The organism is Nonomuraea sp. NPDC005983 (assembly GCF_040614375.1).
GTDB lineage: Bacteria > Actinomycetota > Actinomycetes > Streptosporangiales > Streptosporangiaceae > Nonomuraea.
The window spans coordinates 1-52,639 of the sequence record NZ_JBEXUP010000056.1 but is presented as its reverse complement, the minus strand read 5'-3'; the positions used below and the strand labels follow the sequence as shown (position 1 = coordinate 52,639).

Genomic DNA, 52,639 nt, shown 5'->3' with positions numbered 1-52,639 from the left:
CCCTTCACCCGTGCACATCCAAACAGCCCCCCCCCCCCCCCCCCACCCGCCTAACCCCCCCCCCCCGGGCCCCGCCCCCCCCCCGGGGCGCCCCGCCCCCCCCACCGCCGGGGCCGCGCGACCCGGGGCCCGTCCCAACCGGGCCCGGGTCGCCGGCTGGGCTGTCCGGTGGGGCCGCTGGCGGTGATGGCGGTGTGCGTTGTGCCGAGCTCAGCGGCCAGGCGCTCGAACTCGGCCAGCGCGGCCGCCAAAGCCCCCCAATAGGTACCCCACCAGCCATCGAGACCGGCCCCTGCCTGCCGTTATCCGCTCGGCGGGCCGGTCCTTTCCCAACCTGGCCTCGCTCAGGCAACGAATGAGGAGAACTCATGCTGAAAAGGTTCATCCCGGCAGCCGTCGTCGCCGCCTCTCTGGCTGGGCTGGCGTTCGCGTCACCAGCGAGCGCGGCAACCCTTCCCGATCGCATCGGCAGCTGCCCACGAGGATACTTCTGCCTGTATACGACAGATGGGCAGATGATCGTCACCGGCGACGAAGACTGGGGGCCGGTCAGCCCGGCCAATAGCCAGTACAAGAACGTCCGATCCTTCTTCAACAATGGCGTGGTCGCCACCTATGACCACGTCCTTGTCTCATACGTCTACTCGAGCGGCGCCGCCTACTCGAAGTGCGTTCACCCCGCCGAGGACGGTGACCCCACAGCGGGACACGAGACGGTCGACTCCCCCGTGACCGTCACCCGGATCCAGTGGAGAAGGGAAAACTGCGCCGCGTAGCCTCGCATCCGCCGGCAGTCCGCCGGAACCGGTCCGGTCCGACGCCACGGAGGCCGTCGGACCGGACTACCGGCGCCGCCGCACGACCCTGGACCGTCCCCAACCGGGACCGCTGGTAAGAATCGCGCGACACGGCCCAAACGAGCGGCATCACCCCAGGTCACGGTGTGCGACTGTGCCACCCGCCGAGGGTCGGTTTTGGTCCGGGCGTTTGGGGATGAGTCAGGCGCGCAGCCGCTCGATAACGCTGGACCGGGCGTTTCCTCAGGTCGCGCTGCTCGCTAACTACCTTTATGTCAAGCCACGGCGTGCCCCTGGTAGCTCAGCGTCACTAACGCCGGATCCCGTACCGAATCTCTCAGCGGGCCAGCCCCTTGCCGGGGTCCCGGTAGTAATGGCGCAGTATCCAACGGATACGCCTCTGACCTGCCCTTATGCAGAGGTCTCGGGCTGCTGGGCCAGACCTGAGCCCTGCCTATCAATGCAGGTCAGAGGCGTATCTGTTGGATTTCCGGCCGAAGCTACGGGGACCCCCACCAGGAACGGCGAGGCGAGCTCGACGGTGAGGCTTCTGATCTGCGAGGGATTCAGCGGCCAGGGATGGCGCTGGGGCTGGAAGCCCTCGTGAAGCTCATGTCCATCCAGTGCCGCCAGTTTGAGCCGTTGTCAGTGCGCTCCCATTCGGCCGTCATGGAGTCGCCGTCTTCGGCGATCACCAGCGTCGCCCGCTCCGTCTCACCGGCGAACGTCCAGACACCATCGTCGTCGACGCTTGCCCGCATGGTGACGAAGTTGCCGTGATTGTCGAAGGAGCGCATGGGGTAGGTCCGGCTCGCTGGATCGTAGGGCCCGATCATCTCGATGACCTCGACGTGCTCCTCGTTCATGCGCACGTCCACACGGTGAATGAGGAAGTGCTCGCCCGCCAGCCACTCGTAGGTGTCCGACCCGGCGATGCGGATCGCCGGGTCGATCGCGGTGGCCGCTATACGCCCCTGCGAACGCCAACGGCCAACCAGCGCATTCAGGCGCTGGTTCTCCGATCGCGGGGCACGGGTGTTGTCGTCTCCTGACATGGCGGATCCTCGTCATCGATAGAGTGTAAGATATTGCTTAAACACTTACATGCTGTCCCGGCAGTGCGCAAACGAAGGCGGTGGCCCATGGACGACGCGCTTCGCGCTGTGGCGGACCCGACCCGCCGCGCCATCCTCGTCCTGGTGCGGGATCGCGAAGTATCGGCAGGCGAGATCGCCGAGCGCTTTCCCGAAATCAGTCGCCCTGCGGTATCCCAGCATCTGCGGACGCTGACAGCAGCCCGCCTCGTCGACGTCCGCCGCGCAGGCAATCGCCGCTTCTATCGGCTACGTCCGGAGGGGTTGGCCGAGGCGGTGACGTTCCTGGAGACAATGTGGTCCACCTCGCTCAGCCGCCTCCAGCGCGAAGCCGAGCGAGAAGAACACGCGCACACTGGTGACCAGGACGTGAAGGGATCGTTGTGAGCAGGACGATTGAGCAGACGTTGCACATCCGTGCGCGTCCCGAGACGGTCTGGCGGTTCTTCACCGACCCGGCACGCCTGGCGCGATGGTGGGGAACGGCCGAGCTGGACGCCCGCCCCGGTGGCACCTTGCAGGTTGCGATGCACGAGGGCCCACGCCCGGTGATGCGCGGACGGTTCGTGGAGCTCGTGCCGTACGAACGTCTCGTCTTCACCTTCGGCTGGGAGGCCACACCGGGAGCGCCCGACATGGCACCAGAGGCATCCCGAGTCGAAGTCACCCTGACCCCGGACGGTGATGGCACCGAGCTCATCCTGCGCCACAGTGGTCTGCCGGCCGTACTCGAAGAGGAGACCAGCGACGGCTGGGCGCACCTGCTCCATCGTCTGGGCGAAACGGCAGAACGCCAGGAACTCCACTGAACCTGGTCGAACATACGCGTACGTCGCACCCCTGCTGCCGCCTCACGAACCCTGGCCGCCGTCAAAGCCACATCACCGCCACCGGCTAACCGTCCTCGGGCTGTGCACGTTTACGCGTACTCGCCTCCGCAGCGGGAGGTGTACGCCGACAACACTCACACAGCGTCACGAGAGCCATGCCCCAGGCCCACTGGCATGGCTCTCTTTTTCACTAACACTCCAAGGCAGTTGATCAGCAAGTGGCTCTCAAACCGACCGACACATGGCTCTCGGATCCACCTTCATAGCCAAGTGAACGAACGCAGGATGGCGGAGCGGTCGATTATCAAGTCACCGGTGGTGTAGACCGCAGCATCGGGTAGACCTCGCAGGAAGTAGACCCACACGGCGGCGAGCAGCAAGGCACCTGCGAGCATGAGAAAGCCGGCGTAGCTGAGGGTGAGTCTGAGGCGAACACTCAAACCAGGCGCTCTATCCACGGTCGCCTCCCTCACGTCCAGTGTCTGGTTGAGTGGTGATGCGGTAGCCGGCGCCGGCCACGGTGGCGATGATCCCGGGTTCGCCGAGCCGTTTGCGCAGTGCCGAGACGGTGATGCGCACGGCGTTGGTGAAGGGGTCGGCGTTCTCATCCCGCGCTCGCTCCAAGAGTTCTTCGGCGCTGACGACACCGCTTCGGCAGCGACGAGGACTTCGAGCACGGCGAACTGTTTCCGGGTGAGCGCGACGTAACGGCCGTCGCGGTAGACCTCGCGGCGGAACGGATCCAGCCGCAGGCCGGAGATCTCTCGCACGGGTGGTCTGTGGTGGGCGCGCCTGCGGTCGAGCGCTCTGAGACGGAGCACGAGTTCTTTGAGCGCGAAGGGCTTGGTGAGGTAGTCGTCGGCGCCGAGTTCGAACCCGGAGGCCTTGTCGTCGAGCCGGTCGGCAGCGGTGAGCATGAGGATGGGCATGCCGCTGCCGGAGGCGACGATGCGTTCGGCGATCTCGTCGCCGGAGGGTCCGGGGATGTCCCGGTCGAGGACGGCGATGTCGTAGGCGTTGGTGCTCAGCAGTTCCAGAGCGGTGTCACCGTCACCGGCGAGGTCGGCGGCGATCGCTTCCAGACGTAGGCCATCGCGGATGGCTTCTGCCAGAAAGGGTTCGTCCTCGACGATCAACACGCGCATGCTCCTGAGGCTACGAGCCGGCGCATATCGTCGGCATATCGAAAACCGCATACGCGCTGGCAACACCCACGCTGGCTCAACTAATGACATGAACCACAGCGAACCAGCACGAACAGCGCCCCATCGGATTCCCGGAGTCCTTTGGGCGGAGGCCACATGCGTGTACTGAGGACGATTCTGGTGGGCTTGATGGTGCTGGTCGCCGCCGCGCCAGCGGCGGTCGCCACGGCGGCGGCCAGCGGCGGCCGGCACGAATGCGCCACCGCGACCAGCCGGTGCATCGGCACCCTGACCGTCCCACTGAACTGGCAGGATCCGCAGTCGGAGAAGATCACCATCAGGTTCGGGTACATCCCGCGGGCCGACCGATCGCGCCCAGCCCGCACCTCGATCCTGGCGATGCCCGGCGGTCCGGCCCCGCTCGGACCCAACGCCGAGCGCGTCGACTCCTTCGGGAAGGTCTTCCAGCCTCTGCTGGACCACTCGGACATGATGATCGTGGAGTTCCGCGGGATGGGCGAATCCGCGCCGCTGCGGTGCAAGGCGCTGCAGCAGGGGAAGCCGGAGTCGGTCAGCCAGTGCGCGCGTGAGATCGGCGACAGGGCCCAGTTCTTCAGCAGCGACCAGTACGTCGCCGATGTGGAGGCGGTGCGCGCGGCTTTGGGCCTGTCCAAGGTAACCGTCGTGGGATCGTCCTGGGGCGCGCTGAGCGGACAGGCCTACACGACCCGCTACCCGGACCGGGTGCGCGCCCTGTACATCGAGAGCATGATCGGCCCAATCGACAAGGCTGGCCGGTGGCAGCTCGGCGAGTCGGAAGGCAAGGAGATCCAGGAAGCCATCGACCACTACGCCCGCGCCTGCCAGCGATCGTCGGCCTGCCGCCGAACCGCCGGCGGCGACCCGCAGGCACGCTGGGAAGCGGTGGTGCGGAAGACGCGCGCCGACGGCGACGCGACGCTGACCCCACAGCGACTGCTCGGGGCGCTGCGGTCGACCTCTGATCCAGCCATCGCCACCGACGCGACCGCGGCCACCGCCGCATACCTGGACGGCGACCCGGCCCCGCTGCGCCGCGTGCTCGACCGGGCCGCCCCGCTGGCCGGCAACAAAGGCGCAGGATCCAAAGCGCCGTCCAAGGAGTCACCGGATAGGGCCGGTACGACGGCGTACCTGTGTTCCGACCCGCGCTGGCCGTACGACCGCACCGCCGACGAGGCGACCCGGCGCCGCCAGTTGGTGACCTGGCATGCCGAGCGCAACCGGTACGCGCCGTTCACCCTCGCCGAGGCGGGCAGCGGTGCAGACTTCTGCGCAGGCTGGCCTACCCCGCGAGAGAACAACGCGATCGAGCCGCACCGGCCGGCGGTGCCGATGCTGGCCGTCGCCGGCGAGTTCGACCCGAAGGCGATCATGGGTGCACGCACCGCGGCGCGGGCATTCCCCCGCGGCCAGGCGGTCACCGTCCAGGCCGGGTACCACAACCCTGCGGTCGAGGGCCGTGGGCCGGGTGGCGAGTGCGCGCGACAGATCATGCACCGGTTCATCCAGAACCCGGGGCGGGTGTCCGACACGTCGTGCACGATGGCCAACTACCAGGCACACGGTCGATTCCCTGCGACCGCGGCAGCAGTACCGGCCGCCCGCGGCGGCGGGCTCGACGCTCCGCAGCGCACACTCGTGGCGGCTGCGTTCGCCACCGCCGCCGACACGGTAGCCATGCACAACCCGCATCGCGCCTCGCGGCCGGACACCGAGCCCGGGCTGCGCGGCGGGGAGGTCACCAACGGTACAGACGGCACGATCACCTTGGATAAGGTCCGCTACGTCGCCGACCTCGCCGCCACCGGCACTGCCAAGGTCGCCGGCGACAAAGCCACCGCCAACCTCACCGTCACCGGCCCCGCCGGCGCGACCCACAAGGTCACGCTGCAGTGGAAGGCCTTCACCGCCACTGACACCATCCCCGTCACCGGCACCCTCGACGGCCGACCGTTCCGGGTAAACGTCCCCGGATACTGATGACCCACCCCACCCCTGTGGGGCACTCGCGGCCCCGAGCGCCCCACAGGGGTCCCAATGGCGGCACAGCCAGCCGCCGAGGCACCGGGGTTCCACGGAGGCACGTCGGTGGGCCAGATCGCACCGACCACCGCCAGCCGGTAGTGGACCTACCACAGGAGGGCAGGCCGGCAGGTGATCACTCAGCGCTACCACCGATTACGGGACACAGCCGATTACCGGGACAGCCCGCACGCTCGGTTCTTCTTGGGTCCGGGCTGCGTTCGGTCAACTTGGCCTACGTGAAAGAAGAGATCATCGTCCTCTGACCTGCTGGAAGGGTCCTCCAACCCTAGATAACGACCGACCTGCTCGGCGAGCTGTCGACGGCGCTGGAGCTGGGGCCAGGCGAGCACAGCAGCGTGGTGAGCGAACTCCCGGAACTGGCCACCGAGGCGGTCCAGCTGGCGGTGCTGGCCGATCGTCAGGCCGGGGCGAGCTGGGCCCAGGTCGGCGCAGGGCTGGGCATCTCCGCGGACGCGGCCCGGCACCGCTACGGCCGGCTGCGCTTCCACTGGTCGCCGACCGGGCCGCCGTTCGGGATGCGCCGTTCCGAGCCGCTGCGCACCCCACGCCGTGCCCGCCGAACGGGCTGATCCGCCTCTAGACCTAGAGGGGGCAGCCTCTAGACCTAGAGGATCTCCTAGAGCCTGAACCGGCCGCCGACCAGCGCTCTAGTGCCTAGACCCTCCGGTGCGGATGAGGGCCTGGCGGCCGTGCACGCGCGTGCACGCCTCCTTGGTCTGCCTCTCGCGTACGTCAATCAGCGATCGCTTACTCACGTACAAGATCACTGTGGGTAACGCCGTGCTCGTCCGTCCGTTCGTCCGTCCACGTCCATCGCCTCCTTCTACGCGCGCAGGCGCGCGGACGGACGCGGACGACGGACATGGACGATTACAGGTTGTGCGTGCCCAGGGGTGAGAGCAACGGCCGGACGGGGTCCCGGGTCGCCGTCCTCCACGGGACCGCGGCCGTCCCGTGGTCCCGTGCCCGGTGACCAGCGGCGGAGGGTCAGTCCGTCATGGTCATCAGCTCGCCCATCGCACGCAGCGAGTGAACTTGCTTGGCGGCCTCCTGCAGCACGGCCGCGGCTTTGATCAGGGCTTGTCCGGCGTCGGCTGCTTCGCCGTCGCCGCGTAGCGGGTCGATGGCGGTGTGGGCGGCGGTGGCCATCCCGGACAGGGCGGCGGCGACCAGGCGCATGGCGCGGATGAGCGCGTCACCGGAGCCGACGTTGCCCTGGCGGGGGAAGTGCGGTGCGGGCCCGCCGAAGTCGAGCATGGTGAGCACCCGGCTCAGCCGGGTGGCCCGCCAGGCGATCAGGGCGAGTTCGTCGGCCTCGTTCTGGCAGTTGACCCCGGCGAACGCCATGAGGGCGGCCTGGCCGATGTCGGCGGGCCCGGCCCCGGTGGCGTTGGCGGCGCCTTCGGCTCGGCTGGCGTGTGCTTCGGCGCATCCGACCAGGCCCCCCACTCGGGTCCGCGTCACCAGCCGCAAAGTAGCGCTGAGTTACCGCCGCCACTCTGTGTGGTCGCGAGGTTGATCATCTCAGTGTCGAGTAACGGTCGTCTGTCGACACTCGCCGGACCGATCACGGAGCCGCAGGTGGGCACTGTCGATAACTCGTGTCGAAAATCAATGTCGGTGAACGGTGCGTGGACTAGATTTCGACAGTGCTCTTCGGCTACGCGCGGGTCAGTACCGCCGACCAGAACCCCGACCACCAGATCGACGCGCTGCTGCGCGCGGGCGTCGACCGCAATGACATCCATCTGGACAAGGCCAGTGGCGCCAAGGCTTCTCGGCCCAGCCTCGACCTGGTTCTCAAGCTGCTGCGCGAGGGCGACACGCTGAAGGTCACCCGGCTGGACCGGCTGTCGCGCTCAGTGCTGCACTTGGTCACCCTCGGGGCGGACCTGCGCGAACGCAAGGTGGGACTGCATGTGATCGAGCAGGGCATCGACACCGACACGATGGAGGGCCGCGCGATGTTCGGCATGCTGTCGGTCCTGGCCGAGCTGCAGCGCGAGCTGATCGTGGCCAACACGATGGACGGCCTGGCCTCCGCCCGTGCCCGCGGCCGGGTCGGCGGACGCCGGCCCAAGCTCACTGCCGACCAGGCCGCCCTCGCCCAGCAGCTGTACGACACACGGGACAAGACCGTCCAGCAGATCGCGGACCTGTTCGGGGTGCCGCGCTCGACGGTATACGGGCATCTGAAGGGCGACACTGTGCCCCGCCAGCCGAAGAAGACCCTGGATAGGGCGTAGTCGGGACGGGGTCGGAGTTTTGTTTGTCGTGGTCGGCCTACCGGCCCCGGGGCTTGGGTGGCCGGGGTGATCTGGTCGGCGTAGGGCCCGGTATGGGTGTCGGCCAGGTTGTCCGACCCGGCCCGCAGGAGGCCGGCCAGGTGGTTGGCCACCAGCATTGCGGGCTGGAGGACGATCGTGACGTCCGTCCGCTCAGCCGGGGTCGGCGCAGAGTTGGGAGGTCAAGGCGGTGCGGGCCCACTCTTCCCACGTGTCCGGTGACCAGTCGCGGTCGCGGACGAAGATCAGGTAGAGCTGCGGGCTGAGCAGGCCGAACAGCAGGTCCGCCGCCATCTCGATGGAGAGGCCTGGACGGGTGTCGGGCTTGCCGGCCAGGGCTTCGGCCGCTGCGTACTGCACGGTGTAACGCGGGTCGGGGCCGTCCGGCCACTGCGCGGCGATCTCAGGGTCGGTGGCCGCGGCAGCCGCGATCAGCGGCATGATCGGGGCGACCCGGCCCAGGATCTCGCGGGTGCCGTGGACGTGCGCGCGCAGTTGCCCGGCTGCGGTGGGCTCGGCGCACGCGGCGCGAAACCACTCACGATCCATGGTGGCGACCGGCTCGGTGTCCCCGGCGATGGACGTGTCGACGACGTCCTTGAACAGCGTGCGCTTATTGCGGAAGACGAAGTAGATCGTCTGGATGGCCACGCCCGCCCGGTCCGCGACCTCCTGCAGGTTCGTCGCTCCGTAACCCTGCGCGACGAACAGCTCGCGAGCCGCCTCGACGACCTTTTCGCGGGTGTGGCGTGAGCGCTCGGCTCGCTTGTCCGGCCGTTTGACTTTGTCCATATTGCGAGTATATCTCTAGAGTATGTCACTAGAGTTCAACTCTAGATTCTTGGAGGAGACGATGGACCAGCCCAACGCCACCCAGAAGCCGGAACCGGACCTGGCCTCAACGCAGCGAGACCAGGAGGAGGAGTCCGTCCACCGTGCGCTGGAGGGCTACTACCGCGCCGGCAAGCCGCCGTGGGACACCGGCGTGACGCCGCCCGAGCTGGTCGCCCTGGTAGAGGGGCACGGCGCGCTGCCGCCCGGCCGCGCCCTTGAACTCGGCTGCGGCACGGGGACCAACGCCACCTACCTCGCACGGCACGGCTGGGAGGTGGCGGCCGTCGACCTGATCGACCGCGCTGTCGACCAGGCCAGGGAGAAGGCTGCGGCGGCGGGAGTGGCGGTACGGCTGCTGCACGGAGACGCCACCCGCCTCGACGAACTGGACGTGCCGGGCCCCTTCGACCTGTTCTTCGACCTGAGCTGCTACTGCGGGGTCCCGCTGCACCGCCGCGACGCCTACGCCGCCGGGCTCACCCACCGCGCCGCTCCCGGAGCACGGTTGCTGATGTTCGGGTACGGCCCCGAGCCGCTCGGCAATCCGATCCCCGAGGTCACGTCGTGGGCGGCGGGCGTCACAGCCGACGAGCTCCGCGCCAGGTTCGCCGGCTGGGAACTACTCGACGTCACACCGGGCACCAACTCGGTGCCGACCTTCTGGTTCACGCTGCGCCGCGACGCCTAGCAATCTCCGGTCGCGGGTTTCTGCAGGTCTGTGGCAAGTTTCACGCCGCCCGAGCAAGTCGAGCTTGGGCGGCGTAGTGGTCGACGTGCCGGGTGATGGCCCTGAGCGCCGCTCGTAGTCCAGGTGGCGTTTGAGGCTGATCGGTCGCGGTGAGTTCCGCCGACTCGCCAGCCAGCCCGTGGTGCGGCAGTTGCGGCCGGGGCTCCGGCGGCTGAACCCCGATTCACCTGAACGGCGAATCCGTGCTGTTCAACCGGCTCAAACACCCTCGCCAAATACCGCGGTGCCCTCGGGCGCAACTAGAACGTGGAGATCACCATGACAACCGACACCGTGACCCTGCGACCAGTCGGCCGGGTGGTGGGCGGTCGCAGCGAGATGGTCGAAGACGACTGGCACGACGTTCGAGCCGTGATCCGGCTGGACGGTGAGACCTTCACCGCCTCGGCGGTGCTCGGCCTGGAGGGCTTCTCCCACCTGGAGGTCGTCTTCCTCTTCGATCGGGTCGACCCAGCCAAGATACGCACCGATCCCCGTCCCTCGCGAGGGAACCCTAGCGCGGCCCCTGTAGGGATCTTCGCCCACCGGGGGCCATACCGTCCCTGCCTGACAGCGCGTCCAGGTCGGCGACGTGCAAGTTCAGGCCGTCCACGGCGAGGAGTCGGCAGCGGGAGACACCAAGACGGCCTGGATATCAAGCCGTACCTGATCGAGTTCGCCCCCCCCGCCATCCGGTCACCCAACCGGCCTGGGCCACCGAGCTCATGAGCTCCTACTACTGAGGTTCCGGCCGGCGGGCCCCCGCCGTCCGTCCAGTGATCAACCTGATCGCAGGGCCATGGCCTCTCGTAGACGACACCCATCACCCGTGTCTGCGACCAGGCCGAGCACCTCTGCATCGTCCAATGGAGAGAGCTACTGATATGAACGTATTTCTGTGGATACTGCAGGCCATCCTGGCCGCCGCTTTCGGCTTGGTCGGGGTGATGAAGTCCATCCGGCCCAAGGAGAAGCTGCGCCCCGCGATGCCTTGGGTGGAGGACTTCACCGCCACCCAGGTTCGCCTGATCGGCGTGGTCGAACTTCTCGGTGCCCTCGGCCTGATCCTGCCCGCCGTCACCGACATCGCCCCAACCCTCACTCCGCTGGCCGCCACCGGCCTGGCCATCACTATGCTCGGTGCAGCCGCCGCCCACGCCCGCCGCAAGGAGGCGTCGGGCATCGCCGTCAGCGTGGCCTTGCTCGCGCTGTCCGTTGTCATCGCCTGGGGCCGCTTCGGCCTTTACGCCTTCTGACCTCTGCCGAGTTCTAGAGAGTCCCAGCACAGCTGAGGGATTCCGTGAGGAACGCTCTGACCGACCAGCTGAGCGCACCCCCTCAGCGCCTGCTGTCGCCAAGGGCGAGCAGACTGGTGAGCTCCGCGATGGCCCCCTGCGGAGAGCTTGAAGTAGCGGCGCAGGTTCTCCGGCTTTTCTTGTGCCGGGACTTGGCCATCAGCATCAGCAGGCTCGCTTCGGCCTCGCCAAGGTGGGTCAGGGCCGAGTGGCGGAACTCGTGCAGGTCCCAGCCCGCGCCCGGCCCACCGATGGCAAAGAGCGTTCGTCGCTCAGAGCGGATCACCTGACTGCTTACCCGCTGGCCCCGGCCCGAGGTCGAGCTGTTTGCTCATGTCGAGCTCGAACTTGCCGTACAGGTTCAGATGGGTCCAGAACAGAGCCGACAGGGCGCGCCGGTCGGCGTCGGTGAGCTTCTTCTGCCACCGGGGCTCGGCGAGGACGATCTGTACCATCCTGGTATTCAGGTAGACGATCGCGGCCTGGACCAGGTGCAACACCAGGGCGGAGAATTCGACGTGCTCACGGTCGTCGCCGGTCAGATCACCGGCCTTGCCGTAGAAGATGTCCTTGTTGGCCGAATTCCAGTTCTCCACCACGTTCAGGCCCTCGTGGATCTCGCGGCGGAGTTCCTCCTCGGCCAGGTAGTCGCAGATGAAGACGGTGCGGATCACCCGGCCGAGTTCCTCGATGGCCCGGTAGGTGGGATGCTTGGGGCCGCCGCGGGTGAAGCGGCGCAGCATCTGATGGGCCTCGGCGGTGCCGAGCCGTAGCGCGGTCGCGTACTTGATCATCTGGGCGTACTGGTTGGCGAGCAATTCCCAGTCAATCGTCTTGCCCGACAGGACGCCCTCCAACTGCGGCCATGCCTCGGCGTCACTCAGGCCCGGCCGGTACAGGCGGGCCGAGCCGATGTTCTTCAGCCGGGGCAGCAGTTTGAAGTCCAGCAAGTGCGAGAACGCAAAGCCAACGATCGAAGCTCCGTGGGTATCGGTGTACTGGCGGTCGATCTCCGCGCTGGTCAGATGACGCAGCAGGCCCTCGATCATCGAGGCCACCTCGGAGTCCGTGGTGGATCGCACCTGGCTGTAGATGCACACGTTCTTACGCTCAACGTGCCAATACACCATGATCCCGGCGCCGCCGTAGCGCTGGTGCCACTCGGTCATGAAGTTCGCCGACCACGAGCCGGACTTGCGCGAGTCCGACGCGCACGCCGTACCCGGCCCCCACAGCGAGACATCGCGCACCTCCAGCGTCTTGTTGACCACGGTGCGGATCGCGGCCCGCAGGTTGTCGCGGTTGACGAACAGCCGGCGGGTCCGGCGCAGCGCCGCCTCGGTGTCGGCCTCCATCCCCTCGATCGCCGCGGTGCCGTCGGCGACCCGTTTGATCCCCATATTCGTGCCGAGCCCGAAGGTGCACAGCAGCAGCCGGCGGCGCAGCACCTTCGCATCCGTCACCGTGCGCGAGGCCACCGAGGTGAACTCGCCAGTGAACGTCGTGGCGTGGTCGACGTTCTTGATCAGGTCCAGCAGGTCGATCACGCCCCACCGGCGGGCGATCTCCTCCTTCAGCGCCTCCAGGTTCTCCGGCTCGATCTGCTTGCCCAGGGGCGGCACGCTGATCCACGGCTCGCCCTTCCTCCTGGTGATGCTCACCCCGCCCGTCGTGGCCTTCTTCAGGCCCTTGTTCAGCCGGTCCAGCGCCGCCACGTGCCGCTTCTTCAGGTCGGCGATGAAGTCGGCCGGGTCGCGGGGCTTGGACAGCGCCTCGTAGTGCACGTCCCGGTTGTCCTCGAAGTCGGCGGGCAGATCCTCATCGGGGTTGCGCCAGGTGTTGGCGCCCTCCACCCAGATCTCGCGGCGCCGGATCGCCTTGCGCAGCGCGACCAGCACGCACAGCTCGTACGGGATCCGCTCCACCAGGCCGCTGTCGGGGTCGAGGACCGCGTCGCGCCAGTCCTCGGGCACCACGTGCTCCAGCGGCACCGCCTCAGCGGCGGCGTAGAAGTCGGCGTCGGAGCCGTCGTAGCGCTTCAGCAGGTCCAGCGCGTCCATCACCGGCTTGAAGGTGTCGTTGCTGGAACGGAACCTCACCGCTTTGAGCAGCTTGGGCAGGCCGCGCCGGTAGTGGTGGGAGTAGGAGCCGCGCAGCTTGGTCCGCACCCGGGTGCGCAGCTCTTTCTCGTTCGCCTTGGCCTCGGCGATGATGTCTTCCAGCGTCCGCTCACCGACCACCGGATACAGGGCCTTACGGACGATCTCCTCCGGCAGCGCCAGCGCCGCCGTGGCGAGCTTCACCAAGATCCCGTTCTTGCCCCGCGCCCGCCGGAACTCGGCGTTGAGCTCTCCCTCGACCTTCTTCTCCGCCCGCACGCTGATCTTGTGCACGAGCTGGATCAGCAGCTCCACCAGCCCGTCGATCAGCTCCGCCTGCCGCACCTGGCACAACGCGGCCAGCAGCGTGAGGCGTACCGGCGGCGGCGCCGCCTCGAAATCGGACGGGTACATCTTCATCGCCCGGGCCCGCCAGCCCGCCACGACCTTCTCCGAAACCCCCTCGAACAACGCGGCCGACAGACCGACCGCCTTGACCCGCTCCAGCTTCACGATCTCCGTCAGCAACGTCTCCAGCTGAAACGAGCCCGGATCCTCCTTCAGCTCCTGCAAGAACGCGCGCCGCCCGCCACTGGCGCCACTGGTGACCTGAGCCTGCCCGTCCCCTTCCGGGGCGTCCTGTCCGGCGACCGGGACGCCGGTCGCCGGAGCTTCGGCGACGATCAACTCTTCCAGCTTGCCGACCGACTCGAACGACAAGCGCTCCACGGTCGTGGCGGTGAAATTCCGCTCGAACATCGCCTCGGCCGCGCCCAGCACGCGTTCGATCCGGGTCGTCTTCGGCGGATCGATCCGGTCTTCACGGCAACGCGCCAGCAACGCGCCGCGCAGCCGATCCCGCGACATCTCCACCGGACAGATCTTGGTGGCCAGCCAGTCGGCGAGCTTGTCCTCATCGCCCACCGTCGGCTCGCGGAAGTCGTGGAACTTCCTGATCTGCGCTCGGTGATACTCGATCGTGCGCCCGGACCAGTCATAGGAGGCGAACAACTCCGCGTCCACCTTGACCTGTCCCGCCATGAACTCCACCGCCGGGCGAGGCACGTCCTCCCGGCGAGGGAACCTCGCCTCCAGCTCGAAGAACTTCAGCATCAGACCGAAGCCGAGCCGCGTAGCCCCGGACTGGTTTGCCAGCAGCGCGAACTCCTCCTCATCCAGCGTCCAGCACTCGATCAGATCCTCTAACTCCCATTCGCGCCGCATGCCCGCGCCCTTTCTCCCGGACCTCCAACGAAGGTCAGGAGAAACATGTTTTGTAACCGCTCGACTACTGATCGGTATGTCTCACCCGTAATGGCGACGCAACGGATCCGACACATAGCTCTCTGCTGCTCTGCGGCTGGCCTCAAAGAGAGAGTCCGTGGCCACACTGCGCAACGGCAGTCACATAGAGTTACTTTGCGGCTGGTGACGCGGACCCGAGTGGGGGGCCTCTACCGCCGCCAGGGCTTCGACGTGATGGAGGCCGGAGCGCCGATGGACATGTGGATGGTCTTCGGCGTGCATTCCAGCATCCTGCCCGGCGCCGACGAGCGCTTCTCCTTCCGCCGTTTCCCGCCGGGCAGCGTGCACCGCGGCGGGTAGCCGGTTCGCGGTGCGCCCGTTGTCAACGTTTGGAGCTTTTGGGGCGTCTGTTCATCAGGAGGCGCTTGTGAAAGTTCTGAACGACGGCTTGGAGGAGGACGTGATGATGGCGTTGCTCCTCATCGAGGCCCTGCACCACGAAGCGGAGCGGCTGACCAGGACCGCGGCCAGCCGCGCGAAGCCCCAGGATGGCGCGCCCGTACCGGGCCCGGAACTCCTATAGCTCCGGCGAGCCGCCACTCGGTTGATCAGTGGGGCCTGCGCCTGCGCGGTGGTGAGCTTCTGTGTCAGCTCCTCGGGGGTGGCCTGCTGGCCTGCTTTGCTGGGGTCGAGGATGCCGAGCAGCTGCGCGGTGAGCTCGGCGCGCGCTTCGTCCCCACATGGAATGACTCAGATGCTTCCTAGATCACCATCTTGAATGACGCGGGAAGGGGGCACGGGTCGAGCGGGCACAGTGCCAGGTTCGCCGTCAGACCAATGATCATCGTCAAACTCCGGCACGTGGTCGGTGGTGCATTGGCCGGGTTCTCTTGAGCATCGGTTCCACTCCCCGAAACACGTCGGATCATCCACGCTCTTGATGTCCCATCTCAGACGCAGCGCGGTGCACAGACTCGAGTCCAGGGGAAGGGGCCCCACTTCTTCTTCCGAGTCCGGGGGCGCGAACAGGCCCAACGAGGCCAGAGCAGCACGGGCGATGCATCTGCTCTCCACGTCATTGTCGTTAAAGGCGGCGCCTGCTTGGATCGCGTGATCAATGGCCGTGCTGTACTCGTCGTGAGTCAGGTAGCGCATGGGCGAGGGAAGGGGGACCGGCGCGCCGGGCGAATTCTCGGACATGCCATCACGATGACAGAAGGGCGTCGATCCGTCATCATGGGCCTCTTCGCGAACGGCGCCCCTAACCCATACCCTGAGTCGTACCTCGCTGGTCAGCCGCACAACGACGCTTAGAACCACGCGCTCAGCGCTTAGCCTGCTGGTCGGCCTCGCTGACGCGGGCGCCGGCCGCCCACCGCTGCGCCTTGCCGGTCACCTGCTCGATGAACTCAGCCTGCGTCAAGCGGCCGTGCTTCGCCCACCACTCTTGCAGCTCATCCGACTGGGGGTCGAGGTTGGCGGCACACTGCTCGGCGAGTGCGCCTGCCTGACCGCCCAGGCGCTGAACATCGGCTACGCGCCCGTGGCCAACTCTTCGCATATCGCCCAAGTGGCCTCAAGGCCGGGGTGGCGGCTCGCCGTAGCTGTAGGAGGTCCAGGCCTACCGGCGCGCTACCCCGCCTGGGCGGCGGGAGCATGACCACGAGCGGATCGGCGACCGTGACCCGGCTGTGCCCGACCTGCCGGGCCACCGGCCCGGTGACCGACGACACGGTGGGCACCCTGTGGACCGAGAACGGGGTGACGATCGAGCAGTTCCACGCCGCGCACTGCGCGGACTATCTCGCCCAGCATGGCCCCCCACTCGGGTCGGCGCGACCAGCCCCAAAGTAGCTCTCTGTAGTCGTGCTCACGGATCGTGTTTTCGAGAGTCGTTCTAACGTGTTTCATAAGCGACCACCTATGAAACACCGACCCCGGCTGGCCGCGACCAGCGAATCCTCTGTTTCATAGGTCGGTGCAAACGGGTAACGGGTTGAAACACTCCTATGAAACGATCTCGGGGTGAGCAACGATGACTTCCGGCACGTGGAGGCCCACGCCTGCCCGATGACCTCCTGCGCGGCCCCGGCCGGTTCGCCCTGCCGGACCGGCAAGGGCAAAGTCGCCGTCCAGTACCACACCGCCCGCTTCCGGCTCGTGCCCGCGCTCGCCAAGTCGCTCACCGTAGCCACCCCGCCCGTCCGCAAGCCGGGCACGCTGTGGATCGAGCTGCCCCGCCCCGCCGCGGCCGCCGCCGAACCGGCAGGGCACGTGCGGATCGGCTACGCCCGCGCCTCCACCGTCCGCCAGTCCCTGGACACCCAGCTCGACTCCCTCAAGGCCGCCAGCGTCACCCGCGTCTTCGCCGAGAAGATCTCCACCCGCGCCACCACCCGCCCCGAACTCGACAAGGCCATCGCCCTGGCCCGCGAGCTCCGCTCCGCGGGCGTCGCGGTCACCCTCGTAGTGCACGAGCACAAACGCCTCGGCCGCGGCCTCGACCTGGCCGCCTTGGCCGAGCAACTGCGCGCCGCCGACATCGCCCTGGAGTTCCTCACCGGCGAGCTGCAGGGCAGCCACGACCCGTCCGGCGTCGTATTCACCGTGCTCGCCGCCCTGTCCGGGATGGAACGCGAGTACATCCGCGACCGCACCCTGGAAGGCCACGAATCCGCCCGCAGCCGCGGCAAGACCATCGGCGGCGCCACCGTCATCGACGACGCCATGCTGTCCATGGCCCTGCACCTACGCGCCCAGAACCTCAGCCTCCGCGACATCGCCGCATGCCTGGTCATCACCAGGGGCAAGAAGAAGGGCCACCACCCATCCCCGGCCACCATCCTGCGGATGCTTCGCGAACACGACGAGGCGAACGCCGCGGTGCCATCGGCGGCGACGCTCACGGGCTGACCGGCCGCTCATCGGCAGCACCGTCCACCCGCCAGCGGCGGTCCGCCCTCGTTCCTCACCCCGCCTCAGCATCCTGAGCGGCCGGCGAGCTGGTCGGTGCTTAGCGCCAAAATCCGGTCCGATCCTCCCCAGAGGCCAAACTCTGCGCGTGGGACTGGTCGCCAGAGCCAGTTCATCGTGCCGGGCCTCGACTCGTCACCCTGTTGCAGCCTGAGCGGGAACACGCAGCTCAGCGCCCTTGCCTGTCGTTGGCCTGTTCTTCGTTCTGTCTCGTGCCATGGAGGCGCTGTGTCCGATCTTGTGCAAGTGTGGGACGCCGAACTGGCCTACACCCACACCACCTTGGCCGACACGGGCGCTGCCGTGGCCCCGCACGTGGATGGCGCCGAGCAGATCTGGTGCGTCTACCAGTTCCAGCCCTCGGCCGGGATGGAGATCCACCACGCCATCTCGCACGCGCTGCTGGAGTGGCGGTGTGCCCTGTACGGGCTCGACCCCGACGACGTGCCGACGCTGCTCGACATCGCGTTGCACGAGCCGTACATACCGGGCGGGAACGACGTGTTCACCCGCACCGACCCCGGCGCCGTTAAGGTGCTGGAGGCGACGCGCGGCCTGCCGACGTGCTGGACGCCCGGCGTGCCAGAGCATGAGCGGCGCGCGGCCTACCTGGAGCGGATCAGGCTCGTCAAGGAGTATCGCGTCCGGTTGGAGGCCGCGCCGCGGGCGCTGCGCGCCGAAGCGCTCGCCTACGTTGGCTCGTCTCGGATAGCGCCGCCGGACCCGCTGGAACCGATCCTGTCGCTGGCCCGCCTGGACCCGGTCCGTGTCGAGGGCCGGCGGATGGCGGCAGAGTGGCTACGCGCCCACCGCGGTGACCAGCTTCCCCGGCCGACGTTCCAGCTCAAGCCTCCGGCCACGTTCATCGGCACGCAGCCCCGCACAGGGGGCAACGTGTGACCAGCGACGACATGCCGAGCGTGGCGCTGTCGCTGGAGACGCTGCGCCGCCTGGTCGAGGTCGGGTTCGCCCAGGTCAACGGCCAGATCGCGTTGCTGCGGCAAGAGTTGGAGCAGGTGAATGCCCAGCATGCCAGCCTCGCGCAGCGGGTGGAGCAGGATCGGCTGACCGCCGACGTCCGGCACGCCGCGTTGGAGGGCCGCCTGGATGCTCTCGAACGTGAGGCGGTGACCCGCTCGCAGCTCGGCGACCGTACCCGTCTGATCATCGCCATCGTTGGTGTGCTCGTCACCGTGGCGACCGCCGTGATCGCGCTCATCTCGCTGACGCGCGGCTGACCTACTTGCCCGGCGGGTTGTTCCTGTCGTGCGCCGCCTGAATCCGTTGCGCTGCACCTGACGTGGCGAAGTCACTGTCCGGGTGAAGCGAGGCATACCTCATGGCGCTGGCCTTGTCCTTGGCGGACGGGTGTTTGCCTCCCGCGCCTTTGCCGCCGCCCGTGCTGCTGCTCTTACTGCTCTTGTTCGCCATGGCCCGAGTATCTCCGGGCCCGCCGCAACCAGAAAGGTACCGGTTGCCTTGCTGGTGCTGCTCACCCACGACGGCGTGCTCCTTGTGCCCGCCGTCCTTCCCATCCGCGTCAGCGACGACGAGCTCAAGATGACCGTCGCCGACTGGCTCGCCCTCAAGGAGATCACCATGTCGTCGTCCTCCCCGGAGGAGATCCCGATCCTGGACGGGCAGCTTCCGCTCCCGCCGTACGCCGACGCGGCCCTGACCGCGCTCGACCCCGACCAGGACGGGCTGTCGCAGGAGCCCGGCTCGGCCGTCGAGGACGAGAGCGAGGTGGCCGATGGCGGCGACCAAGCCTGAGGACCGGCTCCTCGACGTCGCCCGCGCCCAGCTCGGCTACACCGAGAGCCCCACCGGGTGGACGGCGTTCGGGTCGTGGTGGGCCAAACGCCACGACAAGCCTGCCTCGTGGGCGCTGGAGCCGGGGTTGAGGACCGGCGGACAGCCGTTATCGATGAGAATGATCATGGAGCTGTGAAAGATTAGAACGCTCGCTTTGTAACAGGTTGATCGCTGTGGGTTGACCGCGGGTGGGCTGGGCCTACTTTGCTGGCATGCCTGCGGAATTCCTGTCCGCTGAGCAGAGAGCGGCCTACGCATCGTTCGCCGACATGCCGTCGCTGTCGGACCTGGAGAAGTTCTTCTTCCTGGACGACTTCGACCGGAACTTGATCGCCCAGTCGAGGGCCGATTTTCACCGGTTGGGCGTTGCCGTCCAGATCGGGATGGTCCGGTACAAGGGGCTGTTCCTGGAGGATCCGCTGGCGGTGCCATGGCCGGTGGTGGACTATCTGGCCGAGCAACTGGGGATTGGTGATGCGTCGCAGGTCAAGAAGTACGCCGTTCGTGCGCAGACGGCCTATGACCATGCGTGGGTGATCCGGGACGCCTACAGCTACCACACCTTCGACGACCGCGACAGCTGGAGCGGGCGGCAACTGACGCGCCAGTTCCGGACCTTCCTGCACGGCCGGGCGTGGACGCACGCCGAGGGGCCGGTGGCGTTGTTCGAGCAGTCGGTGGCGTGGCTGCGGCGGCATCGGGTGCTGCTGCCCGGGGTGACCGTGCTGGAGCGGCTGGTGGGCAGCGTGCGGGAACGGGCCGATGTCCGCATGTACACGGTGGTGGCCAAGCAGGTCCGCCGTGCCGATCCGGACTTGCCGGGGGCGTTGTCGGGTCTGCTGGTGGTCCCGGAGGGCTCGCGTGTCTCGGAGTTGGAGAAGCTGCGGCAGGCGCCCAAGCGGACGTCGGGCACGGAGATGGTGCGGGCGCTGCAGCGGGTGGACAACCTGGCCGGATTCGGGCTGGGCCGTGTGAACGTGTCCAAGGTGCCGGTGCGGCGGATGAAGACCCTGGCCAAGTACGGGGCTGGCAGCAAGGCGCCGGCACTGGATCGGCCGGTCGAGCCGCGCCGGACCGCGACGCTGCTGGCGGTGACCCGGAGTCCGGAGGCCGAACAGATCGACGATGCCCTCGATCTGTTCGCGCTGCTGATGGCCACCAGACTGATCAGCCCTGCCCGCCGCAAGTCCGCCGACGAACGCCTGCGGATGCTACCCCGGCTGGAGCGGGCCTCCAAGCTCGTGGCCAAGGCCGGCCGCGTCCTGGTCGCCCAGCTCGACCTGGTCGACCAGGAGGGCGCAGACCTCGATGTGGCAGCGATGTGGACCGCAGTTGCCGAGATCGCCGGCGCCAGCAAGGAACAGGTCCGTGCGGCGCTGGAGGTGGTGGAGGAGCTGGTCCCCGAGGAGGACGGCGCGGCCGAGGTGGCGATGCGGGCCGCCCTGGTCGAGAAGTACAACACCGTGCGCCCGTTCCTGCGGCTGCTGGGCGAGTCCAAGGCGCTGTCAGCGGCACCGGGCGGGCGCCGGGTGCTGGCCGCAGTACGCCGGTTGCCGGAGCTGTCGCGACGGCAGGTCAGCAAGAAGCCGCTGCTGCCCAAGGAGATCGACGCCGCGCTGGTGACCCCGTCCTGGAAGCGGACGGTGTATGCCAACCCGGACCTGCCGCAGGGCGCGGTGGATCGTGACGCGTACGTCGTGTGCGTGCTGGAGCACCTGATGCGGGCCCTGACGATCAGGGATGTGTTCGCCTCGCCGTCGCTGCGCTGGGCCGACCCGCGCGCCCATCTGCTGGCCGGGGCGCAGTGGGAGGCGATCGCCGAGGACGTGCTGGCTTCCCTGTCGCTTACCGATCCGGTCGCGGAGCATCTGAACGGCAAGGTCCTGGCCCTGGACGCGGCCTGGAAGCAGATGGCCGCCCGGCTGGAGGAGGCGGGCGAGGACGCGCTGGTCTCGGTGGTGAGTCCGGCCGGGGGCGGGCGGGCCCGGCTGTCGGTGGAGAAGCTCGGCGCGCTGGGTGAGAGCGAGTCGCTGGCGTGGCTGCGGGCCGCCTGCCAGGCGATGCTGCCCCGCATCGACCTGCCCGAGCTGCTGCTGGAGGTGCACACCTGGACTGGGTTCCTGGACGCCTACGTGCACCTGGCCGACATCTCCACCCGCATGAACGACCTGCCCAGGACGTTGGTGGCGCTGCTGATCAGCGAGGCGTGCAACGTCGGGCTGACGCCGGTGATCAAGGCCGGGGATGAGGCGCTGACCCGTGGCCGGCTCTCGCACGTGGATCAGAACTATGTGCGCGGCGAGACGCACGCCGCGGCGAACGCGATCCTGGTGGAGCACCAGGGCCGGGTGCCGATCGTCGCGGCGTGGGGCGGCGGGCTGCTGGCCTCGGTGGACGGGCTGCGGTTCGTTGTCCCGGTCAAGACGATCAACGCCGGGCCCTCACCTAAGTACTACGGCTATAAAAGGGGTTTGACCTGGCTTAACGCAGTGAATGATCAGGTGGCGGGGATCGGGCAGATGGTGGTGCCGGGCACGCCCCGCGATTCGCTCTACATCCTGGACTGCCTGATCAATCTGGATGCCGGGCCGAAACCCGAGGTGGTCACGACTGATCAGGCCAGCGACAGCGACTTGGTGTTCGGGATCTTCTCCATGCTCGGCTACCGGTTCGCGCCCCGCTTCGCCGACCTGGGCGACCAGCGGTTCTGGCGGGCCGACCTGCCCGACGGCAGCAGCGGCGCGTACGGGGTGCTGGAGGCGATCGCTCGGAACAAGGTGAACATCAAGAAGGTGCTCACGCAGTGGCCGGACATGGTGCGGGTCGCCGGGTCGCTGGTGACCAACCAGGTGCGCGCCTATGACCTGCTGCGCATGTTCGCCCGCCAGGGTAACCCGACCCCGCTGGGGCAGGCGTTCGCCGAGTACGGCCGGATCGACAAGACGTTCCACCTGCTCAGCATGTTGGACCCGATCGATTCCAGCTATCGCCGCAGCCTGGGCAAGCAGTTGTCGGTCCAGGAGTCTCGGCACCGTCTGGCACGCAAGCTCTGCCATGGCAACGCCGGGAAGATTCGGCAGGCCTACCGGGAGGGCCAGGAAGATCAGTTAGCGGCATTGGGGCTGGTTCGCAATGCTGTGGTTTTGTGGAATTCGAAGTACTTGTCGGCGATCCTGGACCAGTTGCGTGCCCAGGGCGTGCCGGTCAAGGACGAGGATGTGGCCCGGCTGTCCCCGCTGGGCCACGCTCATCTCAACTGCCTGGGCCGCTACGCGATCGCTTCCTCGGCCCCAGACAAGGGCCTGCGTCCGCTCGGAGCGGCGGCGCTGCCCCAGGACGCATCTTCCGCCGTCGTGGACGAGGACGCCGTGTAAACCATTGATCAGCGGTCGTCGGCCCCTGTGAGAGGTCGGGTCGAAGCCTTGCACGTGGCTCGTGGGCCGTGCTTATGGCCGATCTGGGTGAGTATCTGTTTCCTCTGAACCGTCGATCTTGTCCGTGATGATCAGCCAGGTTCTGCGGTACCTCGCCCCTGAGGCCGGCAATCACCGGGGCGGCATGGATGGCGACCAGTGCGGCCTGCAGGTGTGACGGTCCACGAGCCGAAGGCCCGTCCTCACCAGCACCCAGCCGAGCCGCTCCTCGAAAGCACTGATGACCGACGCGGGGGCGACCAGGCGGGCTTTGCGCTGCCGGTCAGCCTCCTCCCACAGCTCACGGGCTCGTACGCCTTCAACGAATAGGTATAAGTCTGGATGCATCGTGATCTCCTGGATGATCGTCACGGTCGGAACGGAAGCCGTACGTGTGCACGGCGACGTACTCACGGCTCTGTACGCGCGACAGCGGCCGTCTCCGGTGAACATGGGCCGGTAAGTGGGTCTGTGCGACCTTGTGGGTAGCACCCCCTGATCCTTCGGTCAGATGCGGGGCGGCGCATCCGCGCTCGGAGAGGGCGACGCCGTGGCGTGCTGGGCTGTTGCCGTGCCGGTCGCGGGAGTCGGTTGGCCGCGGTGGATCCATAGGAGGGCTCCTGTCAACAATACGGTTCCTCCCAGCAGCCAAGGAGTCGGGCCGGGCGGCAGGACACCTACGAGTAAGCCAGTGAGGGCGCCGACCAGTTGCAGGGCGAGAGACTGGACGGATAAGGCGGTAGCGCGGCCCGCACTTGTGACCCGGCGGTGCAGGAGGTCGTTTTCGCTCGGGCCCGCCGAGCCGAGCCCGAGGTACACCAGGCCATAGCCGGTGGCCGCGAGGGCTGTCGCGGGTGCTCCGGTGGATGCTGCGGTGGCGCCGAGGAGGAGCAGGCCGCTGGCGCTGGTCCCAAGACTTGCCAGGACCGCGCGCTCGCCGCTGCCTGCCAGCCGTGCGATGAGCGGTGCGAGGTGGCTCCCGAGACCCGAGCAGAGGAAACCGGCACAAGCAAGCGAGGCGAAGACCACCGCGCCAGACTCCGATGCGCCGGTCAGGATCGCAACACGGCCCGGTGTGAGCAGTTCGATGGCGGCCAGCGCACTGCCGGCGGCGCCCGCGCTGAGGAGGATACGGCGGACCATCGCGTCGCGTCCGCCCAGACGCAGTCCATCTGCGATGGTGACAGGGATACCTCGCAGTACGCCGCGCAAGGTGGCCGCCGGCCGAGGTGGCTCGCGCAGGGCCGTCAGGACGTACAGCACGAAGACGATCTCGATAGCAGCGGCCAACAGTAGCGGGACCGATAACGGAAGAACCAGGCCGGAGGTTGCTTGGCGCAGTTGCGTACCCACGTCCGGGCCGGTTGCCAGCATCCAGGGCACGGCGCCGCCGAGCAGGGTGCCGGCGGCCAGCGCCGCCGATGTTGCGGACTTCCCTCGGGCTAGACCGGGACGCAGGTCGGCGCTGGGGCCGGAGTGCGCATGGACGATGTCGACGTACCAGGCCTCGGCTGGCCCGCTGGACAGGGCTCGGCCCGCCCCCATGAGGGCCATGCCGCAGGTGAGCACCCAGGGTGTGGTGCCCAGGCCTTGGAGCAGGAAAGCGGCCAGATTCAGCAGACCGGCGGCGGCCAGGACGGTGCGCCGTCCCAGGACGTCGGACAGCCCTCCTGTGGGCAACTCCAGCGCGGCGGCGGTGAAAGAGTGCGCGGCAAAAAAGCCCGCGATGGCCGCCAGAGACATGCCACGTTCGGTGAAGAGCAGGATCAGGGGCGCGATGGTCAACCCGGCCGGAAGCCAGAAGAGCACGCAGGCTGTGACATAGCGGCGACGCGCGGCGCGCATGTTCAGCGGCTCGGTCACGATGCGTCCTCGCCCGTAGGCACGGGAACGGAGACGTCCGGATCAACGTCGGGATCGTGCGGTGCGAGGGGCAGTCCGGCGATGAGGAAGACGACCTGCGCGACGCGGGGGTCGCCCGCGTCTCGGGTGGTCAGTTCCTCCACTTTCCGATCGAGCACCTGCCGCAGCTCGGTGAGAGACTCGGGGGTCAGCCGGAGCAGCAGGTCGGATATATCCGATGGTTCCAGCCACTCTTGACCGAGACGCCCGGCGGCGATGTCGGCCTCATGCCGGGCAAGGGACGCCTCCAGGTGCTCGATCTGCCGTCTGCGTGCGAAGCTGACGAAGGCGCGGCTTTCCGGCGCCGCGTCCATCTCCTTGTTACTCCAGGACGTCACCAAGTGCACCGCCCGCCAGCGGCGCTCTCGCCTGTCGTTGTGCTCGGCCTCGGCAACGAACGCATACTTCGCCAAAACCCGCAGGTGATAGCTGGTGGACGCGGATGTCTCTCCGGTCCTGACCGCGAGTTCGCTCGCGGTGGCAGGTCCGTCCTGCCGCAACAAACCGAGCAGCCGGATGCGCAAGGGATGCGTGAGCGCCTTCAGCGCAGCGGCATCCTGCTCAGGGTCGAGAACGCGCTTGTGCTCTTCGCTGGCCATGGCCAAAGAGTAGATCCACCAACACACTTTCCCAAAGTATTTCTGCAAAAAATCTTTGGGAAAGTGTTGCGGTGGGAGCTCAGCGCAAAGGCCGGCGGCGACATTCGGTTACGACGAATTGGTCATGGAAAAGGAGTCGGGCAGGCGCGGGGTCGCGCGACCGGCATGGGAGGCGCTCCTGGCGCTGCCCAAGGCGGGCGACACCTTGAAGTTCTGGAAGTCCGACCGGTGGGGCCGCTCGGCGGGGCACGTGCTGACTACCGTCAACGAGCTCCGCGACCGCGGCATCACGGTGGTGTCGCTGACGGAGAACTTCGATCTGGGCACCAAAGAGGGCCGGTTCATGTTCGCGGTCCTGGCCGCTGCCGCGGAGTACGAGCTGGAGCTGCGCGCCGAGCGCCAGGCCGAGGGAATCACCGCCGCCAAGCGCCGCGAAGCCACCGGCGCCATGCTCCCCGGCAAGAAGAAGACCGGCCGGCCGCGCGCCATCGGCCCCGCCGAACTGGCCACACTACGCCGCCTGGTCGACGACGGCGCCTCGGTCACCGAAGCCGCCCGCACGCTCAAAATCGGCCGTTCCACCGCCTACGCAGCACTCGCGCGCCGCTGACCAGTAGCTACCCCACCCGCATCCCGCACTCTGCTCGACCGCGCCCCCTAGCAAGATCGTTCTCATCGATAACGGCTGTCCGCCGGTTCCTCACCCCCGGTGTAGAGCGGCCGCTCCCCGATCCGCTGCCACAGGGCGTCGACCACCTCGTCCACGCCGCGCCGCATGGCGTCGGCACTGGTGACCACGCCGAAGCCCATCCGCCGGTCGCCGTCGCGCAGGCAGGACGACAGGCGTCCAGGCCCAGATCCAGGTGAGCGTCCCATGCCGATCTGGATGGTGCCGTACAGGTTGGCATGCGGCCAGAACAGCGGCGACAGAGCGCGCCAGTCGGCGTCGGTGAGCCGCCCCGGCCCAGGCCGGGTCTTTGAGACCACCTGGACCAGGTGCGTGTTCATGAAGACCAGCGCCGACTGCAGCAGGTGAAGAGCGAGCATGCTGGTTTTCGTAGTGCACATCGCGGTTGTCCTCAAAGTCAACCGGCAGGTCTTCTTCGCGGTTGCGCCAGCGGGCGGCACCATCGGCATAGATGGGCGTGGCGAGATAGGCAGAGGCCGCTCACGTTGGCCACAGTTGGCTTCCGTGCTGCTGCGCCCGGATGAGTACTTCAGCCGCGGCTGTCTGGTAGTACAGCACCGACCGCCCAGCCCGCCGTCGCCCCGCCAGCCCGCCGTCGAGCAGGATCTTGAGATGGCGGCCGACGGACCCGAGCCCCTGCCCGGTCAGCGCGACGAGTTGCGTCGTACTCTTCGGCGTGTCCAACAACATCAAAACCGCCGCCCGCCCAGTCCCGAGCAACCTGCCCAGCGACTGAGGCACGGGCGTCCGTTCCGCCTCGGCCAGCGCCCCCGAACACGGGTAGATCGCCGCATACCGATGCGGCTCCTCCGCCGTCACCCACCCCTTATATGGGGTGACGGGTACGAACATCAGGTGCGCCCCCGAGATCTCCATCGGCGGGTAGTCGAAGGCGTTGATCTGCAACCGGCCCTCACCGAGCCAGCGCATCGCGGGCCGCAACTCCCCCAGCGCTGCAGCCCAGCCGCCCTGGCTGAGCCGGCGAGTGCGCGACACGACATCCGACTCCAGGATTGCCCTGCGCCGCGGCCACGTCGGTAGCACCGTCTCCTCCCACACCCACTCCAGTACCTCGGCCAGGCGGTGTGGCAGGTCAGAGCGCTCAAGCAGGCCAGGAAGCGGACCGCGCAGCGACACCAGCAAGTCTGCACGGGCAGCCTCGCAGGACGTTCGCCTGATCACCGCCAACTCCTGCTCGAACGTGACCTCGTCCTCGCCGGACGGCGTGGGCGTCAGGAAATCGGCGTGCCAGTTGTGCCTGCCGATGGCGGCCGGGACGAGCAGCGTCGCGACCTCATCGCCGGCCAGCCGCCGCCGGTAGCCGGGCAGGTGAGTGGCCAGCCACGCCTGCTCGCCCGGATGAGCGCCTGCCCCCTTGTCGAGCAGCATCAGGGCGGCGATCGCCTCGGCCAGCGGGGATATGACGAAGCGGGCGCTCGCCAGCGTGTCCGCGTTGATCTGCCACCAGCCCATCGTTTCGCCTCCTTGCGAAACATTATTGCGCGGACGGCCTGGCGCCCCAGACTCCGCTCATGCGTACGTACCGCGAACTCCTGCGCACACCGGAGTTCAAACCGTTCTTCTTGACCGTATCGACGCAGGTGGCGGCCGCGACCGTGAGCGGGCTCGCGCTGAGCACGCAGGTGTACGCAGCGACCGGGTCACCGTTGCTGTCGGCGCTCAGCATGTTCGGCCCATCGCTGGCCCAGGTGGTCGGGGCGACGACGCTGATGTCAGCGGCCGATCGGCTACCGCCACGTGCCGCCATGACAGGAGTGGCACTGCTCTTCTGCGTCGGCACCGCCGCTCTGGCCATCCCGGGGCTGCCCTTGGCGGCCCTCTTCGCGATCATCCTCGGGATCGGTCTGGTCGGCTCGGTAGGCGGCGGGGTCCGCTACGGGCTGCTCAACGAGATCCTGCCCCAGGACGGTTTCCTGCTGGGGCGGTCGTTGATCAACATGTCTGTCGGGGTGATGCAAATCTGCGGGTTCGCGGCGGGCGGGGTACTGGTGTCCGTGCTGTCGCCGCGCGGCACGCTGCTGATCGCCGCCACCTTGAGCCTGACCGCTGCCGGCGTGGCCAGGTTCGGTCTAGGTGAGCGTGCGCCGCGGGCCGTGGGACGGCCGTCCGTGGCCGCGACGTGGCTCTCGAACGTACATCTGCTGTCGTCGCCGCCGCGCCGCCGCCTGTATCTGGCACTGTGGGTACCGAATGGGCTGATCGTCGGCTGCGAGTCGTTGTTCGTACCGTTCGCGCCCGAACATGCGGGTACGCTCTTCGCCTTCGCGGCGTCTGGCATGCTGGCGGGGGACGTTGTGGTCGGCAGGCTCGTGCCGGCGCGGTGGCAGGGGCGGCTGGGTTCCCCGTTGCTGCTCCTGCTGGCCGTGCCGTACCTGATCTTCGCCTTGGACCCGCCGATGCCGGTGGCGCTCGTGGCCGTTACGGTTTCGGCTATCGGGTACGCGGCGAGTCTGGTGCTGCAACAGCGACTGGTGGAGCTGACCCCGGCGGAGATGAGCGGGCACGCGCTAGGACTGCACTCGTCCGGCATGCTCACCATGCAGGGCGTCGCTGCCGCTCTCGCTGGAGTGCTTGCCCAGAGCACTTCGCCGGAGATTGCGATGAGCATCATGGCGGCGGCGTCTGTGATGGTCACGCTAGCGCTGGCACACGGGACCTCTGAGCCGGTGTATCCAAGGGGACTTTAGCGGGGGCCGAAGAAGACTGGGGATGGAAGTCGGCCAGGCAGACCCCTGCATAGATCCGCAGGACGTCCAACCGCGTCCCTCGAACTCGACAGTATCGGCGCCCAGACAAGGGGTGACTACACCCTGCGATGGGCGATGGTGCACGTGACGATGGACACGAGCCGACATGCCGCACACGCGGATGTGCTGCGCGAACTCCTGGACGGCGAGTGGGGCTGGTAGTTGCGGGTGCGTGTCGCACAACTGGTTTCCGTCCGTAAGCGCAGCACCACGACCGATCATCATGCCGCTACCTGGAGCAGCGCGCGGGGACACCGCCGGGCCGAGATCGCCACCACCTCCACGACCTGTACGGATGAGTATTCGGCACCCGAAGTGTGGAATCGCCGGGTGGTGAGGAGGGCTCCCCGCCACCCGGCGGCTGTTTTATGTGGCTTGTGTGGCTATTGGACGGCGTGGGCGCTCTTGGTCGTGTCGCGCAGGTTGAAGGCGCGGGTGGTGGTCTGCTTGATGGTGTTGCCCGCCTTGTCCCAGGCCTCGACCTTGAGGGTGACGGCGCCCTTGGTGGTGTTGAAGGCGGGGTACTGGGTCTTGGCGGTGTAGGTTCCGTCCTTGTTGCTCTTGAGCGAGACGGGGGTGTAGGTGGCGCCGTCGTCGGTGCTGGCCCACAGCTTCAGGCCGGCGATGTCGGGCATCTTGGTGGCGGAGGGCGAGTGGTAGGGGGTCACGGCGAAGGTGTGGGAGCGGCCGGCGGGCACGGTGTTGTCGGTGGCCAGGCTGTCGCCCAGGTCATAGCTGACGAACACCACCGGGGCGGGCTTGCAGCGTTCGGCCGTGCCGTACAACGCCTCGAGGGAGCAGAAGGATCCGGGCAGGCGCTCGGTCTCCACAGGAGTGGTGAAGGTCCACTCGGTATCGTTCTGGGCGTTCTTGGCGGTCAGCCGGTAGCTGCCGGAGCCCTCTGGCAACGAGAAGTGCGGGAGGAGGTCGGTTCCCGCGACCAGGGTACGTGGGATCTCCTGGCCGCCCTGGTAAAGACGGATGTCGAAGAGGGCGGCGTCGCTCTGCTGGCCGTCCCACATCCCCTTGTATTGGCGGTTGGCCGGCCCGCCGTTGGCCGACTCGATCTCCGCCCAGAGGACGTTCCCTCGCACACAGATCATGCATCGGAAGTTCGCACCCCAGTTCGCGGAGGGCTCGGCGAGCCTGATGACCTTCTCCGAGCCTGTGTTCGCGCCAGGCGTGAACGGAGTGGTCAGCCACGACTGCTTGGTACGGAGGGGCTTGTCGAACACTTCTAGGAGCCACTGGGGCTGGGTCATGTTCAACGCCTTCGGGTCGGACATCGAGTCCATGCCGTGCGAGCTGATGACGTCCGGGTCGAGCGGCCCCACCCAGTCAGTCCGTTGTGCCGCGGTAAACAGAGGGAAGCCCCAGCCAAGGGGCGCCGATGCCAGCGGGGCGACGTCGTCCACCTTCCAGGCGTATCGCCAATCGCGGTACTGCGTGGGTGTGGCGGCATGGACGTCCATGTCGATCTGGGCGAGGTCGCGGTTGGTGAAGGTGTAGTGCAGCGATCGCGGCACCCGGCCTTCCTCGTAGGGGGCGAAGGTGTAGGTATGGGGCGATTCCGGGGTGCCCATCACCTGGATGGTGACCGGCCCATCGGCGATCTGCTCACGCAGTTGGAGCGCTTCCCGGGCGGGAAGGGACACGTTGGGGATGCCGATGGGCTTGGACGTCCCGCTCCACGCGATGGGGAGCGGAATCCCGCAGTCGGTGCCCACCTTCGGGAAGTGCACCACCCCGGCCGCACCGGCATCGCGAAGAGAGCCGAGCCGGTCGATCTGGACCCCGCACTCCTGGCCGCCGAAGACCGATGGCGCCATCGGAGCCTCCATGAGGACGAGCTTGCCGCGTAGATCGCGACCGGCGATGTCTTCTGGTCTGCCCTCGCCGACGTCCACGAGCTCCAGGTCCTGCGTCCCGGTGAACGACCGGTAATCGTAGTAGAGGCCCTGTGCGTGCCCCCAGTTGTAGAGAGCGTGCATCGGGGCGGTCGGGTGCAGGGTGAGCTTCTTGGACTTCCGCACATCCATGGCGACCTCGGTCTGCCCGAGTGTGAACCGGCTGTGGAAGCGGAATTTGCCCTTGGTGACCGGCTTGGTGGGGGTGGCCCACATCCGCAGCCACGAACCGACGATCGTGTCACTCGAAACCGAACTCATGTAAGCGGTGCCGTTGGATGTGGTCCGCTGATACACCATTCTGGGGTCGTTGTTCAGTGGTTCGGCTGGTTTCGGGGTGGTGAAGCGGATCTCGGAGGCCTGCCGGGCGTCCAGGGTGATCTCAGTGTCGCCGGTGACGGTGATCTCGGGGCTGAGCAGGAACACCACGTTGAAGCGGTCGTCGTCGCCGATCCAGGTCAGCAGTTGCGCCACGCTGATCGTGCCCTGCGGGACGCGGGTGACCGTGGTCCCTTCCTCGGTTACGCGGGTCGTGGTGATGACGCCCTTGTCGCCGGCTACGTCGATTGTGTCCTGGGACCAGGGGCTGCTGGGCTTTCCGTCCCGGCCCAACGTGTGGACGGTGAGCGTGGCCATGGGCGCGGCGCGGACCGCGCCGACGGGAGTGCGCAGTTTGACGCCGTCGGCGGTCGCGGTCACCGCGCCGGCGTAGTCGTCGATGTCGGTCAGGCCCTTGGGGTCGAGCGTGACGGTGGTGGTCGCGGTGCCGGAGGCCGGCACGGTGAGCGTGGAGTCGGCCAGGCTGAGCGCGCCGGTCACAGCGGTGCCGTCGGACGTGCGCAGGGCCGAGGTGAGGGTCAGGGTGACCGGCTGGTCGCCGAGGTTGGTGTAGGTCAGCTTGCGGCTGACGGTCTGGCTCTCCGCGTCCAGCGTGGCGAAATCGAGGCTGGCGGTGGTGGCGAAGACTTGCTGGGCGTGCGCCCTGGCCAGGTCGACCCGGCCCGCGCCCTGTTTGTAACCGCTCAGCTCGTCGTCCTTGGCCGTCGACATCAGCGCGGCCTTGAGCTGCGGGCCGCTCCAGTCCGGGTGCTCCTGGGCCAGGATCGCCACGGCCCCTGCCACGTGCGGGGTGGCCATCGAGGTGCCTGCGGCGGTGGTGTAGTGATCGTCGGCGGGAGTGCCCATCGTGGTGCCCGCGGCGCGGGCGGCGGTGATGGCCACTCCTGGAGCGGCGATATCGGGCTTGAGCGCGCCGTCTCCGAAGCGCGGCCCCTGGCTGGAGAAGCTGGCCCACTGGTCGCTCTTGTCCACCGCGGCCACGGTCAGCGCCGCATCGGCCGTCCCCGGGGAGGCGACCGTCTCGGCGCCAGAGGCGCCGATGTTGCCTGCGGCGATCACGAACAGGGCGCCGGTGGAGGCGCTCAGCGCGTTGACCGCCTGGCTCATCGGGTCGGTACCATCGGTGGGGCCGCTGCCCAGGCTCATGCTGACCACCTTGGCGCCGCTGGCCGCGGCCCATTCCATGCCCTCGATGGATTGTGAGTCCGTGCCGGAGCCCGAGTTGTCCAGCACCTTGCCGATGACCAGCCTGGCGCCCGGTGCGACGCCCTTGTACTTGCCGCCCGAAGCGGCCCCGGACCCGGCGATGGTGGAGGCCACATGGGTGCCGTGGCCGTGCCCGTCCTTGACCTCCTCGCCGGTGATGAAGGACTTGGCAGCGATGACCTTGCCGGCCAGGTCCGGGTGATCGGCGTCAATGCCGGTGTCCAGGATGGCGACTTTCACGCCGGTGCCGTCGTGCCCGCCGGCCCAGGCCTGCGGCGCGCCGATCATCGGGACGCTCACGTCCAGATCGGCCTTGACCTTGCGGTCCAGCCACACCTTGGCGATGCCACCGCGCAGGGTGTCCGGCACGTTGGACAGCCCCACGACCCCGTTCGTGTCCGTCTTCTCGGGTACGGCCCGCACCGCACTCCAGAACGTACCCGCCTCGGCCTTGGTGACGGTGACCGCGGAGGCGTTGATGCTCTCCAGCGCGTGCCCGGGCTCGCTGGCCGGGATCGCCTTGGCGGCGGAGGCGATGGCCGCGGCGCTGTCCTGCTTGGGGTACTGCACGATGACCGGCAGCTGCTTGGCCTGGTCATCGGCGTAGCCGTTCTCGGCCAGGTAGGTGACGTTGAACAGCTCCCTGTCCAGGCGACCGGCCTGGATGGCCGGCATCGCGTCGCTAGGGGTGACGTACACCCCGTCCGGGGTGGCCATCGTGGACAGCCGCGGCAGGGTCCCATCGGGGCGGGCGACGGCTTTGGCGTCCACAGCGTACTTGCCGCCGCCGGTGTCGTTCAGCTGCACGGCGTCCCCGGTGACCAAGGTGACCGTGTGCGAGCCCGCCCCCAGCCCGGTCAGCGTGATCGGGCCGGATGGCGGTCCCGCCGCGGGGGTGATCTGCGCGGGCTCCTGTCCCTCGGCCAGTGCGGCTGGCGAGCCGGGCGCCACCATTGTGCCGAGCAGCAGGATCGACGCTGTCAGAAGTGCCCCTCTGCGCGCCGCTTTCCGGCGGGTGGGGGTGGGTGGGGTGGCGGCGCCGTCCGGCGGCCGGTCGTGCGAGCTGTGTGAAGACATGCGGAACTGCCCTTTCGAGGGAGGGAGCTGGGCGGAGAAGGGAGAGGAGGTCAGACCGGCTCGAACCCCTCGGGGGTGTCGTCGGGGGGTTCGGTGGCCGCCTCATCCGGCGTGAGTGTGGGGGACGCCGGGTCTTTCCCGTCGGCGTCGTCCTGAGCGGCGTCGTCTGCCGGGTGATGGCCACCCGTGGAGTCGGTTTCGGGCATGCCGTTAGCGTTGCTTGCTCGGTACGACGGGACTATGGGGGACATCCCCCATTCGGGGAGCGGCGGTTGAGGGGGCCTGTGGGGGGTGCGCCTGCCGCTCCGGAGGCGCGCTCGCCTTTACGGTTCGTCGCGATTCGGGCCCAGGTGCGTCCCCAGGGTGGCGCGGGAGCGGAGCCCGAGCTTGCGCAGAGCAGCGCTGAGATGCTTCTCCACCGTCTTGGGTGACAGGAACAGCTCCCGGCCGATCTCCCGGTTGGTCAGCCCGGCGGCGGCCATCGAGGCGACTTCCCGCTCCCGGGGGGAGAGGGTGGGGCCGTAGCCGTGTGGACCGCCGGGGTATCGGCTCTTCGTCGCCACCCCGTGCCTGCGGGCCACCTGCGCGGCGCGATCCAGGTCCCATCGGGCCCCCAGTTCTTGGAACGCCGTGATCGCCGCGCCGAGCGGCTCCTCCGCTCGCTCGTCTCCGGCGGCGAAGAGGCATCCGGCCGCCTGCTCGTGGGCCTGGGCCGCCTCGTACGGGGCGCCCAGCCGGTCGTAGGCGGATGCCGCCGCCAGGAAATGCCCCGCGGCGTCCCGGCTCCCGGCGGTCAGGTGGCCGCGCGCGTGCGGGAGCGCGGCCGCAGCCAGCGGGGCGTCCAGGCCGTCCAGCGTCACCGAGAGCCGGGCGACCAGGTCGGCGGCCTGGTCCTGTCTGCCGATCGCGGCCAGCGCCTCTGCCAGCGCGGGCACTGCCCGTACCGCCAGCGGCCACAGCCCCTTGGTTTCCCACACCGCGACCGCCGCGCCGGTGGCCGCGAGGGCCGTCTCGGCCTGGCCATGCGCGGCGGACAGCCGTAAAAACCCGGTCACTGACAGCGGAAGCAGCTCATATCCACCCAGCGCCATGGTGCGCTGGACGATGTCGGACAGGTCGCGCCGGGCGGTGTCCAGAACGCCGCGGGCCAGCGCCAGGCAGGCCGCGACCGTCTCGGCGGTGATCCGGTCGAACGGGCGCTCGCCGTACTCTTCCAGCAGCACCGCCACCTCCTGATCCAGCCCGGCCCACCGCCCCCGGCCATAGGCCAGGAGCAGCCCGACCAGCCGGCATCTGGCCAGCGGTTCGCCGGATGAGTCATCCTCGGCCGCACCCCGCGTCGCGGCGCTGAGCAACTGGTCTGCGATCTGGAAATGCCCGGCGCAGCAAGCGTTCTCCGCGATGGACCGGTAGGCGTTGATCTCCTGGCGATGCCGGGGCCTGCCACCGGTCCTTTGGCGGACATCCTCGGTCAGGGCGGCCCAGCGTGGATCGCCGATCCCGCTCAGCGACGTCGCGACCTTGCCGAGCACGAAGACCTCCTCGACCGGATCATCGATGGCGGGCACGGTCTCCAGCGCGCGGTTCAACCAGTAGGCGTGCTCGGTCAACGGCACAGCGGGATCGATCGGCCGGCCCAGCCCGGTCATCACCCACGCCGCTAGGTCAGGCCGGTCGTCCAGGTCGTCGACGGCCGCCGCGAAGGCGCGGCGCTGCACGCTGGGATCGTCACCGAGCCTCTCCTGCAGTACGCCGATCAAGAAGTGCAGTTGCCCGCGCAACGGGCCGGGCTGCTCCGACTCCAGCGCCTCCGAGAGGAGGTCGACCACCTCCGGGGGGTGCAGCACCTGGCAGGCCGCCCAGCCCAGCCGCGCCGCCAGGTGTCCCCGGCGTTCGGGCTCCAGCGGCGCGTTGCGCAGCACATCCTCCAGAATGCGCACCGCCTCGGCGTCGTCGCCGAGCATCGACGCCTGCTCGGCAGCCTGCTCGGCAACGCCCACCCACTCCTGCAACAGGTCGGCCTGGCGCAGATGATGCGCCCGCTGCCCCAGCGGCACCGGCTCAACCGACCGCACCGCGGCCGCCGCACGCGTATGCAGATCCTGCCGCCGCCCCAGCGGGATCCCTCCGTACACCGCCTGCGCGGCCAGCACGTGGCGGAAAACCACCATCCCGTCCCGCTCGGCCAGTAGCCCGGACACCAGCAGCTCGTCCAGCCCTGCGACCGTCTCGGCCCGAGACAGCCCGGCCACCTCGGTCAGCGCCGCCACCGCCGCCGGCGCCTGCAACACCGCCGCCGCCTCGGCCACCCCCCGTGCCGCCACCGGCAGCCGGCCTACCCGCTCCCGCACCGAATCGCGCACTCCCGGCGGCACGTCCAGCTCCGCCAGCGCCTTACGTGCCCAGCGCCCGCTCCGCAGCCGGATCAACGCCCCCCGAGCTTGCAACAACGCCAGCAATTCCTGAACCGCCAGCGGCAACCCCGATGACAGCTCATACAGATGCGCCCCGAACTCAGGGGTGATGCCCTCCTCCTCCAAGATCGACGCCGCCAGCGCGTGGGTCTGTTCGGCGTCCAGCCCCGCCAGCACCACGTGATCGTGAAAGACGGAGTCCGCCAGCCGCCCTGTCACTTCCCGGATCCCGGCCACGGCCTCCTCCCCCCGATAGGTCAGCACCACCGACGCCCGGGCCGGCAGCACCGCCAGCAAATAGGCCAGAAACTCCACCGTCTGCTCATCCGCCCAGTGCAGGTCCTCCACCACCAGCACCGCCGGACCCAGTACCCCCAGCACCTCGGCCAGACCGCGAAACAGCCGATGTCGTTCGGCCGCCCGATCATCCAGTGGCTCCAACGCCGGTGGCAGCACCCCCGCCAGCTCCGGCAGCAACCCCCGCAGCGCGCCCGCGACCGGCGAAAGCCCGGAGGCCACCGCCAGCAGCTCGCTCGTCCCGCGCAGCGCCTCCACGATCGGCCCCAACGGGAACGGCTCCCGAATCCGCCGGCACGCTCCGCTGAGCAGCAGCCGGCCCGCAACGTCGGCGTGCGCGGCCATCTCCGCCACCAGGCGGGTCTTACCGATACCCGCCTCACCCTCCACCACCACCACGCCGGGCGGCCGGCTCGCCGCGGCCACGAGGCGCTGTAACTGCTCCTCACGCCCCACCAGAACGGGCGAGATCATCCGCCCCACGGCCCTGTGCCCCTCCACCGTCATTCGTCGCGCCTCCGCTCACCGACCCGGCTCCACCACGGCCGCCCGAACCAAGATCCCCGAGCCGCCATGATTTCCAGACATTCAAACAGAAACCACAACGGTCACCACCGACCCATCTCGGAGCCGGACATCCCGCCCACGCACGTCATCCCCGGTACGGCTGGAAATCGGCCCATCTCAGGGACGACCGCGGCGCCGGGTCAAGGCCGGGGTGGCCTGGCGTACGGCGGCCCGCAGTCCGGACCGGCTCCGGCCCAGGTGCGCGACGCGCGCATCAGCATCGACCCGCCCCCAGATGAGGGCGTGTTCACACCAACCCGTCCCGGGCCATGATGCCGATGGCTCAACCGCCGTCGTTATACCCCCCCTCGGCTGGTGGACGTCAGGCTGTCTAGCTAGTGATTCGCCGATACCGATCACGACTGATCTGTCGCTTCGGAACGCCGTTCGTGAGGTTCTGTGGCTTGACGTTGTCAGACGGCCCTCGACCTGGATTACGCAAGGTCAGGCAAGAGCCCCTCCGCGGCACGGGGAACCCGCACATGGAAGATCGCGTCAAAGCCTGCATGAGATCCATTCGCGTGCTCCTGGCGGCTGCCCTCATCGTCCTGGGCGCCGGATGCGGTGGCGACGTGGCGGCCTCTGCGGCGCTGCTTCTGCCGGAGCAGCCAGGAGATCTCCATCTGGAGCAGATCGTCACATCGGACGCCGAGCAGAATCCGATCACGGCGTACGCGGAAGGTGACGCACCCGGCGACAGGACGCTGGCCGTCCTGGTAACAGAGTCGGAGGACTGGGACCAGCCGTACGTTGGAAAGCCGGTCAAGCTGGACAAGCACGAGGCGACCATGGGCGGATCGGGACGGCACCGCTGGATCACCTGGCCGGTAAAGACGAGCCAGGACTTCGAGTCGTTCGCGGTGCTGGGCCACGGGTTGTCGGACGCCGAGCTGACCAGGGCTGCCAACGGAGTGGCAGACGATCTGCGGCAGCCCCGGATCGACGCCGCGCATCTGCCGCAGGGACTGGGCCTCGTCAAGACCGGTTCGCTGCCGATCGGCAACTGGCGGGCGGAACTCGGCGGAACGGAGCAGGTCTGGACCAACCGACAGGCGCGCGCCAGAGTCTCCGTCAGCCAGTTGCCCGGCGATGCCGGCATGGAGATTCTCGCCGGCGCCACGGTCAGGGGAGAGCTTCGAGAGATCCGCGGCACCACCGGCCTGGCGGGTGGCGACCTGCTGTCCAGCGGATCGCTCAGCATGGACTGGGTGCACCAGGACCGGGCCCTCATGACGCCCAAAGTCCGGCTCTGGCGGGAGAACGGTGTGATCGTCAAGGTGTCCGCACTGGGGCTGGCCGACCACGTGGTGGACGCGTTCGTACGAGGTCTGCGCCCGGTCGGCCCTGAAGCCGTCGAGCGGGCGCGTGGCCAGATCCTCGAGTACCCTCCCGATCTTCTGTTCCCGCCTGTCGACGATGAGAACCGTCCGTTGCGTGTCGTCACGCACGGCAGGAACGTCGAACGGGCCTGGGCTATGAGCGCCGGACTGCAGAAGGGAACCTTCACGTCCGCGCTCCGCGTGCTCTCCCGCGGGGCCGAGATCGTGGATGGCGGCGGCGGGACCTTCGACTGGAAGCCGGAGTACGGCCGGGTGCCGCTGACGATCATGCGTGACGTGCTGGAGCTCGACCTGCCCAGCGACAACGTCCTCATCGGCTTCGCGGGGACCGGAGTACGGAAGGTGCGCATCAGCTACTCGGACGGCACCTCGGCAGAGCTTCCGCTCGGCCCGGCGGGCGGTCCAGGCGGCGTCCGCTGGTTCTCTACCGAGGTAAAGTCCCGCTCGTTCAAGCTCTCCGCCGAGATGAAGGACGGAGAGGTCACCGACACCGTACGGCGCATCCCCTGAGAGGCCTGATCACAGGTATCGGTCAGGGAGTGCCTCTCCGGATTCGCGGTGGAACATCGTCCCGGTCACATGGGCGTAGACGTGTTGCGCGCTGAAGGCCGCTCAGCAGCAGCGCGAGGAGGCCATCACAGCCGCCGCCGTGGCGCAGGCTCCCTGCGCCGCAGCTGCGTCAGCAGGTCAGCGATCCGTGCGGAGGGTTGAAGCTCGCTCCGCGTGGTCGATGGGCACCTGGACGCCGAGGGTTACGAGCATCCGAACGAAAGGTCGCGTAAGTGCGCCGGGCCAAGGCGGCTTGGCGTGGATGGCCGGAGGCGGGGTGCCTCCGGCCATGATCATGGAATGGGCCGGTCGCTGAGCCTGCAGCTACGAGGCCGATCCGGCCTGTCGTTGGTCCAGCCCGCCTCGGAGGCCCATGCCGTGTAGTCCAGGTACGTGCCCTTGGCGAGCCCTTCGGTGCTCTCGTCCGCGATCCCGGCCTCGGGTGCCAAGACGGTGCCGGTCCTGGGGTCGAGGATGGTGGTGTACCGCTCGGCCACCTCGTCGTCCGCGCCGAACTCGGCGAAGAATCTCTCACTCTTGATGAAGGCGACCGCAAGGCCTGGACGCCCGAGCGGGTCGATGATCGTTCCGCCTACCTTGGTCGTCGGCAGTCCGGCCAGGAGCCGGAGGGCGGCCGCCCGTACCGCGGGGCTGACCGGCATCCCGAGCAGCGCCGACGAACGGGGCAGGAACTCCTCGAAGCTCTGACGATCCGGGTTCGCCTGCCAGTAGCTGCGCAGCTTCTCCCGCAGCCCATCGACGTCGGCGGGCAGTGCCGCGAGATCGGCGAGCGTGAGGGCACCCAACCGCCGGTCGGCGAACACGCCGCCCGGTTCGACGGCACGCGTATACACGCATTTGGAGGGCTCGCTGGAAACCCGTACCTTCCCACAATCCTTGGCAGGCGTGCCCGGAGTGCACACTCGCTGGGCCACCGACGGGGAGTCGGCCGCCCTCCAGAGGCGTTCGTCGGCGGGGGTGGCGGGGCGCACGTACTCCTGCCGCATCCGTGCCTGGACAGGATCGTGCGGATCGCGGGGCTGCCACAGATCGACACGGGAGACGGACAGTACGTTGAACGTCTCGTCCCCGGCCTTCACCCGAATCAGCCCGCTATTGAGCAGCGGCCTGCGCCAGTACGCACCGGTCTGATCCGGGAGGCGGCCCACATTGTCCGCGAGCCGAAGCAGGGCGTCGTTGCCGCGGGGAGGCGCGATCACCGGTACGGGCACCGGCGCCAGGCTCGACACCAAGGCGATGACGGCGGTGATGACGGCGACGGTCGCCACAGCGGTCCATCCCCAGAAGGCATGGCGGCGCCTGACGTGCCGCACGGGCCTGCCCATGGTTGCCGACAGCCGGGTGCGGGCCCTGTCGACCACCTCCTGTGACGGCGGCGGCGCGTCGGGAAGAGACCTGGCCAGCAGGTCGAACTCATCCATGATTGTCCTCCAGAGGATTGACGTCGCCGAGCGCCTTGCGGAGTTGTTTACGGGCGCGGTTGAGGCGGGACGCGACCGTGCCGACCGGGATGTTCAGGGCGGCGGCGACCTCGGCGTGGCTGAGGCCGCCCAATGCGTGGAGGAGGACGACGTCACGGTCCCTGCGGTTGAGCCCGGCCAGCGCTCCCGCCAGCCTGCCGGTCAGATCGCTCGCCGCCACCCGTGTCAGGGTCGCGTCCTCATGGCTGTGCTCCGGCCGCTGCGCCGTTCGGCTGAGAGCCTTCCATTTGCGCATCTCGCTGCGGTTGTGCCGCGAGATGAGATGCGTGGCGATCCCGTACAACCAGGGTCGCACCGCGCCGCGCGAGGCGTCGTAACCTTTCGGGTACGCGGCCAGGAAGACCTCGGCGGCCAGATCGTCGGCGACGTCTTCGGACAGCCGCCTGGCGATGTAGCGGTGGATTTCCGCGAAGTGTGTGGTGAAGATTTCCTCCCAGTCGGCCCGGAGATCGGGCGGGTCGGTGAGGTCGGGTGGTGTAGCCATGCAGGCAACTCCGCTGGGGTCGGGTGATGCTGTAGGTGCTGAACAACCTCTTGTTGCCCGAAGCCTCGCAGTGCTTTCACGCGGCGGCCGTGACCAGGGAACGTCAGTCGTTCTCGCGCGGGCGCTCATCAATCGCCCGGTGCAGCACCGCCCAGCAGGAGCTGCAAAGCCAGCTCGACGCCCTGACGGCCGCGGGTTGCGACCCGATCTTCTCGGAGAAGATCAGCACTCGGGTCAAGGTGCGGCCGGAGTTCGCCAAGGCGATCGACTTCGCCCGTACGATCAAGCAGGCCGTCCCGCATCAGCGGGTGATCTTCACGGTGCATGAGATGAAGCGCCTGGGGCGGGGCGCGGCCGAGCTGCTGACCATCGCCGAGGAGCTGCGGCGGGCCGATATCCAGCTGGAGTTACTTACCGGCCCGTTGCCGGGCGTGTACGACCCGAGCGGGCACGGGGCCGCGCTGTTCGCGTTCGGTGGCTGCCGGGCTCGGGGTCCACGAGGTCGGAATGGTGCTTTCGCGATAGCGGTAGCGAGTCACCTTGACGCTGGATGCGCCGGTGAACTCGATCCCGTTGTGGGCGATCGTCCAGGTTCCCGGTCGGCAGAACCGGCGGCGCAGTTCGCACTGGTGGGTCGCTACGTCATGCCGGTGATGGTGGAGGTCGATCCCGACACGGCTCCGGCGCCTACCGCACGCCGTACCACTGATCACGCTGATCCCGAGAAGGTACGGCGAGCCACCCCGACGGCACACGCGGCCCCACCCACGAGCAGGACAGCGACCACGACGACGACCCGCACGAGCCCGTCGGCCGAGGAGGGGGCAGCGAAGTAAACGCTCCCGAGCCCGGCGATGGCGGTCACCCCGGCGAGCATGGGCCCGGTGGAGTTCAACGCCGAGATCGCTGACGCCAGCCGTGGTTCGACCAGCGCTGTGATCTGCGCGATCAGCGGGCTGTACCCGGCAGCGTGCCCGGCCCCCGCCAGGAGCAGCAGCGGTATCGCCACGACCGGCTGCCACTGATCGCGGCAGAAGAGCACCAGCAGGCTCGCCCCGCCCGCGAAGGCGATCGGGCCCGCGATCGGCAGGGCGCGCTGCAACCGCTGCGGGAATCGGGTCCAGCTCAAGCTGAGCGCGCCGAACCCCAGGGCGTACGGGACGAACGCCAGCCCCGCGTGAAGCGGCGAAAAGCCTAGCGCGGTCTGGAGGTGCAGGGTGAGGGTGAGCAGGAAGACGGTGTAGCACCCCATGACGGTCCAGCAAGCCACCAGCCCCGGCTTCACCCCGCGCGGCCGTACCGATGCCAGGTCCAGCAGCGGATACCGCGCCCTGGTCTCATACCGGACAAATCCCGCCGTCAGCGCGGCACCGCACGCCAACGAGATCCAGACCCAACCGGGCCAGCCGAGCTCGCGGCCGAAGATCAGCGGGACCGTGATCGCGGCCATGGCGGCGGTCAGGACCGCCACTCCACCCGGATCGAGGCGTGCCTGCCCATCCACGCGGGAGACCGGCAGCAGGCGCGGGCCCACGGCCAGCGCGATCACGCCGATCGGGATGTTGATCAGGAAGACGGGCCGCCAAGACAGGCCGAAGAGGTCGGCGCTGACGACCAGCCCTCCGATGACCTGCCCCAGCGCGACTCCCAGGGCGAGCACCATGCTGTAGAGGCCGATCGCTCTGCGGCGTGCCGTACCCTCCCAGTGCGTCTGGATAAGCGAGAAGATCTGCGGAGTGAGCAGTGCCGCCCCCATGGCCTGCGCGATGCGTGCGAGCACCAGCACGTTCACGTCAGGAGCCAGCCCGCACAGCAGCGATGCGCCGGTGAACCAGCCCAGCCCGAGCAGGAACGCGCGCCGCTGCCCGACGACGTCACCGATCCGCGCGCAGGTGACGAGGAGCACGCCGACGGTCAGCAGGTAGCCCGACACGATCAGCTGGATCGCCGCGCCACCGGCGTGAAGATCATCGCGAATGGTTTCCGCAGCCACTGACACGATCGAGCCGTCCATGGACGCCATGACCTGACCGGTGAGCAGTATGGCGAGCATCCGGCCACGGCGCGCACCCGCCACCGGCGAAGGAGCGAAAGGGATCACGCAGCCAGCATCGGCTGTCCGCACCTGCCCGGTCTTGAAGAAATTTGCACACCGGGCCTGTCGCCGTCTCGATCGTCGGAACCTCCTGACAGCGACGTGAGGCGCCCAGCAGATTCCCGACAGTCAGCTACATAAGCTGACATAAGTCTGGAAGAGGTAGATACGTGACGAGGCGTCGCAGGCAGTTCTCGCTGGAGTTCAAGGAAGAAGCCGTCCGGATGGTGCTGGTGGGCGAGCGGGCGATCGCGTCGGTGGCCCGGGAGTTCGGGATCAACGCCGGCACCCGGGGCAGTTGGGTGAACCGGCATCAGAGGTGTCGCCGGCGTCGTTGTCGTTGCAGCTGGTGAGCGGATGGCCTGAACGGGCGGCAGTGTGCGTGCCACGAGCGTAGGTCCTTGTGTCGTGCGAACTTTGGTCGGTTCAACACGGCAACCTACGCTCGTTCTCTTTTACACCGCATCTCGGACGCGACCCCGCATCATAGACACGATTGGATCAACCATCATGAAGCGCATAACACAACCCATCTATGACGAGAGCGATCTGCTGGCCAGGATGGAGCAGAGCCTTGCCGAACATGCCTGCCATCTGCACCGGCGCATGATGGGCGCGACCGTTGTGGAGGCCGACGACCTCCTGATCGCCGACAGCGGCCTCGACGACGACACCTTCAACATCGTCGCCGCGGCCCGCTTCACCCGCGACAGCGCCCCGGCACGGATCACCGAGACCATCCGGACGCTGGCCGCTACCGGTCGTTCCTTCTCCTGGTGGGTGGGCCCCGCCTCCGCACCGGCGGACCTCAGCGCCCGCCTGTCGACAGCTGGCCTACCCGCCGCCGAACACGAGACGGCCATGTGGGCTGAGCTGACCGACACCCTGCCGCAGCCGCATGCTCCAGGGCTGGACATTCGTCCCGTGTCTACGCCTGAGCAGCTCGCCGACTACGCCATGGTCCTTGCTGCCAACTGGGACCCGCCTGCCGGCACCGTCCGTCGCTTCTTCGCCCAGGCCGCTACGCAGGCGCTCGCTGCCGACTGTCCCGCGCGGTATCTGGTCGGCTACGTGGATGGCCGTCCGGTTTGCTCGGCTGAGGTCTTCCACCACGCGGGAGTTGCCGGGATCTACAACATCAGCACCCTGGCCACGCACCGCCGACGCGGCTATGGCGGCGCCATCACTCTCGCTGCGCTTCACACGGCCCGAAGCCGCAACCACCGCATCGCTGTCCTGCAGGCATCCGCCGACGGCGAACCTGTCTACCGTCGTCTGGGTTTCCGTGCCTGCGGCCAGTTCACCGAGCACGCCATCCCGGGGTGTCAACGGTGAGTGACGTGGAGCGAGTCATCTCCGCCATGTTCGGTGGCGTGACTGAGCAGACCCTCTTCACGGCTCCCCTGTCCATGTTCCGCATCTGATCACAGCATCAACACAGCGGCCCTCAGACCAGGAGACTCAGGGTTTCAGGTGGCTTCCCAGGCCCTCAGCTGCCGCTCGGGCCCTCGCCATTGTCGCCGCCGCCGGAGGGGAGCTCCTCGATGCCGCCCATGCAGTCGTCCGCGGTGCGGCGCAGAATGAGGACCTGTCCGTCGTGGTGGACGACGGCGCCCCTTTCGGGGCCGCCATGGGCCCGCCCAGACCCGCTCCCTGGCGGGAACGGGCCTGGGCTCCGGGAGGGTGCCGGTCATCAGGGCGCTTCGGCCGGTTACTTGGTGACCTCGTCCGGGGACGGTTCCTTCTTGAGCTGGTCCGGGGACACTCTCTTCACGTCGGCCGGGGAGTCTCCCTCCTTGGACTTGGCCGCAGACCCCTTGTCCACCTTGACGGACGGTTCCTGCCGGATCTGGTCAGCCGGCGGGGCTTCGACCTCGACCGAGGTGCCGTAGTCGCTGAATTCCGTGACGATACGGTGTCCGTCTTCGAAGATGATTTCCAGCTTGCGGACCTGGCTCTGATCGTCCACGTCCACGACGCCTTCCAGATCGGCGTCCTTGCTCTCCCGAGCCGCCGGGCCCGAATCCTTGAGAGAGAAGGTGAACCGCTTTCCGGTCCATCCCGTGCCGGAGGCGGGGCCGCTCTCCTTGACGTCCGTGGCCGAGCGCAGTCGCCCCAGAGCCTGGTCGGGGTTGAGCGCGCCCAGCTTGATCACGGCGACAGCCGGCGACGCGTTGGCCAACGCCACCTCGGGGCGCGGATAGGCGGCCCACGTCCCGGTCTCGGGGTTACGGCTGTACATCTTGTCGCCGACGAAGCGGGTCTCGTCCCCCTCCGCCGCGTTGGTGATGACGCCCACTTGGCGTACGGGATCGATGGCACCCTCCCACTTCCTGTTCCCGATGGTTTCGTGGAAGCGGAAGCTGGACTGGGAGGTGGCGTCGACCGCGGCGATCATCGCGGCCTGTGCGAAAGGCTGACTCGCCGGCAGGCTCAGCACGGCCGTGCCGACCACCGCGGCCAAGCCCAGGCCGGCGATGGCCGGGACCAGCACGCGCGCCCGCCTCCGTCGGGGCGCCCGCACCGCCGGCATGAGCCGCACGCTCGCCGGCACGTCCTCGGTGGCCCTGGTGAGCAGTACGCGGAGTTCTTGTTCCTTCATGAGAGGCTCCTCGTGTGGGTTCGTCACTGGATGCCACTCCCCTTCTGCTCGATTTGGTTGACCAGCACGTCAGGCGGGATCAACTGCCGCATGGCGCGCAGTCCCCGGTGCGTGTGGGTCTTGACCGTGCCGACCGAGCAGCCCATCAGTTCGGCGACCTCCGCCTCCGGGAGGTCCACGAAGAATCTCAGTACCAGCGCCGTACGCTGCTTGGCCGGGAGCTTCGCCAGTGCCTGACGTACGTCCTCGGCCACCGCTCCTGCCTCGCCCATGTCGGCGGCGCCCGCCCCGTCGGGCAGGTCGGCGCGCGGGATCTCGCGCCGCCAGCGGGCCCGCCACCAGGATCGGTGGGTGTTCACCAGGATGCGGCGCAGGTAGGCGTCCGGCCCGCTGCTGGTGTCCAGGCGGTGCCAGACCTTGTACAGCTTGCCGAGGCTGGTCTGGACCAGGTCCTCGGCCGAGTGCCAGTCCCCGGTTAACAGGACCGCCGTTTTCAGATGGTGTTCGCCTCGATGCCGTACGAACTCCGCGAACTCAGCATCCACCCCGTCTCCTCTCGTCAGCGACAAGCCACCCCTGACACTCCTTGAACCCCGCTCCAGGTTGACCCGCCCTTGGAGGGAAAGGAACGCGGGACTCGTCACAGGCCTCGTGGCGAGGAGGAGTTCCACGGCGCCGGCCCCGAGCATGAGCGGTTGGCCCGCCCGCAACATCCCGGTCGTCGGCAGACGGGGCGCGGCGGGGCCGGGCCAATCGAGCCACAGCACGGCATCCGGCTCCGCCCCGACCGTGTCCGTCTCTGCGTAGCAGTCCTCTACCGGACCGGGATGCGGGGTCTCCGGCGCCAGCCGGTACTCCACCGATACCACGGCCGCGCCCACCTCCTGGGCCATGTCAAGCATCTCCGGGACCTGCGACCGGTTGTCGCCCATGACCATGCCACCGCCGTGGATGTGATAGATCACCGGAACAGGCACAGCCGCCGCCGGACGGCAGATCAGCAGGCTCGCCTGTGGCGGCCGTCGCCGCCACCAACCGATCAGGTGGATCACGTCAGCCGCAGGCCCCGGCTCCCCGTGGTATGCGCGAAAGGGACGGGCCGCGCCCGTCTCTCCCGCCTCTTCTGGTCGAGAACGTCACTGAGCACATTTCGGACGGCCTTCGCGACCCGGTCGGGTACGTCTGCCTTCGGCAGCGCCCACACCTCCACCGCGATCCCGGTCCGTGACGACCATTCCTTGAGCTCTTCCTCAACGGCCCGGGCGAGCGCCGTCCGTGCGGCCAGCCGGGATTCCTCCCAAGACATGCGTCCTCCTTGCACTCGGCGTCGCGTCGCCAGATCGAGCCGCAGAAGCCTCGCGGCCGACGGCTCGCACGATTCCGCCGTTTGACTGGTTGAGCGATGGCGGTCCCGTTCAAGACCGCTCGGGCCGGTTGGACCGGCACCGGCACTGTTGGCCTCCGTATCAGTTCCGCCATCCGGCCCCTGCGGCATCCGATGATGTCCCGCTCTCGGACGGTCGCGGTGGGAGTGCCTTGGGCGACGACAGTACGGCGGCCGCAAGGAGGAAAGCAGCGACGAGGAGCCCGGCCGCGACACCGAAGGCCAGGCGGTAGCCGTAGGTAAGAGCTGCAGCGGTGCTCTCGGCGCCGGGAAGCAGGCTCTGCGCGTGTGAGCTGGCGAGGGTGGCCAGCGCCGCGACGCCGAGGGCACCCCCGATCTGCTGGGTGGTGTTGAGCAGTCCAGAGGCCAGACCCGAATCGCTGGGTGTGGCACCCGACATGGCCAGTCCGATGACCGCCGGAAGCGCCAGGCCCGCGCCGACCCCGAGCAGGACCACGGCCGGGAGGACGTCCACGGTGTAGATGGCGTGCAGGGGAAGGCGGGCGAGCAGCAGGAGAGCGGCCACAGTGGATACCAGGCCGGCCAGCAGCACTGTGCGGCCGCCGAAGCGGGTCATGAGCCGCGCGGACAAGCCGAGTGAGATCACCGCGATCACGATGGGACCAGGCAGGTACGCCAGGCCGGTTTCGAGGGCGCTGTATCGGTTGACCGATTGGAGGTACAAGGCCAGAAGGAACTGAAACCCGAACAGGGCGGCCACGAAGAGGATCTGGACGACGTTGGCCCCCCAGAGGTGGCGCGACCGGAAGAGACGCAGCGGTAGCAGCGGGCTGCTCGCCTTCGCCTGCCGCAGGACGAACCCCGCGAGCAGGACGATCGACACAGCGCCGAAGCCGGGTGTGTGGGCCGAGCCCCAGCCGTGTTCCTCAGCCTTGTTGATGGTGTAGACGAGCAGCATCAGCCCTGACGTGACCAGGAACGCGCCGAGCAGGTCGGCTCCCCCGCCGAACCCGAGCCCGTGGTCAGGTTGGAACAGGCGCGCGGCCAGGGCCACGATGACGATCCCGATGGGGACGTTGATGTAGAAGATCGAATACCAGCCGACGGCCTGGGTGAGGACTCCTCCGGCGATGACGCCGATCGAGCCCCCGGCCGCGGCCACGAAGCTGAAGATACCGATCGCCTTGGCCTGTTCGCGCGGCTCGGTGAACATCGTCACGATCATGCCCAAGGTGACGGCGCTGGCCATGGCACCGCCGACGCCCTGGAGGAACCGTCCGGCGATCAGCATTTCCTGGCTTCCTGACAGGCCGCAGAGTAGTGAGGCCGCGGTGAATGCCGTGACGCCGGTCAGGAACATGCGTTTGCGGCCGACGAGGTCGCCGAGCCGCCCGGACAGCAGGAGCAGGCCACCGAATGCGATCATGTAGGCGTTGACGAGCCAGGAAAGACTGGTCTGGGAGAAGCGCAGGGCTGAGCCGATGGTGGGCAGCGCTACGGTGACGATGCTCCCGTCGAGGACGATCATCAGTGTTCCCGCGCAGAGCACGTACAGCGCCGGCCAGCGCATGTGGTCGGCTCGATTGGCCGTCTCGCTCAAGGGTCACCTTCATTCCTAGGTAGATGACTTGTTACTGGGGCCATCATTTGTGACCATGGAGGCCTAGCGGAAGAAGGCACATTCATGGTCCAGAGGAACACCGATGTATCCGCGCAGGTCCACGACTCGCACGACTCGGCGGCCTGCACGATGCTGGAGGTCCTCGACCGGGTCAGCGGCAAGTGGGCCATCGGGATCCTGCTCGCGACCGCGCACGGCCCGGTGCGATTCACGGAGCTGGAGCGGACGATCAAGGGCATCAGCCGGCGCATGCTGACGCTCACCCTGCGCAATCTGGAGCGTGACGGCCTGCTCGTCAGGACCGTCTATCCGACGGTGCCGCCCAAGGTCGAGTACACCGCCACCGACATCGCGCTGGAACTGTACGAATCCCTGGCATCGCTCACCTCGTGGGCGGAGCGGCACCGCTCCGCGATCGCCGCCGCGCGCGACGCCTACGACCGCAGCGTGTAGGCGTAGGTCGCCGCCTCCGGTGCTGCGCCGACTTCGTCAAGAAAATGACAAGTTGGTTGAGCGAGATGCCCGAACTCCCGCGCGCTCACCATGCCGCCCATGGTGCTGTACGTCGGCACCCGGCCCGCGTTCCTGCTCTCCTGGCACCGGACCAAAGCCGACGACGTCATTCAGTGGTGGGGCAAGGTGGCCGTCATGCTCACCGGCGCATCCGGCGATGAGCCCAGCGTGGGCTACCGGTGGGTGGACTCCTCGAACCTGAAGAAGCTCGACGGGGTCGACTACAGCGGAGTGCCGACCATGGAACGGTGCGACGGCTAGCTAGCCGCAGCACTCTCCGCAGGAAACTGATACGCCGGCTCGGCGTGCACAAGGTCGTCGTCACCAGCCTGCTCATCGGCATGGTGGGAGTGCTGCTGCTGTCGGCCGCCACCTCGGCCGGAGCGATCTTCCCCCTGCTGTTCATCGGCATGGTACTCACCCGCGCCGGAGTCGCCCGACTATTCGGGTTCGAACTCGTAGGAGGTCCTTGTTACGATGGGTGCCATGGAGATTGAGGTCGACAGAATCTAGCCACCGAACTGCCGGTGGCTTTCATCCGTGTGGGCGAGGCCCACGCCGGTGAATGACCGTTCTCCCAGCGCAGCAGTGTGAGTCCGCCCGTCCGAGGCGTTGACACCTCTGCGTGAAACTTGCCGGCACGTTCGCATCGCACCGACCTCGGTTCCTGGTTTGTGCCTGCGGACGCGCGCGACTTCGATCCTCCCCGTGCATCCATCCATCGCCCAGCACTCGGGCAGCGGCCCAGCGCCGCAGGCAGATGGCGCCCTGGCAGCCCTGATCGAATCTCTCGCCGCAGTGACTCACGGCCCGTGGTCGGTTGTCCCGCCAGTTCCGTTGGCGTTCGAAACCACTCACGAAAGGCCATGGCCATGCAGCACCGCACGTCGCGTTCCCGCGCCCGTCACCGTCGCGCTCACTGGAAGACGAGCGCCCCGGCGCTCACCACCTGCGCGAACCCCGCCTGCGGCAAGCCCACCCCGCCGCACCGCGCATGCCAGCACTGCGGCGTCTACCGGGGCCGTGAGGTCTTGCCTCCGACGGGCGGTGACACGTGAGCACTGTCCTGACCACAAGGAGCCGCTGGATGCGCATTCGCGACCATCTCGCACAGACCGGTGCGCCTGCGTTCCGCTTTGGTCAGCTCATCGCCGCGTGGCAGAGCTCGACGGCCGAGACCTTCGCCGACGTTCACGCGCTGCCGACCGGCCTGCGTGCCGATCTCGCGGAACGATTCGGTTCACGGCTGCACCCCCTGACCCCGCTGGAAGTCCAACGAGACGAACAGGTTGAGAAGGTGCTGTTCGCTTCCGAACGCGGCGCCCGCATCGAGACCGTCGTGTCTCACTATCGAGCCGGATGGGACTCCATGTGCATCTCGTCGCAGGCCGGGTGCGGCCTGGGCTGCACCTTCTGTGCCACCGGCGCGGTGGGCCTGGTCCGCAACCTCACTGCCGACGAGATCGTCGCCCAGGTGATGCACCCGCACTGGACCCGCGAAGGGCTGGCCCGACCCGCGAGTGTCGCGTTCATGGGGATGGGAGAGGCGCTCGCCAACCCTCACGTGTTCGACGCGCTCACCCTGCTGACCGACGCGGGCTATGCGGGGATGTCCGCACGACGGGTGACCGTGTCCACCGTGGGGTTCGCGCCGAACCTCATCCGCCTGGTCGACGAGCACCCACAGGTGACGGTCACCCTGTCCGTGCACTCACCGTTCGCGCAGGAGCGTGCCCGCATCATCCCGCTCGAGGAGCGCTTCCCGCTCGCGCAGAGCCTCGGCATCCTCGACCGGCACGTCGCCACGAGCCGCCGAAAGGTCTACCTCGCCTATCTGCTCATCGCCGGCGTCAACGACAGCGACGACCATCTCGCTGCCGTCGCCGAACTGGTCCGTGCGCGGTCTCGGCCCGAGCTGTTCCACGTCAGCGTCATCCGCTACAACGAGGCGGCACAAGCGCCACCGGACTACCGAGCCCCGTCCTCCATCCGAGTAGACGAGTTCGTGCGCGGGCTGACCGTGCGCGGCGTGCACGCGACAAGGCGACGGCAGTTCGGCACCGGCATTGATGCCGCTTGCGGTCAGCTCCACGCCAAGTACCTCGCGGCGGACCCCACGAGCGCCGCTCCCGTCAACACCGAACTGATCCCCGTCACACCCCTCCGCAGCTGACGGGGAGAAGGAAGAGAAACATCACCCATGTCCACGAAGTCCGCCATCACTTTCCGCGATCTGACCTTCGAATGGCCAGACGGCACGGTTGCAGTGTCCGGCGTCAACGGCACCTTCAGCACCGGACGCACCGGCTTGATCGGGCGCAACGGTGCCGGGAAGTCGACGCTGCTGCGGCTGATCGCAGGCATCCTGCGGCCGACCGTCGGCCAGATCGACACCATCGGCGAGGTCGGCTACCTGCCTCAGACGCTCACGCTCCGGCAGGAGGCGACGCTCGCCGAGCTCCTCGGGATCGATGGGATCATCGCCGCGATGAGGGCCATCGAGTCCGGCGACGTCGACGAGCGCCACTTCGACACGATCGGCGATGACTGGGACATCGAGTCCCGCGCCGACGAAGCCCTCCATCAGATCGGATTCACCGCCGGAGACCTCGACCGCCGCGTGGCCGAGGTCTCCGGCGGAGAGGCGATGCTCATCGCCATCACCGGGCTGCGCCTCCGCCGCACTCCGATCACCCTGCTCGACGAGCCCACGAACAACCTCGACCGGCCTACCCGCGCCAAGCTCGCCGACTTCGTCGACCAGTGGCCGGGGACCCTCGTCGTGGTCAGCCACGACCTCGAGCTGCTGGAGCACGTGGAGAACACCACCGAGCTCTACGGCGGCATCCTCGACACCTTCGGCGGCCCTTACAGCGCCTGGAAGAAATACCAGGGGCAAGAGCAGGCGGCGGCGGTCCAAGCCGCACGGTCGGCCCAGCAGGCGCTCAAGGTCGAGAAGCGGCAGCGCGTCGAGGCGGAGACGAAGCTGGCGCGCAGGGAGGGGAGGGAGGGAAGCATGGAGTCGCTCGTCTCGACAGTGGTGGGCCGGGATGGCGTCCATGGGGAGCTGTCCGCGTTCATGACGGCCACCGGGGGGCGCGCCCTCATCCTCAGAGGCGAGACCGGGGTCGGCAAGAGCGCCCTGCTCGACCACGTGGCCGGCCTCGCGGCCACGGAGAACCACCGGGTGATCCGCGCCGCCGGGGTCGAGGCGGAGGCGGAGCTGCCCTTCGCCGGCCTGCACCAGGTGCTGTACTCGCTGCTGCCCCACGCGGCCGGGCTCGACGAAGGCCACCGTGCCGTCTTCGACGTCGTCTTCGGGCTGCGCGAGGGCAAGGCGCCGTCGGTCATGTCCGTCGGCATCGCCGCCCTCGACCTGCTGTCCTTGGTCGCGTCGGAGAAACCGCTGGTGCTGTTGCTCGACGACGGTCAGTGGATGGACGCCTCCAGCTCCGAGGTGTGCGGGTTCGTGGGGCGCCGGCTCACCGGCAGTTCTGTGAAGATGCTCATCGCCGTACGGTCCGACGTCGGCTCCCGGTTCGACACGGCCGCTCTTCCCGAGCTCCCCGTGGCGGCCCTGTCGGAGGAGGCCGCTGGGCAACTGCTGGACATGCGCCATCCCCAGCTCGACACGCAGACCCGGCACATCGTCCTGGAGCACGCCATGGGCAACCCCCTGGCTCTTTTGGAGCTGCCCACCTACCTGAACGGCGGCCACACCGGCCGCACGGCAGAAGAACTCCTCGGACTCGGCAACATCCCGCTGTCGCGCCGTCTCCAGCACGTCTACGGCATCCGCATCGAACGACTGCCCGGTCCCGTACGCGAGGAACTGCTGCGCGGCGCCCTCGACGGCGTCGGCGCGGGACCGGGCGACAACCGCGCTCCCGGCGCCCGCTACCGCATGCGCGAGGCCGACGAAGCGGTCGCGGCGGGCCTCCTGGACACCGACCCCACCACCGGCGACCTCGTCTTCAGGCACCCGCTGATCCGCACCACCGTCGTTCAGCTGGCGACCCCCAACCAGCGTCGCGCGGCACACGCCGAGCTCGCGCGGGTGCACCGCCACGACGTCGAGCGGCGCGCCCGCCACCTGGCGGCCTCGATCGTGGATCCCGACGAGGAGGTGGCAGCCGCGCTGGAGGCCGCGGCCGACTCGGCGTCCCGGCGCGGCGGCGCGGTCG

49 protein-coding genes and 5 pseudogenes are annotated in these 52,639 nt (G+C 68.4%); 31 read left to right on the top strand and 23 right to left on the bottom strand.

What is annotated here, in order from left to right; genetic code table 11:
* Positions 1–368: 368 nt before the first annotated feature.
* The gene (locus ABZ297_RS24180) at positions 369–776 is read left to right on the top strand and encodes a peptidase inhibitor family I36 protein (protein ID WP_355350194.1); all 408 of its coding nucleotides are present in this window, start codon (positions 369–371) and stop codon (positions 774–776) included.
* A 587-nt stretch (positions 777–1,363) separates the two neighbouring features.
* On the opposite strand, the gene ABZ297_RS24175 is transcribed toward ABZ297_RS24180, so the two are convergent.
* On the bottom strand, positions 1,364–1,852 hold the full coding sequence (locus ABZ297_RS24175) for a DUF1579 family protein (RefSeq protein WP_355350191.1): 489 nt from the start codon (positions 1,850–1,852) through the stop codon (positions 1,364–1,366).
* Positions 1,853–1,939: 87 nt separating this feature from the next.
* Between ABZ297_RS24175 and ABZ297_RS24170 the strand changes: the two genes are divergently transcribed.
* Together ABZ297_RS24170 and ABZ297_RS24165 are read left to right on the top strand one after the other, a co-directional pair.
* Positions 1,940–2,278 (top strand): metalloregulator ArsR/SmtB family transcription factor, encoded by a 339-nt coding sequence (locus ABZ297_RS24170; protein WP_355350188.1) that lies wholly within the window; start codon positions 1,940–1,942, stop codon positions 2,276–2,278.
* A complete protein-coding gene (locus tag ABZ297_RS24165) occupies positions 2,275–2,700 on the top strand; it encodes an SRPBCC family protein (RefSeq protein WP_285711099.1) in 426 nt (141 codons plus the stop codon). The genes ABZ297_RS24170 and ABZ297_RS24165 overlap by 4 nt, the downstream gene beginning before the upstream one ends.
* A 471-nt stretch (positions 2,701–3,171) precedes the next feature.
* Here the strand turns inward: ABZ297_RS24165 and ABZ297_RS24160 are convergent.
* Positions 3,172–3,866: pseudogene (locus tag ABZ297_RS24160) on the bottom strand (response regulator transcription factor).
* Positions 3,867–4,022: 156 nt separating this feature from the next.
* Between ABZ297_RS24160 and ABZ297_RS24155 the strand changes: the two are divergent.
* Together ABZ297_RS24155 and ABZ297_RS24150 are read left to right on the top strand one after the other, a co-directional pair.
* Positions 4,023–5,888: an alpha/beta hydrolase gene (locus tag ABZ297_RS24155; protein ID WP_355350184.1), complete on the top strand. Its 1,866-nt coding sequence runs from the start codon at positions 4,023–4,025 to the stop codon at positions 5,886–5,888.
* A 404-nt stretch (positions 5,889–6,292) separates the two neighbouring features.
* Complete coding sequence (locus ABZ297_RS24150; RefSeq protein ID WP_355350181.1) at positions 6,293–6,523, top strand: hypothetical protein; 231 nt, start codon at positions 6,293–6,295, stop codon at positions 6,521–6,523.
* A 418-nt stretch (positions 6,524–6,941) separates the two neighbouring features.
* Here the strand turns inward: ABZ297_RS24150 and ABZ297_RS24145 are convergent, their stop codons facing one another.
* Complete coding sequence (locus tag ABZ297_RS24145; RefSeq protein ID WP_355350179.1) at positions 6,942–7,418, bottom strand: hypothetical protein; 477 nt, start codon at positions 7,416–7,418, stop codon at positions 6,942–6,944.
* A gap of 185 nt (positions 7,419–7,603) precedes the next feature.
* Here ABZ297_RS24145 and ABZ297_RS24140 point away from each other — a divergent pair, with 185 nt between their 5' ends.
* Positions 7,604–8,200: a recombinase family protein gene (locus ABZ297_RS24140; protein WP_355350176.1), complete on the top strand. Its 597-nt coding sequence runs from the start codon at positions 7,604–7,606 to the stop codon at positions 8,198–8,200.
* A 192-nt stretch (positions 8,201–8,392) separates the two neighbouring features.
* On the opposite strand, the gene ABZ297_RS24135 is transcribed toward ABZ297_RS24140, so the two are convergent.
* Complete coding sequence (locus ABZ297_RS24135) at positions 8,393–9,031, bottom strand: helix-turn-helix domain-containing protein (RefSeq protein WP_355350173.1); 639 nt, start codon at positions 9,029–9,031, stop codon at positions 8,393–8,395.
* A gap of 61 nt (positions 9,032–9,092) precedes the next feature.
* On the opposite strand from ABZ297_RS24135, the gene ABZ297_RS24130 reads away from it, so the two are divergent.
* The 3 genes from ABZ297_RS24130 (at position 9,093) to ABZ297_RS24120 (ending at position 11,056) form a co-directional block, all read left to right on the top strand.
* The gene (locus ABZ297_RS24130) at positions 9,093–9,761 is read left to right on the top strand and encodes a class I SAM-dependent methyltransferase (protein ID WP_355350170.1); all 669 of its coding nucleotides are present in this window, start codon (positions 9,093–9,095) and stop codon (positions 9,759–9,761) included.
* 318 nt (positions 9,762–10,079) lie between these two features.
* Positions 10,080–10,529, top strand: a complete 450-nt coding sequence (locus ABZ297_RS24125) for a TrmO family methyltransferase (RefSeq protein WP_355350167.1) — start codon at positions 10,080–10,082, stop codon at positions 10,527–10,529.
* Positions 10,530–10,684: 155 nt separating this feature from the next.
* Positions 10,685–11,056 (top strand): DoxX family protein, encoded by a 372-nt coding sequence (locus ABZ297_RS24120; RefSeq protein WP_355350164.1) that lies wholly within the window; start codon positions 10,685–10,687, stop codon positions 11,054–11,056.
* Between the two features lie 82 nt (positions 11,057–11,138).
* Here the strand turns inward: ABZ297_RS24120 and ABZ297_RS24115 are convergent, their stop codons facing one another.
* Both ABZ297_RS24115 and ABZ297_RS24110 read right to left on the bottom strand, forming a co-directional pair.
* The gene (locus ABZ297_RS24115; RefSeq protein WP_355350161.1) at positions 11,139–11,381 is read right to left on the bottom strand and encodes a hypothetical protein; all 243 of its coding nucleotides are present in this window, start codon (positions 11,379–11,381) and stop codon (positions 11,139–11,141) included.
* On the bottom strand, positions 11,368–14,418 hold the full coding sequence (locus ABZ297_RS24110; protein WP_355350158.1) for a Tn3 family transposase: 3,051 nt from the start codon (positions 14,416–14,418) through the stop codon (positions 11,368–11,370). The genes ABZ297_RS24115 and ABZ297_RS24110 overlap by 14 nt, the downstream gene beginning before the upstream one ends.
* A 204-nt stretch (positions 14,419–14,622) precedes the next feature.
* On the opposite strand from ABZ297_RS24110, the gene ABZ297_RS24105 reads away from it, so the two are divergent.
* The 6 genes from ABZ297_RS24105 to ABZ297_RS24080 all read left to right on the top strand — a co-directional run bounded on the left by ABZ297_RS24105 (position 14,623) and on the right by ABZ297_RS24080 (position 18,650).
* Positions 14,623–14,799: a hypothetical protein gene (locus tag ABZ297_RS24105; RefSeq protein ID WP_355350155.1), complete on the top strand. Its 177-nt coding sequence runs from the start codon at positions 14,623–14,625 to the stop codon at positions 14,797–14,799.
* A gap of 67 nt (positions 14,800–14,866) precedes the next feature.
* Positions 14,867–15,022 carry a hypothetical protein gene (locus ABZ297_RS24100; protein WP_355350152.1) on the top strand — a complete coding sequence of 52 codons (156 nt, stop codon included), beginning with the start codon at positions 14,867–14,869 and terminating at the stop codon, positions 15,020–15,022.
* Positions 15,023–16,095: 1,073 nt separating this feature from the next.
* Entirely contained in the window at positions 16,096–16,293 is a 198-nt protein-coding gene (locus ABZ297_RS24095; RefSeq protein WP_355350149.1) for a hypothetical protein, read from the top strand.
* Between the two features lie 171 nt (positions 16,294–16,464).
* On the top strand, positions 16,465–17,352 hold the full coding sequence (locus tag ABZ297_RS24090) for a recombinase family protein (protein ID WP_355350146.1): 888 nt from the start codon (positions 16,465–16,467) through the stop codon (positions 17,350–17,352).
* A 288-nt stretch (positions 17,353–17,640) separates the two neighbouring features.
* Positions 17,641–18,312, top strand: a complete 672-nt coding sequence (locus ABZ297_RS24085; protein WP_355350143.1) for a hypothetical protein — start codon at positions 17,641–17,643, stop codon at positions 18,310–18,312.
* Entirely contained in the window at positions 18,309–18,650 is a 342-nt protein-coding gene (locus ABZ297_RS24080) for a hypothetical protein (protein ID WP_355350140.1), read from the top strand. Before ABZ297_RS24085 ends, ABZ297_RS24080 begins: the two co-directional genes overlap by 4 nt.
* 1 nt (position 18,651) lies before the next feature.
* Here the strand turns inward: ABZ297_RS24080 and ABZ297_RS24075 are convergent, their stop codons facing one another.
* Positions 18,652–18,843, bottom strand: a complete 192-nt coding sequence (locus ABZ297_RS24075; protein ID WP_355350137.1) for a hypothetical protein — start codon at positions 18,841–18,843, stop codon at positions 18,652–18,654.
* A 48-nt stretch (positions 18,844–18,891) separates the two neighbouring features.
* On the opposite strand from ABZ297_RS24075, the gene ABZ297_RS24070 reads away from it, so the two are divergent.
* The 3 genes from ABZ297_RS24070 (at position 18,892) to ABZ297_RS24060 (ending at position 22,601) form a co-directional block, all read left to right on the top strand.
* Positions 18,892–19,185: a hypothetical protein gene (locus ABZ297_RS24070; RefSeq protein WP_355350134.1), complete on the top strand. Its 294-nt coding sequence runs from the start codon at positions 18,892–18,894 to the stop codon at positions 19,183–19,185.
* The gene (locus ABZ297_RS24065) at positions 19,166–19,363 is read left to right on the top strand and encodes a hypothetical protein (protein WP_355350131.1); all 198 of its coding nucleotides are present in this window, start codon (positions 19,166–19,168) and stop codon (positions 19,361–19,363) included. The genes ABZ297_RS24070 and ABZ297_RS24065 overlap by 20 nt, the downstream gene beginning before the upstream one ends.
* A gap of 76 nt (positions 19,364–19,439) precedes the next feature.
* Complete coding sequence (locus ABZ297_RS24060; RefSeq protein ID WP_355350128.1) at positions 19,440–22,601, top strand: Tn3 family transposase; 3,162 nt, start codon at positions 19,440–19,442, stop codon at positions 22,599–22,601.
* 546 nt (positions 22,602–23,147) lie between these two features.
* Here ABZ297_RS24060 and ABZ297_RS24055 read toward each other — a convergent pair.
* The gene (locus ABZ297_RS24055) at positions 23,148–24,503 is read right to left on the bottom strand and encodes a hypothetical protein (protein ID WP_355350125.1); all 1,356 of its coding nucleotides are present in this window, start codon (positions 24,501–24,503) and stop codon (positions 23,148–23,150) included.
* Complete coding sequence (locus tag ABZ297_RS24050; protein ID WP_355350122.1) at positions 24,500–25,141, bottom strand: helix-turn-helix domain-containing protein; 642 nt, start codon at positions 25,139–25,141, stop codon at positions 24,500–24,502. The genes ABZ297_RS24055 and ABZ297_RS24050 overlap by 4 nt, the downstream gene beginning before the upstream one ends.
* A gap of 124 nt (positions 25,142–25,265) precedes the next feature.
* On the opposite strand from ABZ297_RS24050, the gene ABZ297_RS24045 reads away from it, so the two are divergent.
* On the top strand, positions 25,266–25,751 hold the full coding sequence (locus tag ABZ297_RS24045) for a recombinase family protein (RefSeq protein ID WP_355350119.1): 486 nt from the start codon (positions 25,266–25,268) through the stop codon (positions 25,749–25,751).
* Between the two features lie 101 nt (positions 25,752–25,852).
* On the opposite strand, the pseudogene ABZ297_RS24040 reads toward ABZ297_RS24045, so the two are convergent.
* The 3 genes and pseudogenes from ABZ297_RS24040 to ABZ297_RS24030 all read right to left on the bottom strand — a co-directional run.
* Positions 25,853–25,966 (bottom strand): annotated as a pseudogene (locus ABZ297_RS24040) (agmatinase); the annotation flags it as partial.
* 75 nt (positions 25,967–26,041) lie between these two features.
* Positions 26,042–26,188: pseudogene (locus ABZ297_RS24035) on the bottom strand (Tn3 family transposase); the annotation flags it as partial.
* Between the two features lie 121 nt (positions 26,189–26,309).
* Positions 26,310–27,302, bottom strand: a complete 993-nt coding sequence (locus ABZ297_RS24030) for a winged helix-turn-helix domain-containing protein (protein ID WP_355350116.1) — start codon at positions 27,300–27,302, stop codon at positions 26,310–26,312.
* Positions 27,303–27,361: 59 nt separating this feature from the next.
* Here ABZ297_RS24030 and ABZ297_RS24025 point away from each other — a divergent pair, with 59 nt between their 5' ends.
* Positions 27,362–28,537 carry an MFS transporter gene (locus tag ABZ297_RS24025; protein WP_355350113.1) on the top strand — a complete coding sequence of 392 codons (1,176 nt, stop codon included), beginning with the start codon at positions 27,362–27,364 and terminating at the stop codon, positions 28,535–28,537.
* A gap of 45 nt (positions 28,538–28,582) precedes the next feature.
* Positions 28,583–28,759 (top strand): DUF664 domain-containing protein, encoded by a 177-nt coding sequence (locus tag ABZ297_RS24020; RefSeq protein WP_355350200.1) that lies wholly within the window; start codon positions 28,583–28,585, stop codon positions 28,757–28,759.
* Between the two features lie 221 nt (positions 28,760–28,980).
* Here ABZ297_RS24020 and ABZ297_RS24015 read toward each other — a convergent pair whose 3' ends face one another.
* The 3 genes from ABZ297_RS24015 to ABZ297_RS24005 all read right to left on the bottom strand — a co-directional run bounded on the left by ABZ297_RS24015 (position 28,981) and on the right by ABZ297_RS24005 (position 36,344).
* Entirely contained in the window at positions 28,981–33,126 is a 4,146-nt protein-coding gene (locus tag ABZ297_RS24015) for a S8 family serine peptidase (protein ID WP_355350110.1), read from the bottom strand.
* Between the two features lie 50 nt (positions 33,127–33,176).
* Entirely contained in the window at positions 33,177–33,332 is a 156-nt protein-coding gene (locus tag ABZ297_RS24010) for a hypothetical protein (RefSeq protein WP_355350107.1), read from the bottom strand.
* Between the two features lie 117 nt (positions 33,333–33,449).
* Positions 33,450–36,344, bottom strand: coding sequence for an AAA family ATPase (locus ABZ297_RS24005; RefSeq protein ID WP_355350104.1), 2,895 nt, complete (start codon positions 36,342–36,344; stop codon positions 33,450–33,452).
* A gap of 566 nt (positions 36,345–36,910) precedes the next feature.
* On the opposite strand from ABZ297_RS24005, the gene ABZ297_RS24000 reads away from it, so the two are divergent.
* On the top strand, positions 36,911–38,254 hold the full coding sequence (locus ABZ297_RS24000) for a hypothetical protein (RefSeq protein WP_355350101.1): 1,344 nt from the start codon (positions 36,911–36,913) through the stop codon (positions 38,252–38,254).
* A gap of 332 nt (positions 38,255–38,586) precedes the next feature.
* Here the strand turns inward: ABZ297_RS24000 and ABZ297_RS23995 are convergent, their stop codons facing one another.
* A complete protein-coding gene (locus ABZ297_RS23995) occupies positions 38,587–39,735 on the bottom strand; it encodes a CU044_5270 family protein (RefSeq protein WP_355350098.1) in 1,149 nt (382 codons plus the stop codon).
* A complete protein-coding gene (locus ABZ297_RS23990) occupies positions 39,728–40,279 on the bottom strand; it encodes an RNA polymerase sigma factor (RefSeq protein ID WP_355350095.1) in 552 nt (183 codons plus the stop codon). The genes ABZ297_RS23995 and ABZ297_RS23990 overlap by 8 nt, the downstream gene beginning before the upstream one ends.
* Before the next feature lie 35 nt (positions 40,280–40,314).
* Between ABZ297_RS23990 and ABZ297_RS23985 the strand changes: the two are divergent.
* Positions 40,315–40,686 (top strand): annotated as a pseudogene (locus ABZ297_RS23985) (recombinase family protein); the annotation flags it as partial.
* Positions 40,687–40,988: 302 nt separating this feature from the next.
* On the opposite strand, the gene ABZ297_RS23980 reads toward ABZ297_RS23985, so the two are convergent.
* The gene (locus ABZ297_RS23980; RefSeq protein WP_355350092.1) at positions 40,989–42,380 is read right to left on the bottom strand and encodes an MFS transporter; all 1,392 of its coding nucleotides are present in this window, start codon (positions 42,378–42,380) and stop codon (positions 40,989–40,991) included.
* 164 nt (positions 42,381–42,544) lie between these two features.
* Here ABZ297_RS23980 and ABZ297_RS23975 point away from each other — a divergent pair, with 164 nt between their 5' ends.
* Both ABZ297_RS23975 and ABZ297_RS23970 read left to right on the top strand, forming a co-directional pair.
* Positions 42,545–42,727 (top strand): transposase, encoded by a 183-nt coding sequence (locus tag ABZ297_RS23975; protein ID WP_355350089.1) that lies wholly within the window; start codon positions 42,545–42,547, stop codon positions 42,725–42,727.
* 157 nt (positions 42,728–42,884) lie between these two features.
* A complete protein-coding gene (locus ABZ297_RS23970) occupies positions 42,885–43,709 on the top strand; it encodes a GNAT family N-acetyltransferase (RefSeq protein ID WP_355350086.1) in 825 nt (274 codons plus the stop codon).
* 376 nt (positions 43,710–44,085) lie between these two features.
* On the opposite strand, the gene ABZ297_RS23965 is transcribed toward ABZ297_RS23970, so the two are convergent.
* The 5 genes and pseudogenes from ABZ297_RS23965 to ABZ297_RS23945 form a co-directional block, all read right to left on the bottom strand.
* Positions 44,086–44,976, bottom strand: a complete 891-nt coding sequence (locus ABZ297_RS23965) for a hypothetical protein (RefSeq protein WP_355350083.1) — start codon at positions 44,974–44,976, stop codon at positions 44,086–44,088.
* 23 nt (positions 44,977–44,999) lie between these two features.
* On the bottom strand, positions 45,000–45,521 hold the full coding sequence (locus ABZ297_RS23960; protein ID WP_355350197.1) for a SigE family RNA polymerase sigma factor: 522 nt from the start codon (positions 45,519–45,521) through the stop codon (positions 45,000–45,002).
* A 300-nt stretch (positions 45,522–45,821) separates the two neighbouring features.
* Positions 45,822–45,908, bottom strand: a pseudogene (locus ABZ297_RS23955) (hypothetical protein); the annotation flags it as partial.
* 116 nt (positions 45,909–46,024) lie between these two features.
* Entirely contained in the window at positions 46,025–46,282 is a 258-nt protein-coding gene (locus ABZ297_RS23950; protein ID WP_355350080.1) for a hypothetical protein, read from the bottom strand.
* A 160-nt stretch (positions 46,283–46,442) separates the two neighbouring features.
* Positions 46,443–47,921 (bottom strand): MFS transporter, encoded by a 1,479-nt coding sequence (locus tag ABZ297_RS23945; RefSeq protein ID WP_355350077.1) that lies wholly within the window; start codon positions 47,919–47,921, stop codon positions 46,443–46,445.
* Between the two features lie 84 nt (positions 47,922–48,005).
* On the opposite strand from ABZ297_RS23945, the gene ABZ297_RS23940 reads away from it, so the two are divergent.
* The 6 genes from ABZ297_RS23940 to ABZ297_RS23915 all read left to right on the top strand — a co-directional run.
* On the top strand, positions 48,006–48,395 hold the full coding sequence (locus ABZ297_RS23940) for a helix-turn-helix domain-containing protein (protein ID WP_355350074.1): 390 nt from the start codon (positions 48,006–48,008) through the stop codon (positions 48,393–48,395).
* 99 nt (positions 48,396–48,494) lie between these two features.
* Positions 48,495–48,716, top strand: a complete 222-nt coding sequence (locus ABZ297_RS23935) for a hypothetical protein (RefSeq protein ID WP_355350071.1) — start codon at positions 48,495–48,497, stop codon at positions 48,714–48,716.
* Positions 48,704–48,952, top strand: a complete 249-nt coding sequence (locus ABZ297_RS23930; protein WP_355350068.1) for a hypothetical protein — start codon at positions 48,704–48,706, stop codon at positions 48,950–48,952. Before ABZ297_RS23935 ends, ABZ297_RS23930 begins: the two co-directional genes overlap by 13 nt.
* 369 nt (positions 48,953–49,321) lie before the next feature.
* Positions 49,322–49,513, top strand: coding sequence for a 50S ribosomal protein L32 (gene rpmF, locus ABZ297_RS23925; RefSeq protein ID WP_355350065.1), 192 nt, complete (start codon positions 49,322–49,324; stop codon positions 49,511–49,513).
* A 29-nt stretch (positions 49,514–49,542) separates the two neighbouring features.
* The gene (locus ABZ297_RS23920) at positions 49,543–50,628 is read left to right on the top strand and encodes a radical SAM protein (protein WP_355350062.1); all 1,086 of its coding nucleotides are present in this window, start codon (positions 49,543–49,545) and stop codon (positions 50,626–50,628) included.
* 27 nt (positions 50,629–50,655) lie between these two features.
* On the top strand, positions 50,656–52,639 hold a 1,984-nt coding region (locus ABZ297_RS23915), incomplete at its 3' end, for an ATP-binding cassette domain-containing protein (protein ID WP_355350059.1).

What these genes read in the sequence shown, in the direction of transcription:
- ABZ297_RS24180 (WP_355350194.1), top strand. Translation starts at nt 369, where the DNA reads ATGCTGAAAAGGTTCATCCCGGCAGCCGTCGTCGCCGCCTCTCTGGCT.
- ABZ297_RS24175 (WP_355350191.1), bottom strand. Translation starts at nt 1,852, where the DNA reads ATGTCAGGAGACGACAACACCCGTGCCCCGCGATCGGAGAACCAGCGC.
- ABZ297_RS24170 (WP_355350188.1), top strand. Translation starts at nt 1,940, where the DNA reads ATGGACGACGCGCTTCGCGCTGTGGCGGACCCGACCCGCCGCGCCATC.
- ABZ297_RS24155 (WP_355350184.1), top strand. Translation starts at nt 4,023, where the DNA reads ATGCGTGTACTGAGGACGATTCTGGTGGGCTTGATGGTGCTGGTCGCC.
- ABZ297_RS24135 (WP_355350173.1), bottom strand. Translation starts at nt 9,031, where the DNA reads ATGGACAAAGTCAAACGGCCGGACAAGCGAGCCGAGCGCTCACGCCAC.
- ABZ297_RS24130 (WP_355350170.1), top strand. Translation starts at nt 9,093, where the DNA reads ATGGACCAGCCCAACGCCACCCAGAAGCCGGAACCGGACCTGGCCTCA.
- ABZ297_RS24125 (WP_355350167.1), top strand. Translation starts at nt 10,080, where the DNA reads ATGACAACCGACACCGTGACCCTGCGACCAGTCGGCCGGGTGGTGGGC.
- ABZ297_RS24120 (WP_355350164.1), top strand. Translation starts at nt 10,685, where the DNA reads ATGAACGTATTTCTGTGGATACTGCAGGCCATCCTGGCCGCCGCTTTC.
- ABZ297_RS24110 (WP_355350158.1), bottom strand. Translation starts at nt 14,418, where the DNA reads ATGCGGCGCGAATGGGAGTTAGAGGATCTGATCGAGTGCTGGACGCTG.
- ABZ297_RS24095 (WP_355350149.1), top strand. Translation starts at nt 16,096, where the DNA reads ATGACCACGAGCGGATCGGCGACCGTGACCCGGCTGTGCCCGACCTGC.
- ABZ297_RS24075 (WP_355350137.1), bottom strand. Translation starts at nt 18,843, where the DNA reads ATGGCGAACAAGAGCAGTAAGAGCAGCAGCACGGGCGGCGGCAAAGGC.
- ABZ297_RS24065 (WP_355350131.1), top strand. Translation starts at nt 19,166, where the DNA reads ATGGCGGCGACCAAGCCTGAGGACCGGCTCCTCGACGTCGCCCGCGCC.
- ABZ297_RS24060 (WP_355350128.1), top strand. Translation starts at nt 19,440, where the DNA reads ATGCCTGCGGAATTCCTGTCCGCTGAGCAGAGAGCGGCCTACGCATCG.
- ABZ297_RS24050 (WP_355350122.1), bottom strand. Translation starts at nt 25,141, where the DNA reads ATGGCCAGCGAAGAGCACAAGCGCGTTCTCGACCCTGAGCAGGATGCC.
- ABZ297_RS24045 (WP_355350119.1), top strand. Translation starts at nt 25,266, where the DNA reads ATGGAAAAGGAGTCGGGCAGGCGCGGGGTCGCGCGACCGGCATGGGAG.
- ABZ297_RS24030 (WP_355350116.1), bottom strand. Translation starts at nt 27,302, where the DNA reads ATGGGCTGGTGGCAGATCAACGCGGACACGCTGGCGAGCGCCCGCTTC.
- ABZ297_RS24025 (WP_355350113.1), top strand. Translation starts at nt 27,362, where the DNA reads ATGCGTACGTACCGCGAACTCCTGCGCACACCGGAGTTCAAACCGTTC.
- ABZ297_RS24015 (WP_355350110.1), bottom strand. Translation starts at nt 33,126, where the DNA reads ATGTCTTCACACAGCTCGCACGACCGGCCGCCGGACGGCGCCGCCACC.
- ABZ297_RS24010 (WP_355350107.1), bottom strand. Translation starts at nt 33,332, where the DNA reads ATGCCCGAAACCGACTCCACGGGTGGCCATCACCCGGCAGACGACGCC.
- ABZ297_RS24005 (WP_355350104.1), bottom strand. Translation starts at nt 36,344, where the DNA reads ATGACGGTGGAGGGGCACAGGGCCGTGGGGCGGATGATCTCGCCCGTT.
- ABZ297_RS24000 (WP_355350101.1), top strand. Translation starts at nt 36,911, where the DNA reads ATGAGATCCATTCGCGTGCTCCTGGCGGCTGCCCTCATCGTCCTGGGC.
- ABZ297_RS23995 (WP_355350098.1), bottom strand. Translation starts at nt 39,735, where the DNA reads ATGGATGAGTTCGACCTGCTGGCCAGGTCTCTTCCCGACGCGCCGCCG.
- ABZ297_RS23990 (WP_355350095.1), bottom strand. Translation starts at nt 40,279, where the DNA reads ATGGCTACACCACCCGACCTCACCGACCCGCCCGATCTCCGGGCCGAC.
- ABZ297_RS23970 (WP_355350086.1), top strand. Translation starts at nt 42,885, where the DNA reads ATGAAGCGCATAACACAACCCATCTATGACGAGAGCGATCTGCTGGCC.
- ABZ297_RS23965 (WP_355350083.1), bottom strand. Translation starts at nt 44,976, where the DNA reads ATGAAGGAACAAGAACTCCGCGTACTGCTCACCAGGGCCACCGAGGAC.
- ABZ297_RS23950 (WP_355350080.1), bottom strand. Translation starts at nt 46,282, where the DNA reads ATGTCTTGGGAGGAATCCCGGCTGGCCGCACGGACGGCGCTCGCCCGG.
- ABZ297_RS23940 (WP_355350074.1), top strand. Translation starts at nt 48,006, where the DNA reads ATGGTCCAGAGGAACACCGATGTATCCGCGCAGGTCCACGACTCGCAC.
- ABZ297_RS23935 (WP_355350071.1), top strand. Translation starts at nt 48,495, where the DNA reads ATGGTGCTGTACGTCGGCACCCGGCCCGCGTTCCTGCTCTCCTGGCAC.
- rpmF (WP_355350065.1), top strand. Translation starts at nt 49,322, where the DNA reads ATGGCCATGCAGCACCGCACGTCGCGTTCCCGCGCCCGTCACCGTCGC.
- ABZ297_RS23920 (WP_355350062.1), top strand. Translation starts at nt 49,543, where the DNA reads ATGCGCATTCGCGACCATCTCGCACAGACCGGTGCGCCTGCGTTCCGC.